46 protein-coding genes and 1 tRNA gene are annotated in these 49,626 nt (G+C 61.3%); 25 read left to right on the top strand and 22 right to left on the bottom strand.

The window, feature by feature from the left end; all coding sequences use genetic code 11:
- The 3 genes from AC1ECK_RS35670 to AC1ECK_RS35660 form a co-directional block, all read left to right on the top strand.
- A partial coding sequence (locus AC1ECK_RS35670; protein ID WP_480327823.1) for a LysE family translocator occupies positions 1–412 on the top strand: 412 nt, incomplete at its 5' end.
- Positions 413–1,226: 814 nt separating this feature from the next.
- A complete protein-coding gene (locus AC1ECK_RS35665; protein ID WP_480327821.1) occupies positions 1,227–1,922 on the top strand; it encodes a pyridoxal phosphate-dependent decarboxylase family protein in 696 nt (231 codons plus the stop codon).
- Positions 1,856–2,599, top strand: coding sequence for a pyridoxal phosphate-dependent decarboxylase family protein (locus AC1ECK_RS35660; protein WP_480327825.1), 744 nt, complete (start codon positions 1,856–1,858; stop codon positions 2,597–2,599). Before AC1ECK_RS35665 ends, AC1ECK_RS35660 begins: the two co-directional genes overlap by 67 nt.
- 48 nt (positions 2,600–2,647) lie before the next feature.
- On the opposite strand, the gene AC1ECK_RS35655 is transcribed toward AC1ECK_RS35660, so the two are convergent.
- Positions 2,648–3,574, bottom strand: a complete 927-nt coding sequence (locus tag AC1ECK_RS35655; protein WP_480327819.1) for a DMT family transporter — start codon at positions 3,572–3,574, stop codon at positions 2,648–2,650.
- Positions 3,575–4,109: 535 nt separating this feature from the next.
- Here AC1ECK_RS35655 and AC1ECK_RS35650 point away from each other — a divergent pair.
- Positions 4,110–6,410, top strand: a complete 2,301-nt coding sequence (locus AC1ECK_RS35650) for a putative bifunctional diguanylate cyclase/phosphodiesterase (RefSeq protein ID WP_480327817.1) — start codon at positions 4,110–4,112, stop codon at positions 6,408–6,410.
- A 102-nt stretch (positions 6,411–6,512) separates the two neighbouring features.
- Here the strand turns inward: AC1ECK_RS35650 and AC1ECK_RS35645 are convergent, their stop codons facing one another.
- Positions 6,513–7,244, bottom strand: a complete 732-nt coding sequence (locus AC1ECK_RS35645) for a GntR family transcriptional regulator (RefSeq protein WP_480327815.1) — start codon at positions 7,242–7,244, stop codon at positions 6,513–6,515.
- A gap of 173 nt (positions 7,245–7,417) precedes the next feature.
- Between AC1ECK_RS35645 and AC1ECK_RS35640 the strand changes: the two genes are divergently transcribed.
- Both AC1ECK_RS35640 and AC1ECK_RS35635 read left to right on the top strand, forming a co-directional pair.
- A complete protein-coding gene (locus AC1ECK_RS35640; protein ID WP_480327813.1) occupies positions 7,418–8,788 on the top strand; it encodes a class-II fumarase/aspartase family protein in 1,371 nt (456 codons plus the stop codon).
- Positions 8,789–8,822: 34 nt separating this feature from the next.
- Positions 8,823–10,238 carry a cation:dicarboxylate symporter family transporter gene (locus AC1ECK_RS35635; protein WP_480327811.1) on the top strand — a complete coding sequence of 472 codons (1,416 nt, stop codon included), beginning with the start codon at positions 8,823–8,825 and terminating at the stop codon, positions 10,236–10,238.
- A gap of 303 nt (positions 10,239–10,541) precedes the next feature.
- Here AC1ECK_RS35635 and AC1ECK_RS35630 read toward each other — a convergent pair whose 3' ends face one another.
- Entirely contained in the window at positions 10,542–10,892 is a 351-nt protein-coding gene (locus AC1ECK_RS35630; protein ID WP_480327809.1) for a hypothetical protein, read from the bottom strand.
- Between the two features lie 486 nt (positions 10,893–11,378).
- Between AC1ECK_RS35630 and AC1ECK_RS35625 the strand changes: the two genes are divergently transcribed.
- Together AC1ECK_RS35625 and AC1ECK_RS35620 are read left to right on the top strand one after the other, a co-directional pair.
- Positions 11,379–11,744 (top strand): aegerolysin family protein, encoded by a 366-nt coding sequence (locus tag AC1ECK_RS35625; RefSeq protein WP_480327807.1) that lies wholly within the window; start codon positions 11,379–11,381, stop codon positions 11,742–11,744.
- Positions 11,745–11,922: 178 nt separating this feature from the next.
- Positions 11,923–12,297 (top strand): aegerolysin family protein, encoded by a 375-nt coding sequence (locus tag AC1ECK_RS35620; protein ID WP_480327806.1) that lies wholly within the window; start codon positions 11,923–11,925, stop codon positions 12,295–12,297.
- 287 nt (positions 12,298–12,584) lie between these two features.
- Here AC1ECK_RS35620 and AC1ECK_RS35615 read toward each other — a convergent pair.
- The 4 genes from AC1ECK_RS35615 to acs all read right to left on the bottom strand — a co-directional run bounded on the left by AC1ECK_RS35615 (position 12,585) and on the right by acs (position 17,432).
- A tRNA-Ser gene (locus tag AC1ECK_RS35615) sits at positions 12,585–12,675 on the bottom strand.
- A gap of 105 nt (positions 12,676–12,780) precedes the next feature.
- Positions 12,781–14,799, bottom strand: a complete 2,019-nt coding sequence (locus AC1ECK_RS35610; RefSeq protein ID WP_480327805.1) for a sodium:solute symporter family protein — start codon at positions 14,797–14,799, stop codon at positions 12,781–12,783.
- Between the two features lie 4 nt (positions 14,800–14,803).
- The gene (locus AC1ECK_RS35605; protein ID WP_480327804.1) at positions 14,804–15,211 is read right to left on the bottom strand and encodes a DUF4212 domain-containing protein; all 408 of its coding nucleotides are present in this window, start codon (positions 15,209–15,211) and stop codon (positions 14,804–14,806) included.
- A gap of 238 nt (positions 15,212–15,449) precedes the next feature.
- Positions 15,450–17,432, bottom strand: a complete 1,983-nt coding sequence (acs, locus tag AC1ECK_RS35600; protein ID WP_480327803.1) for an acetate--CoA ligase — start codon at positions 17,430–17,432, stop codon at positions 15,450–15,452.
- A 566-nt stretch (positions 17,433–17,998) separates the two neighbouring features.
- On the opposite strand from acs, the gene AC1ECK_RS35595 reads away from it, so the two are divergent.
- The 8 genes from AC1ECK_RS35595 (at position 17,999) to AC1ECK_RS35560 (ending at position 24,492) form a co-directional block, all read left to right on the top strand.
- Positions 17,999–18,553: a TIGR00645 family protein gene (locus tag AC1ECK_RS35595; RefSeq protein ID WP_480327802.1), complete on the top strand. Its 555-nt coding sequence runs from the start codon at positions 17,999–18,001 to the stop codon at positions 18,551–18,553.
- Between the two features lie 55 nt (positions 18,554–18,608).
- The gene (locus tag AC1ECK_RS35590) at positions 18,609–20,132 is read left to right on the top strand and encodes a fumarate hydratase (RefSeq protein ID WP_480327801.1); all 1,524 of its coding nucleotides are present in this window, start codon (positions 18,609–18,611) and stop codon (positions 20,130–20,132) included.
- A gap of 214 nt (positions 20,133–20,346) precedes the next feature.
- Positions 20,347–20,826: a bacterioferritin gene (gene bfr / locus AC1ECK_RS35585; RefSeq protein WP_480327800.1), complete on the top strand. Its 480-nt coding sequence runs from the start codon at positions 20,347–20,349 to the stop codon at positions 20,824–20,826.
- 89 nt (positions 20,827–20,915) lie between these two features.
- Positions 20,916–21,839: a glutamate racemase gene (murI, locus tag AC1ECK_RS35580; RefSeq protein WP_480327799.1), complete on the top strand. Its 924-nt coding sequence runs from the start codon at positions 20,916–20,918 to the stop codon at positions 21,837–21,839.
- A 220-nt stretch (positions 21,840–22,059) separates the two neighbouring features.
- Positions 22,060–22,296, top strand: a complete 237-nt coding sequence (locus AC1ECK_RS35575) for a (2Fe-2S)-binding protein (RefSeq protein WP_480327798.1) — start codon at positions 22,060–22,062, stop codon at positions 22,294–22,296.
- Between the two features lie 237 nt (positions 22,297–22,533).
- Positions 22,534–23,268: an energy transducer TonB gene (locus AC1ECK_RS35570; RefSeq protein ID WP_480327797.1), complete on the top strand. Its 735-nt coding sequence runs from the start codon at positions 22,534–22,536 to the stop codon at positions 23,266–23,268.
- 57 nt (positions 23,269–23,325) lie between these two features.
- The gene (locus tag AC1ECK_RS35565; protein WP_480327796.1) at positions 23,326–24,057 is read left to right on the top strand and encodes a MotA/TolQ/ExbB proton channel family protein; all 732 of its coding nucleotides are present in this window, start codon (positions 23,326–23,328) and stop codon (positions 24,055–24,057) included.
- A 15-nt stretch (positions 24,058–24,072) separates the two neighbouring features.
- Entirely contained in the window at positions 24,073–24,492 is a 420-nt protein-coding gene (locus AC1ECK_RS35560; protein ID WP_480327794.1) for an ExbD/TolR family protein, read from the top strand.
- A gap of 462 nt (positions 24,493–24,954) precedes the next feature.
- Here the strand turns inward: AC1ECK_RS35560 and AC1ECK_RS35555 are convergent, their stop codons facing one another.
- Positions 24,955–25,962 (bottom strand): LysR family transcriptional regulator, encoded by a 1,008-nt coding sequence (locus AC1ECK_RS35555; protein WP_480327792.1) that lies wholly within the window; start codon positions 25,960–25,962, stop codon positions 24,955–24,957.
- Between the two features lie 123 nt (positions 25,963–26,085).
- Between AC1ECK_RS35555 and AC1ECK_RS35550 the strand changes: the two genes are divergently transcribed.
- The 4 genes from AC1ECK_RS35550 (at position 26,086) to hemP (ending at position 28,518) form a co-directional block, all read left to right on the top strand.
- A complete protein-coding gene (locus tag AC1ECK_RS35550; protein WP_480327790.1) occupies positions 26,086–26,958 on the top strand; it encodes a pirin family protein in 873 nt (290 codons plus the stop codon).
- A gap of 199 nt (positions 26,959–27,157) precedes the next feature.
- Complete coding sequence (locus AC1ECK_RS35545) at positions 27,158–27,556, top strand: OsmC family protein (RefSeq protein WP_480327788.1); 399 nt, start codon at positions 27,158–27,160, stop codon at positions 27,554–27,556.
- An 87-nt stretch (positions 27,557–27,643) separates the two neighbouring features.
- Positions 27,644–28,123, top strand: coding sequence for an SRPBCC family protein (locus tag AC1ECK_RS35540; protein WP_480327786.1), 480 nt, complete (start codon positions 27,644–27,646; stop codon positions 28,121–28,123).
- Positions 28,124–28,251: 128 nt separating this feature from the next.
- Positions 28,252–28,518, top strand: coding sequence for a hemin uptake protein HemP (hemP, locus tag AC1ECK_RS35535; protein ID WP_480327784.1), 267 nt, complete (start codon positions 28,252–28,254; stop codon positions 28,516–28,518).
- 306 nt (positions 28,519–28,824) lie between these two features.
- Here the strand turns inward: hemP and AC1ECK_RS35530 are convergent, their stop codons facing one another.
- The 6 genes from AC1ECK_RS35530 to uvrB all read right to left on the bottom strand — a co-directional run bounded on the left by AC1ECK_RS35530 (position 28,825) and on the right by uvrB (position 35,025).
- Positions 28,825–29,232, bottom strand: coding sequence for a GlcG/HbpS family heme-binding protein (locus AC1ECK_RS35530; protein WP_480327782.1), 408 nt, complete (start codon positions 29,230–29,232; stop codon positions 28,825–28,827).
- Positions 29,233–29,267: 35 nt separating this feature from the next.
- Positions 29,268–30,692, bottom strand: coding sequence for a 4Fe-4S binding protein (locus tag AC1ECK_RS35525; protein ID WP_480327780.1), 1,425 nt, complete (start codon positions 30,690–30,692; stop codon positions 29,268–29,270).
- On the bottom strand, positions 30,689–31,534 hold the full coding sequence (locus AC1ECK_RS35520; RefSeq protein ID WP_480327778.1) for an FTR1 family iron permease: 846 nt from the start codon (positions 31,532–31,534) through the stop codon (positions 30,689–30,691). Before AC1ECK_RS35520 ends, AC1ECK_RS35525 begins: the two co-directional genes overlap by 4 nt.
- A gap of 97 nt (positions 31,535–31,631) precedes the next feature.
- Positions 31,632–31,964 (bottom strand): cupredoxin domain-containing protein, encoded by a 333-nt coding sequence (locus tag AC1ECK_RS35515; protein WP_480327777.1) that lies wholly within the window; start codon positions 31,962–31,964, stop codon positions 31,632–31,634.
- Between the two features lie 41 nt (positions 31,965–32,005).
- A complete protein-coding gene (locus AC1ECK_RS35510) occupies positions 32,006–32,554 on the bottom strand; it encodes an iron transporter (RefSeq protein ID WP_480327775.1) in 549 nt (182 codons plus the stop codon).
- A 377-nt stretch (positions 32,555–32,931) separates the two neighbouring features.
- The gene (gene uvrB / locus AC1ECK_RS35505; RefSeq protein WP_480327773.1) at positions 32,932–35,025 is read right to left on the bottom strand and encodes an excinuclease ABC subunit UvrB; all 2,094 of its coding nucleotides are present in this window, start codon (positions 35,023–35,025) and stop codon (positions 32,932–32,934) included.
- A 361-nt stretch (positions 35,026–35,386) separates the two neighbouring features.
- Between uvrB and AC1ECK_RS35500 the strand changes: the two genes are divergently transcribed.
- Positions 35,387–36,586: an amino acid aminotransferase gene (locus AC1ECK_RS35500; RefSeq protein ID WP_480327771.1), complete on the top strand. Its 1,200-nt coding sequence runs from the start codon at positions 35,387–35,389 to the stop codon at positions 36,584–36,586.
- A gap of 139 nt (positions 36,587–36,725) precedes the next feature.
- On the opposite strand, the gene AC1ECK_RS35495 is transcribed toward AC1ECK_RS35500, so the two are convergent.
- Together AC1ECK_RS35495 and AC1ECK_RS35490 are read right to left on the bottom strand one after the other, a co-directional pair.
- Positions 36,726–37,964, bottom strand: coding sequence for a DUF3734 domain-containing protein (locus tag AC1ECK_RS35495; protein WP_480327769.1), 1,239 nt, complete (start codon positions 37,962–37,964; stop codon positions 36,726–36,728).
- A 10-nt stretch (positions 37,965–37,974) separates the two neighbouring features.
- Complete coding sequence (locus AC1ECK_RS35490) at positions 37,975–38,772, bottom strand: 3-hydroxybutyrate dehydrogenase (protein ID WP_137954891.1); 798 nt, start codon at positions 38,770–38,772, stop codon at positions 37,975–37,977.
- 278 nt (positions 38,773–39,050) lie between these two features.
- Here AC1ECK_RS35490 and AC1ECK_RS35485 point away from each other — a divergent pair, with 278 nt between their 5' ends.
- Positions 39,051–40,022: a potassium channel beta subunit family protein gene (locus AC1ECK_RS35485; protein WP_480327766.1), complete on the top strand. Its 972-nt coding sequence runs from the start codon at positions 39,051–39,053 to the stop codon at positions 40,020–40,022.
- 207 nt (positions 40,023–40,229) lie between these two features.
- Positions 40,230–41,075 (top strand): 23S rRNA (adenine(2030)-N(6))-methyltransferase RlmJ, encoded by an 846-nt coding sequence (locus AC1ECK_RS35480; protein ID WP_480327764.1) that lies wholly within the window; start codon positions 40,230–40,232, stop codon positions 41,073–41,075.
- Between the two features lie 18 nt (positions 41,076–41,093).
- Here AC1ECK_RS35480 and AC1ECK_RS35475 read toward each other — a convergent pair whose 3' ends face one another.
- The 3 genes from AC1ECK_RS35475 to cueR form a co-directional block, all read right to left on the bottom strand.
- The gene (locus tag AC1ECK_RS35475; RefSeq protein ID WP_480327762.1) at positions 41,094–41,474 is read right to left on the bottom strand and encodes a hypothetical protein; all 381 of its coding nucleotides are present in this window, start codon (positions 41,472–41,474) and stop codon (positions 41,094–41,096) included.
- 328 nt (positions 41,475–41,802) lie between these two features.
- Positions 41,803–41,949, bottom strand: a complete 147-nt coding sequence (locus AC1ECK_RS35470; RefSeq protein WP_074265275.1) for a DUF3563 family protein — start codon at positions 41,947–41,949, stop codon at positions 41,803–41,805.
- A gap of 312 nt (positions 41,950–42,261) precedes the next feature.
- Positions 42,262–42,690 (bottom strand): Cu(I)-responsive transcriptional regulator, encoded by a 429-nt coding sequence (gene cueR, locus AC1ECK_RS35465; protein ID WP_480327760.1) that lies wholly within the window; start codon positions 42,688–42,690, stop codon positions 42,262–42,264.
- 223 nt (positions 42,691–42,913) lie between these two features.
- Here cueR and AC1ECK_RS35460 point away from each other — a divergent pair, with 223 nt between their 5' ends.
- Positions 42,914–43,117, top strand: a complete 204-nt coding sequence (locus AC1ECK_RS35460) for a heavy-metal-associated domain-containing protein (protein WP_480327758.1) — start codon at positions 42,914–42,916, stop codon at positions 43,115–43,117.
- Positions 43,118–43,128: 11 nt separating this feature from the next.
- Positions 43,129–44,064, top strand: a complete 936-nt coding sequence (locus AC1ECK_RS35455; protein WP_480327756.1) for a dTDP-4-dehydrorhamnose reductase family protein — start codon at positions 43,129–43,131, stop codon at positions 44,062–44,064.
- A 117-nt stretch (positions 44,065–44,181) separates the two neighbouring features.
- Here the strand turns inward: AC1ECK_RS35455 and AC1ECK_RS35450 are convergent, their stop codons facing one another.
- The 3 genes from AC1ECK_RS35450 to imuA are packed head-to-tail and all read right to left on the bottom strand — an operon-like array spanning position 44,182 to position 49,456.
- Positions 44,182–47,331 (bottom strand): error-prone DNA polymerase, encoded by a 3,150-nt coding sequence (locus AC1ECK_RS35450; RefSeq protein WP_480327755.1) that lies wholly within the window; start codon positions 47,329–47,331, stop codon positions 44,182–44,184.
- A 6-nt stretch (positions 47,332–47,337) separates the two neighbouring features.
- Positions 47,338–48,819 (bottom strand): Y-family DNA polymerase, encoded by a 1,482-nt coding sequence (locus AC1ECK_RS35445; RefSeq protein WP_480327754.1) that lies wholly within the window; start codon positions 48,817–48,819, stop codon positions 47,338–47,340.
- Positions 48,749–49,456 (bottom strand): translesion DNA synthesis-associated protein ImuA, encoded by a 708-nt coding sequence (imuA, locus tag AC1ECK_RS35440; protein WP_480327752.1) that lies wholly within the window; start codon positions 49,454–49,456, stop codon positions 48,749–48,751. The genes AC1ECK_RS35445 and imuA overlap by 71 nt, the downstream gene beginning before the upstream one ends.
- Positions 49,457–49,626: the final 170 nt, after the last annotated feature.

The following is a 49,626-nucleotide window of genomic DNA, read 5'->3' as shown; positions in this document are numbered from 1 at the left end:
TCTAGTCCGATTCGCTGGCGCAACCTACCTGCTCTATCTTGCGTGGAAAACCTTTCGCGCGCCCCCGATCCCGGCTACACCGGCAGGAAGCGAAGCTCGTTTTCCCGTTGGAACGATTTTCAGGCAGGGGCTGCTAACCAATCTGCTCAATCCGAAGATGGCGTTATTCGTCCTTGCACTGTTCCCGCAATTTGTACGTCCGCAAGATGGGACAGTGGTCGTTCAGATCTTGACGCTCGCGACAGTGCTCAACTTCATCGGTCTGATCGTGAACGGTGTCGTCATACTTTCCGCCAGCCAACTTAGCCGGCGGTGGGCTAGCCGACGCCGTCAGTCGCGGGCGCCTCAATATCTGCTTGCGTCAGTTTTCGCCGGATTGGCAGCGAAACTTGCTATCGCGAGCCGCAATTGAACACTGGAAAGTAAAGCGTGCTTCATTGCGGTACCAGACAATAATGGTCGACGATCCAGGCGGCTCAATTGAATGTCCCAAGTTGGCCGAACCCGGAAGTTCGGCCAGCGCCCGTCAGTCGCCTGCCCTATCTCGACGCGAACCTCCCTTGTCGACCCTCCTGTATCACATGGTGAATGCAACTGTGTCGGTAAGAGCAAAGGCACTGTACATGTCAAACGAAGGGCCTCGCCTTCAGAAGGTTCGATAGACGTATCGAGCCTAGAGTCAGGTTGACTCACGGTGGAAGCGCCACTAACAGGCGATGGCGCACCTACCGATGCAGTCGGCTCAGTTCGACCCATATCGACCACTAGGTCCAACAGAAAGCGAGCGACCGCTTTCAAGGCCCAACGGACCTCTATGCCTCATTGTGCACTGTGCCGGTCAAAAGGGACGGCGGGGTCCCCCGCGCATTTGTGAACATTACATCTGGTGGCCGAGACTCCGCCCGGCAGCATAGACTCGTCCGTTCCCAGCGTACATCGCATCGTGTGCGTACCGTAAGCAGCATCATCAAGCCCGATTGCCAATGCCCAGCGAGGCACTCTATCCGAGAGAGTACTTCTGTCTCGAGAGCGTGGAGACGAAATCGGCCTGGGTTTATTTCGGCGCAGAACCAGTACCCTGCATGCTTGTGTCACATATACACCTGGCTTAGCGTGAAACCCACCGATGTGCCAGACTACTGTCCAGATCCAGGCAGGAACAGCAAACGAACCGGAGTGTCTTGTCGAACGGACACTTCACGGATGCTCAACACGCGGGGACACGAATGAACGCAGTCACAAAAAACGAACTCTTTCAAGATGCCGCTCAGCGAGCCATCTCCTATTTGCAGTCCGTCCACAACCGACCGGTAACCGCCTCCCGCCAAGCGCTGCAACGTCTCGACGAATTGAAACACCCGCTTCCTCAACAGGGTGTAGATGCGCGAGAAGTTTTGCGTCGCCTGGACGAAATCGGATCTCCTGCGACCATCGCCACGACTGGGGGGCGATACTTTGGTCTTGTGATCGGCGGCGCATTGCCGGCAACCGTCGCTGCGAACTGGCTCGCTGCAGCATGGGACCAGAACGCATGCTTTCGGTGGACCTCCCCGATCGCTGCGACTCTTGAGGACGTGTGCCTGCAATGGCTGAGATATCTATTTGGATTACCGGATGGCGTTGCAGGAGCCTTTGTTACCGGAGCCTCGATGGCGAATATGGCCGCATTGGCGTCTGCCCGCCACGCGCTTCTTTCCCGACTCGGCTGGGATGTGGAAGCCAAAGGACTATATGGCGCTCCAGAACTTCGCGTGATCGTCAGCGATGAGGTCCACGTCACTATATTGAAGGCACTTTCGCTACTTGGACTCGGGCGCGAGCGCGTTATACGGTCCCGACCGATCGCCAAGGTCGACTGCGGCCTGAGAGTCTTCCAAAGCTTGATGACCATACGATTGTCTGTATTCAGGCTGGCAACGTGAACACCGGTGACTTCGATCCTGCTGCCGAGGTCTGCCGGCGAGCTCACGAGGCCAAGGCATGGGTACATGTCGATGGTGCATTCGGTCTTTGGGCACTTGCAAATCGCGACTTTACCGCTTTGACCGAGGGTTTGGCCGACGCTGATTCCTGGGCGACGGACGGGCACAAATGGCTCAACGTTCCCTATGACAGCGGCATCGTTCTTGTCCGCAGGCCGGCGGATCTCCGCGCGGCAATGTCGGCCAGCGCCGCGTACCTGGCCGAAGGTGTCGCAGGCGATCGCGAACCGTCGCACTATACGCCCGAGTCCTCGAGACGTGCACGCGGCGTCGAGATATGGGCTGCACTTCTAAATCTCGGCCGGGATGGCATCGCCGGTCTTGTCGAGCGGACATGCCGCCATGCCCGCTCCTTCGCTCAGGGGCTGAACGACCACGGGTTTGAAATCCTCAATGATGTCGTGTTGAACCAGGTGCTTGTATCGTTCGGATCACCGGAAGCCACACGTGCCGTGATCGATCATCTTCAGGCCGAAGGTGTCTGCTGGTGCGGCGGGACTATCTGGCAAGGTCGTCCAGCCATGCGTATCAGTGTTTCGAATTGGGCGACCACCGAAGCTGATGTGCAACATAGCATCGATGCGATGGTTCGAGCCGCTGCGCAACCTCAGCGTTGAACCGTGGGTATCGAGGTATGCCTGTGAGAAGCGCGAACAGAATCGAGTCTACGGGCGAGCGGTGGCAGCGCGAACTGAGTGTTCTGTCTCGCGGGCTGCTCGTTGTCGTCCAATCTGCAACATCGCGATACTGGCAAGTATCAAGGCGATGGCGGTCACTTCCAATACGCCGACCTTTTCCCCGGCGACCCAACCAATTAGAAGCGCAACGGTAGGTGTAATGTAGGTTGAGCCCGCAGCGGCAACCGCGCCGAGCTCCTGCAGCAGGAAGTAGTAGATCAAAAAGGCGATTCCGGTTCCCAGGATACCAAGTCCGACCACGACACCGGCGGCCGCCCGCCAATCCTGAAGTATGTGCCCTATCCCGGTGAAGTCTGTGAGCAAGGTAAGTATAAGCAGGGCCAGTCCCATCTGCCACGTGACCAACGCCAAGGGTGGGAGGTTGAATGGCGACAGAAAACGGCGGACGTAAACATACGATAGCCCGAGGACGATCGCACCTGCCAACATCCAGAAAACGCCGGCAAGATCGACGGGGTTGTCTGCACCTTCCCAAGGCCGCGCAATCAGAACAATGCCGGCAAACCCTAGAACCACGCCGACCACCATCAACCCGTTCACTTTCTCTGTTCGCAGGAGCAATAGCGAGAAGATAGCGGTAAATATAGCGATCGAGCCACCCAAAACGCCCGCGGTGCCCGAAGGGAGCAGCGCAGTGCCTTTCACGATGGCAACATAGTAGAAAGCTGTCGCCACAGCAGCCATGACGAAAAAGTGCGGCAGATGACGCACCTGGCTACGGTTGATCACTCCCCGATGCCATGCGGCAAGCGCCAGAGGCAGGAAGCCGAACAGTACCCGCAAAAAGGCGATCTGCATTGGGCTGATCAGAGTCGTGGCCCACTTCATGTAGATAAAGTTTGATCCCCAGATGAAGCCAAGAAGGACGAAAGCAGCCTTGGTATCTCTCATCATGCATGCCCCGCCAACCAATGTATGGTCGTCAGTAGATCAAAGCCCAAAATCCGCTGATAGAACAAAAGCGGCATCGCCGTAGGACGTATTGGTCGTGATTCGGCGGCCGCAAACGGGCCGATGTTGCGAATGTTTCTATCGGCTGCTGCCGGACGCAAACTGACGCCACCACCCTGTGCCAGCCCTGCACGCAACTATCGAGAAAGCAAGGCGTAAAGATTTCTTCGTTCTTGTCGATATACTGCACTGATCTGCTGCCCCACCGTGTGGCAGGCGCCTCGTTCACCCGCTATGGCACTTTTCTTTCGGCTTACAGATGCAGTATCGGGCTCGCCGGCTCAACTGAAAACAGCAGTTTGATCGAACCATTGCTAAACGCGGCCGACAAGGTGCGCTACTCCGCCAGGGCGCGCGACTGAAATCAGGTGGTCACATGCTCCGGCGTTGCTTCCGGAGTCCGGTTGACGGTGAACAACGACTGACAATTGATGGCTGATCTTTAAGCGGGCCGGATGCAGACGCAATGCGGAAGACCATGATTCGAATCGCGCGTTCCATTCTGGCAAAACCAGCCCTGTTCATTTTTGCGGGGATTGGTATCACCCTTGCCACCACCGGCGTCACGGTAGTCTCGCTGTACCAGATGAGGCTGGACGCAATGGCGCAGGCCAGCGACGCCGCGAATAACCTCGTGCTCTCCCTGCAAAAGGAGACCGAGCGTAATCTCGACATCTGCCAGCTTGCGATGCGGGATGTCGTGACAAGTATGGAAACCCCCAGTACTCTCCAACTCACTCCCGATGCCCGGCACCTCGTCGCTTTCAGCGCGGCCAAGAATGTAAGGGAGCTGGGTGCGATATACGCAACAGATGCGGCCGGCAACAGCGTCCTGGACTCCCGTTGGCTTCTGCCGCCAAAGCTCAATGTGAGCGACCGCGATTTCTTTCAGGTTCAGCAACAGCAGAAAGGGGCTGGCTTGTATCTCAGCAAGCCCTTCATGCCGCGCCTGGGCAACTCTGGGCAACCGACGATAGCGCTCAGCCTGCGTCTCGATGATGCAAACGGCCACTTTGCCGGGATTGTTGCAGGCACGCTCCGGCTAAGCTATTTCCACCAGCTATTCGAAGACTCGATACTCGGCGATCACGGAACCCTTACCCTGTTGCGCACAGACGGGACTGTCCTGATGCGGCAACCGTATCACGAGAACGATATAGGCCGCACGCTCGCCGGCGGTCACTCCTTTCCCCCGCTCGTGCAAGCGGATCACGGAACCTATGTCGACGTTGCCGTGCTCGACCATATCGAGCGCCTGTACAGCTTCAGGCGGATCGGGGCCTATCCACTGGTCGTGGTCGTCGGTCTGGCGACCGGGGATATCTACGCCGGGTGGCGTAAGCGGGCATTTGCCATTGGTACCGTTACTGCCGTACTGGATGCGCTTACCATCATGCTATGTCTGATGTTCAGCGAACAATTGCGCAGGCGATTCGCAATGGAACGTCAGTTGCAAACGCTGGCATGGTTCGATGCCTTGACCGGCTTGCCCAACCGGGCGCAACTCAACCAGCAAACGCTGCGTATCCTGACGGACGCCAGCCGTGATTCGTCACAGTTCGCGATACTGTTCATTGATCTGGACCGTTTCAAGCGCGTCAACGACACGCAGGGCCATGCTGCCGGTGACGAAGTGTTGAGCGAAATCGCGCGGCGTCTGCGCAATTGCGTCCGCGGCGAGGACGTGATCGGTCGCCTCGGTGGGGACGAGTTCCTGGCAGTCCTGCAAAACTGTGACGTACATAGGGCAGCCCACGTTGCCGCGCACATCCTGCAGGCCCTGTACCAGGCTATCACCGTCAACGCGAAGTACGACACCAGCATCACGCTCAGTGCGAGCATCGGCGTCTCGCTGTATCCCCACGACGGGCAGGACGCCGATACCCTGCTGCGTAATGCAGACATGGCGATGTACAAGGCCAAGAGCACAGGACGTAATCAGGTGCATTTCTATGCTCCCGTGTATCAGCGTCAAGCCAAGGAACAGCTCGAACTGGAAATCGCGCTGCAACGAGCCTTGCAAGGCCGAGCCCTGAGCGTCGCCTACCAGCCCAAGGTCGATGTGACGGGAACACTGCATGGCGCCGAAGCCCTGGTTCGATGGAACGACGAAAAACTGGGGATCATTCCGCCGGACCGCTTCATCGCCATTGCTGAAGAAAGCGGCCTGATTGCAGAACTGGATGCCTGGGTGCTGGACGAGGCCTGCCGTCAACTCGCCAAGTGGCGCGCCGAGGGCATCGCTGTACCGAACATATCAGTGAATGTCTGCGCCGCTGACTTCAAGCGTCCAGATTATCCAGGCTTTATCGCACACACGCTGCGGGTTCATGGTCTGGAGCCTGCCGACCTGATCCTGGAAATGACCGAGCGAGTCATGTTCGATGAGTCGGCCGACGACATTCGCACATCGCTCGCTGCGATACATGCTCTTGGAATAGCGCTGTCGATAGACGACTTCGGTACGGGCTACTCGTCCCTGAGCTATCTGCACCGGTTCCCGGTCAAAGAACTGAAGATCGACAAAAGCTTTGTGCGGGGTATCGGGGCCGATGCAATGGCCGAATCTCTGGCACAGACTGTAATCAACATTGGTAACGTGCTGAAGCTGAGCGTCATCGCTGAAGGCGTGGAAACGCAAGCACAGCGCGACTTTCTACACCGCCACGGCTGCCTGATGTACCAGGGATATCTGTACTCGCCGCCGCTGCCACCGGAAGACTTTGTGCGCTGGGTAGAGACGCAGCGCCAGCAAACCACCCTACGCGAAGCAGGCTAAGCGCTGTTCACGGGCGAACTGTCGCCATCAAGCAAAGCACGAATTTTTCAACGGTATCGAGGTGGAGGGGACCTTCGAGACGGCCTGTCGTTCACCCGTCCACTAGGCATCGGAGCGCTTCAGCCGCATGGAAACCGAGAAACGTTCCGCCGGATGAACGCTGATCGACACCTCGAACGTCTCGCCTGCTGAGTCGAGATATCGCCGCACAATTTCAAGCGCTGCTGTCCCCTTGTCGACCTGCAGCCTTGCCGCCATCTCCGCCGAAATCAGCGTGCCACGCACATCCTGCTGGATCTCCGCAATGCATCGGCCGTAACGCGCTTCGATTAGAGAACTGATCAACGTATCCGGTTGAACTCGCGCGGCCTCTGCGACTTCCGTATAGGCAGGGTCGATATACACGTCGGTCCAGCCGACCGGCGGACTCTGCCTGTCCCCATCGATGCGCAGGCTCGACACACGCAGCCATCGCGCACCGTCAGCGCATTGCAGTGTTCTGGCGAGCTTACCGCTCGCGACGATCTCCTCCGTCGATTGCACCAGACGCAAGTGTTCGGAGCCGAATTGCACGATGTCGTCCACCGACGCAAGCGACGGTCTGAAGTCGTTTCTGGGTTGCGCGGACTCGACACGCGTACCCGCGTTCTTGCGGCGGGACACCAGACCCAACTGCTGTAACTCGTGCAACGCCGCCCGCACCGTATGGCGGCTCGTCTGGTACTGATCGCGCAGCTCCAGCTCAGTCGGCAGTATCGAGCCGACCGGATAGCGTCCGGATGCAATGCCTTCGGTCAAGTCGCGCGCGATATCGGCGAAGTGCGGTCTGTTCATCTCTTTTGCGAGTGTTGCGAGTGGGAATCGTGTTTTTGGAACGCCAGGGTAAATCATAGCTTGTTCCATATGTTCGAACATATTAAGTTTACATATGTCCGGACATATTGAGCGACGCCAATCCTAACGGGCGCTCGCGTCGTCCCTCTTTTCCACCCTTCCTGGAAGTCGCAATGACGAACCGCACTCTCCCAATGGCCAGCACCGTGGTCGACTCCATCCTGTTTCGCGACGCCTTCGGCACCGCGAAGATGCGCGCGCTGTTTTCCGACTACGCACTGGTGCAGCGTTATATCGACGTCGAAGTGGCATTGGCGAAAGCCGAGGCGCGCGTCGGCGTGATCCCGGCGGAAGCCGCTGAGGTGATCGCGCGTGAATCCAGCATCGAGCGGATCGATTTCGACCATATGCGCGAGGAGACCGACATCGTCGGCTATCCGATCCTGCCGCTCGTGCACCAGCTCGTCGAAATGTGCGGCGAGGCCGGCCGGTACGTCCATTGGGGCGCGACGACGCAGGACATCATGGACACCGCCGTGGCCCTTCAGGTGCGCGACGCGCTCGATATGATCGATGGCGACATACGCGAATTGCGCGCGATCCTCGTCGAGCTGGCGAAGAAACACCGCGACACGCCGATGGCCGGCCGCACGCATTTGCAACAGGCGCTCCCGGTCACATTCGGCTACAAGGTCGCGATCTGGCTGGTGATGTTCGACAGGCATCAGGAACGCCTCGCGCAACTTCGCCCGCGCGTGGCCGTGGTTGAATTTGCCGGCGCGGCGGGCACGCTGGCCTCGCTTGGCGAGAAAGGGTTCGAGGTACAAAAGGCACTGGCCGCAGAACTCCAACTCGGGGTGCCGGCAACGACCTGGCATGTAGCACGTGACGGTTTTGCGGAAGCAGTCAACCTGCTGGCGCTCGTCACCGGTTCGCTCGGCAAGATCGCGCTCGACATCATGATCATGGCCTCGACCGAATTTGCCGAGGTGTATGAACCCTTCGTCAAAGGCCGCGGCGCGAGCAGCACGATGCCGCAAAAGCGCAATCCGATTTCGAGCGAACTGATGCTGGCCGCAGCCAAAGCGGTGCGCCAGCACGCGGGCCTGATGGTCGACGCGATGATCCAGGATTTCGAGCGCGCGACCGGCCCGTGGCACGCCGAATGGATCGCGATTCCCGAGAGCTTCATCCTCTCGGCCGGCGCGCTGCATCAGGCGAAGTTCGCGCTCGGCGGCCTGATCGTCGACACGCAACGCATGAAGCACAACCTCGGCATCAGCAAGGGGCTGATCGTAGCCGAGGCCGTAATGATGGGCATGGCGCCTTTCACCGGACGCCAGCAGGCTCACGACATCGTCTACGACGCCTGCCGCAAGGTGAATGAGCACGGCGGCACGCTCGCCGAGGCCCTGGCTGCCCTGCCGGCGGTAACGGCGCATTTCGACCGCGCGGCTATCGAGCGAATGACCGATCCCGCCAACTATCTGGGTCTCGCGCCCCAAATGGTGGACCGCGCCGTGGAACTGTCCAGCGATATCTAAACGCGCCCGCCCAAAGGACGTGGAGGAGTACACAATGAATCACGCGAACGCATCACGCGACGAATCGAGCATCGCCCCGCCGAAGCAACGACCGTGGTACCGCAAACTGGGCATGCAGGTTTTGCTCGCGCTGGTACTGGGTATCGCGGTCGGCCTGCTGTTTCCGAAGTTCGGCGCCCAACTGAAGATTCTGGGCGACATCTTTCTTTCGCTCATCAAGGCCGGCGTCGCGCCACTGGTATTTCTCACGATCGTGCACGGCATTGCCTCGGCCGGCGACGTGAAGAGCGCGGGCCGGGTCGGCTGGCGTTCGATCGTCTACTTCGAGGTCGTCTCGACGATCGCGCTGATGGTCGGTCTGCTTGCCGGCAATCTGCTGCAAACCGGCAAAGGCATGACCTCCGTCGCCGTCGGCGCGATGCCGGCAACCGCGGTCAAAGCCACGCCGCAAGGTTTCGGTGAGTTCGTCATGCACCTCGTACCGGACAACTTTATCGGCGCATTCGTCAAGGGTGAACTGCTGCAGGTCGTGGTGCTCGCGGTGATGGTCGGCATCGGTATTCTTGCGATTCCGGAGAGCCGGCGCGTGAGGATCATCGAAGGGTTCGATCTCGTCTCCGAGGTGCTGTTCTCGTTTATCAACCTCGTGATGAAGCTTGCCCCGCTCGGCACTCTCGGCGCGGTCGCCTACTCGGTAGGCAGTAACGGCACTGCTGTACTGATCGCGCTGGCGCAACTCGTCTTCAGTTTTTACGCAGTGGTGGTGCTGTTCATCGTCATCGTAATGGGCATCATCGCGAAGCTGGCTGGCTTCAGTTTGTGGCGCTTTCTGCGGTACATCAAGGACGAAATCATCATCGTGCTCGGCACGGCGTCATCGGAAAGCGCACTGCCGCGCCTTTTGATCAAGCTCGAGAGACTTGGCTGCGCCAAGCAGACTGTCGGGCTCGTATTGCCGACGGGCTACGCGTTCAACCTCGATGGCACGTCGCTGTTCATGTCGATGGGCGTGATGTTCATCGCGCACGCGTACAACGTGCCGATCACACTCGAGCATCAGATCGGTTTGCTGCTGCTGATGCTGTTGACGTCCAAAGGCGCGGCAACGGTGTCGGGCGGTTCGTTCGTGGTGTTTGCCGCGACTGTGTCCTCGACGGGCATTCTGCCGGTAGAAGGACTCGCGATCATTTTCGGTGTCTATCGGTTCATGTCGATGGCCATCGCAACCTGCAATACGATCGGCAACAGCCTCGCTACAGTGGTGATCGCCAAGTGGTCGCGAACGTTCGATGCCAGCGTTGCGCAGCGGCATCTGTATCCCGAACGGTACCCGGAAACCGCTCGGGCAGATGCCGGTCTCGGAGACGGCAATCTGCTGCCGGAAGATATGAGCGATGCCAATCCGCATCCGGATGGAATTCCGATGAAGAGCGCGGGCACTTCGCTGTGACGGCGTTCAAGCATCGAATGCGTGGTATTGGCTGATGCCGTGGACCGGGGCGAACGTTTCGAACGAGGCTAGCACTGAGCCGTCGTTGATTTTTTCATGAACGCCGCAATGGCTGCCACCACACGGTCCGCTAGCGGGAGATCCGGCTGGTCCCGGCGTTTCGATGTCTACCTGCACTGTCTGTAAGGGGTTCCTGAATGAAGGGCCGTAGCCATTGCGATACTTGCGAGAGTAGACATTTGCATCGTCTCCCCATGACCGATCGCCACTCGCTGGTGGTTCAGCTCAAAGCCGAAGTCTTCGTCATGGAAATCGAAGCGTGATGAGCAGCCCCTGAATACGAACACGCAGTGCCCCGACAAGCGCGGCGACTACGGCATGATCGATTGGCCCCTCGGTTTTGAAATCAATGATCGTACCGGTAGTTTCCGTCGGGCCTAGCGTCACCGCCGGGCCGGCAGGGTTCCCATATTCATAGCGTCGAGACCACGCCTCGGCGTCCCTCAGGCTGGTGAACTGCAATGACGGGCAGGCGAAGTTAGGAAGGGCCGGCCCAATCGCACCTCGCTCGCCCCAGACCAGGTCAAGCAGGATCGACTCCATTTCTGAACTTGAAGGGCGATACACGGGTGCCTGCCCCTGTTGTCCTTGCATCGCAACTCCAAGTCGGCTGGCAAAAAATGTATAACAGAATGCGATTATCCCAGTTCACTCCAAAGTAAGTCCGATAAAGACAATATTTTGTCCGCCTCCGGAATTTTCGAGCATGTAAAGCTCGTGCCGCCATGCACACAAGCTATCAACCATTAAAATCAAATAACCCGAAATTCGCATTTTTTACCTCACCGACCGATTTTCCAGCTGGGTACCGGTATTTCCGGGGTCCGGCTATTCGCTCAAAGAATCGGCAATAATTGCGCACAGCGAGGCGATTCCAGCGGCCTGCTAAAGTTGACAGGTTGCTTCCGAGAATATCTCCATCATATATTCAACTCAACACGCAAACCAAAAATCGAAGCAAGGAAAAAATAACTCATCAAATCACAGGAGACATCACATCACGAAAAACCAGACATACCCAGCTTATCCAAATTATCCATCGAGCATTCTGGCAACCGAGAACACCAATTGGAGTATGACATGTCTGCACGCAGCGTTAGCGTCACCTTTAAAAACAACACTAGTTACGATTTACTCCTTGACGAAAATTCGATTAATCTGGCGCATGGAGAGTGGCAAACGTATCCGCCAGCAACTATTCTCGCCGGCGGCACCGGGCAATGGGAGTCCGACTCCGATGGCTTCATGACCGGAACCGAGGGTAGCCTGAGGTATCAATTTATCTACAAAGGGACCTCGATAGAATCTGTAAAGCTTTACTGGGATAATCCTTATATCGGCGGAAACGGGTACTCGATTAGCTGTAGCGTTCCTGCGCTGAAAACCGGGTATAGCGGCGGTGAAGGAGACAACGCACAGGTCACTTACACCATCAGCAGCCAATAAGATTAATAGCTGATCGGCGCATGCCCGTAATACACATCCACGGGCATGCATAAGAGTCCAAAATCAATTATTTTTCAATTATCATCATGCACATGGTTGCGCCCGACTGGATCACACCAACTCCCCATAATTTATTATCCAATATTACACCAGTCGGAAATTCAAATTGGAGAGAATAATGCCTGCACGCAGTGTTACCGCCACACTTCACAATTATACCCCTTTCGATTTTCGACTTATCACCAGCACGATTCGTCTTCTGCACGGAGAATGGAAAAAATATCCACCGGAACTTATAAAAGCGGGTGGCACAGGGACATGGGAGACCGTCTCCGACGGCTTTCTGGGCGGCACCGAAGGCAGCCTTAACTACCAATTCATTTTCATAGGGCAAGGAAATCCTACTCTAGATACCGTAAGGGCGTATTGGGACAACCCGTTCACGGGCCCAAACTCGTACGCATTTACGTGTAGCGCGCCCGAGCTGAAAGCCAGCTACAGCGGCGACAACAGCGACAACGCAAGCGTCACCTACACAGTCGTGGGCGAATAGATTCAAGAAACGGATTTCGGGTTGACGGCATTGATCGTGCGCCCGCTGGGATCGAACGGATACGTGCAAAGAAAGTCACCGTGGTCGATGTTCCCTACGAGTCGGTGTGACAAACGAGCGGACAAAAAAGGACCGACAAGCCGGGGCTTTCCTTTGAGTGCGAGAACCGCAAGTTGACTTGATTAACGATCGTCAGACACGCGCAATCGATTTGATAGTCAGCATGTGGTTCGCCAGAACAAAAAGCCGTTGAATCCTTCTAGATTCAACGGCTTATCATTCATATCTGGCGGAGAGACGGGGATTCGAACCCCGGATAGGTTATTAACCTATACACGCTTTCCAGGCGTGCGACTTAAACCGCTCATCCATCTCTCCGGCGGGAGCCGAATTATATAGCAAACTCTGGGCCCCGCGCCACCCCTGCCCGAAAACGCCCCGCAAACATCGCGCAAACGCCCGCCAGGCAGCCATCCGAGCAACTCACGGATGGCGGATATAGTCCACCAGCGCCCGCGTATAAGCATCCGGCTTGCGATCCACGAGACTCACCACGATCGCCACCAGGAAGCCCGCTGGCACCCCAAATACACCCGAACTGATCGGCTCGATCCCGAACCACCTCGCCCCAGCGAAGCCCGTCAACTGCGTGAAAAACGGATACGTCGAAACGATGTAGTAGATGCAGACCGCGAGCCCCGCCACCATCCCGGCCACCGCGCCACGCCGGGTCGTGCGCTTCCAGAACACGCCCAGCACCAGCACCGGAAACAGGCTGGACGCCGCGAGCGAAAACGCCGCCCCCACCAGAAACAGAATATTCCCTGTATTCAGCGAGGCCACATACGAAGCAAACAGCGCGACCCCCAGCAGCAGAATCTTGGAGATCGTCACCCTGCGCTGGCTCGATGCCGCCGGATCGACCATGTGATAGTAGACATCGTGCGAGAGCGCATTCGCGATCGTAAGCAGCAGACCGTCGGCCGTGGAAAGCGCCGCCGCCAGCGCCCCTGCCGCAATCAGCCCCGACATCACATACGGCAGCCCTGCAATCTCCGGGGCCGCCAGCACCACCATATCCGGCTGCATCTGGATCTCGCTCCATTGCACGATGCCGTCGCGATTCGTATCGGCCACGCTAATCAGGTTCGGCTCGATCCTGAGCCACTGTGTCAGCCACTGCGGCAGATCGGCAAACGGATGACCCACGAGATTCGTGAGGATCTCGTACTTGATCAGCACCGACAACACCGGCACGGTCAGATAAAACAGCGCCACAAAAAGCAGCGTCCAGCCAACCGAGCGCCGCGCCGAAGCCACTGACGTCGTCGTGTTATAGCGCGTCAGAATATGCGGCAAGCTCGCCGTGCCCAGCGACAAACACAGCAGCAGCGACAGAAAATTCCGCTCGTGCGTCTGCCGGTCTTCGGCGCTGAGCGCTGGAAACGGCTCGGCCATCGGCACCGGCGACGACGCGCGCATCAGCAACGCCTCACGCTGCTGCGTCCAGACGATTTTCGCGGCGTCCGCATCGCGCGGGAACCCTTCGAGCTCATGCTCACGCGTGTTGATTTCGCGCAGCGGGCCGTTATGCCGCCGCAAATCCGCGACCTGCTGGATCAGTTGCTGTTTCGCGTCAACGAACGATTGCGGCAGTTTGTCGATCTGCGTCTGCAGTTGCGCCGCCTGCACGCTGTAGTTCCCTCGCACGCTCTGGTCCTGCGGCGAGTTGCGCACCTGACGTTCCAGCGTTTCGACGCGCGTCATCAGGCGCCCGTAGTTGAATTGCGGCACCCAGCCAAGGCCGTCTTTATGCGCAATCATCGAGACCGGAATCAGGATCGCCGCAATCAGGATGATGTACTGCGCCACCTGGGTCCACGTTACCGCCCGCATGCCGCCGAGAAACGAACACACGAGAATGCCCGCGAGGCCGCAGAAGATCCCCACCGCGAAGTCGACGCCGATAAAGCGCGTTGCAATCAGCCCCACACCCTGAATCTGCGCCACCAGATACACGAACGAGCACAGGATCGCCGCCAGCGCGGCAAGTCCGCGCACCGCGTTGCTCGAGAAGCGCGTGCCGAGAAAATCAGGAATCGTGTAGCGCGCCAGCTTGCGCACATACGGCGCGAGCAGGAAGGCGGTCAGGCAATAGCCGCCGGTCCAGCCCATCAGATACGCGAGACCGTCGTAGCCGGTTGCATAGATCGAACCCGCGAGGCCGATGAACGACGCCGCGGAAAGCCAGTCGGCCGCCGTCGCCATGCCGTTGAAGGCCGACGGCACGCGCCGTCCCGCGACGTAGTATTCCACCAGGTCGGAGGTGCGCGACAGCAGGCCGATCACCGCATACACGGCAATCGGCACAAACAGGAACACGTAGCCGATCCACACGCCCGGCCCGGTCACCTGCTCGATGCGCCACATCAGATAGATAAAGGCCAGAAAGCCCAGCGTGTAGAACGCGTATGAACGGATAAGCCGATGCGTGAGCGTCATCGGTTCAGTTTCCGCGCGCGGCGGCCGAACTCGCCGCGCTCGCATCTGCGCTCGCGTAAGCGTTGGCGTGAGCGTCGGCACGCGCATCCGCATCGAATGCGCGTTGCAGGATGCGGTCGGCCCGCTGCATCAGCACGATATAGACGACGATCAAGCCCACGTAGATCAGAATCGCACCCTGCGCGCCAACGTAGAACGGCAGGCTGAAACCGGCAAAGCGCACCTTCGACAACGTAGGCGCGGCGAGCGGCACGACAAACGAGACGAGGAACCCGAGCGTCATCAACACGCCGATCGACACGACGTTATAGTGCCAGTAGCGGCGATGCGCGCGCGCCATCGCCGCCGAGACCGGTGGCGGTTCGACAGGCGTGTGAAGCGCGGGTTGCGAGGGGGTAGGTGGCGCGGCCATGCGCCTGTTTATCAAAAAGGCACCGGGCAGGCAATCGGGATTGTCCGCGCGCTGGCTTACGCGAATCCTGGCGAGCGCCGCCGGTACTCGGCGGCAAGCCATGTAGCGGCAAGCGAACGCTCGCCAAACAAAAACGGCGCATCGAATGATGCGCCGTCGTTCGGATGCCTCAACCGGTTTCCCGGTCCACTGGACAACTCAACCCAGCGGTTCGCCTCCGAGGCTCAAACCTGAAACCTCAAAGCGACTCGCCAAGCTGATCGAGAATCGCCGGGTTCTCCAGCGTCGACACATCCTGCGTAATCGCTTCGCCCTTGGCCAGCGAGCGCAGCAGGCGGCGCATGATCTTGCCCGAGCGCGTCTTCGGCAGGTTGTCGCCGAAGCGGATGTCCTTCGGCTTGGCGATCGGCCCGATCTCCTTGCCGACCCACGCGCGCAGTTCGTTGGCGATCTTCACCGCTTCCTCGCCTTCCGGACGCGAGCGCTTCAGTACCACGAACGCGCACACGGCCTCGCCGGTCGTGTCGTCGGGACGCCCCACCACCGCCGCTTCCGCGACGATCGGATTGGCCACCAGCGCCGACTCGATCTCCATCGTGCCGAGCCGGTGGCCCGAGACGTTGAGCACGTCGTCGATGCGGCCCATGATCGTGAAGTAGCCGGTTTCCTTGTCGCGCACCGCGCCGTCGCCGGCGAGATACAGCGTGCCGCCGAGCTCTTCCGGAAAATAGCTCTTCTTGTAGCGGCCCGGGTCGCCCCACACGTTGCGCAGCATGGAAGGCCACGGGCGCTTGACCACCAGAATCCCGCCCTGCCCGTTCGGCACATCCTGACCGGTCTCGTCGACCACGGCCGCCATGATGCCCGGCAGCGGCAGCGTGCACGAACCCGGCACCAGCGGCGTCGCGCCGGGCAGCGGCGTAATCATGTGACCGCCGGTCTCGGTCTGCCACCACGTATCGACGATCGGACAACGCCCGCCGCCGACGTTCTCGTGGTACCACACCCATGCTTCCGGATTGATCGGCTCGCCGACCGTGCCGATCACCCGCAGCGACGACAGGTCATAACTCTTCGGGTGAATCTTCGCGTCGGCTTCCGCGGCCTTGATGAGCGAGCGGATTGCGGTAGGCGCCGTATAGAACAGCGAGACCTTGTGCTTCGCGATCATGTCCCAGAAGCGGCCCGCGTTCGGATATGTCGGCACGCCTTCGAACACCACCTGGGTCCCGCCGAGCGTCAGCGGCCCATACGCGATGTAGCTGTGACCGGTGATCCAGCCGATGTCGGCGGTACACCAGAACACGTCGGTGGGTTTCCAGTCGAAGGTCCACTTCAGCGTCTGCGCGGCCCACAGCAGATAGCCGCCGGTGCTGTGCTGCACGCCCTTCGGCTTGCCGGTCGAACCCGAGGTATAGAGGATGAACAGCGGATGCTCCGCGCCCACCCACTCGGGCGCGCACTGCTCCGACTCGCCCTGGGTAATCTCATGCATCCAGAGATCGCGGCCTTCGTGCCATGCGATCTTGCCGCCGGTCCGCCTGTAGACGATCACGCTCTTGACGGCTTCGCAGCCGCCCATCGCCAGCGCTTCATCGGCGATGTTCTTCAGCGGCAACGCCTTGCCGCCGCGCATCTGTTCGTCTGACGTGACGAGCGCCACCGCGCCCACGTCGACGAGGCGCTCGTTCAGCGACTTCGACGAGAAACCGCCGAACACGACCGAGTGCGTGGCGCCGATCCGCGCGCAAGCCTGCATGGCGACGACGCCTTCGACCGACATCGGCATATAGATCACCACGCGGTCGCCCTTCTTCACGCCGCGCTTCTTCAGCGCGTTGGCAAAGCGGCTCACCCGCTGCAGCAGATCCTGATAAGTGACGTTGGTAACGGTGCCGTCGTCGGCTTCGAAGACGATCGCGGTGCGCTGGCCGTGGCCGGCTTCGACATGGCGGTCGAGGCTGTTATACGAGGCGTTCAGTTCACCGTCCTCGAACCACGTATAGAACGGTGCCTTCGACTCGTCGAGCACCTTGCTGAAGGGCTTGTGCCAGCTCAGCGTCTCTTTGGCAAGACGCCCCCAGAAGCCTTCGTAATCGCGTTCCGCTTCGGCGGCGAGCGCCCGGTACGCGTCCATGCCGGAGATCGTCGCACCCGCCATTGCCTCAGCGGAAGGTGGGAAAACGCGGCGTTCCTGAAGAACCGATTCAATCGCAGACATCGACTACCCCTTGGTGAAGATGAAACGTAAATCCTGTGCTGACGTGCCGATGGCACGCCATGTCATGGTGACGCTGCCTCGCCATTACGCGCAGCGCCTGTCTCCAACCCTCGCGCAGGGCCTTCACTCCCTGCGCAGTCAACCGCCGAACCCGCATGTCGCATTGCAGCATGCCCGTGGTCCAACGATCAACCCGTTCATCTACCACGATAAACGTTGCAACTTACCGGCCACTTACGCTGGCCTCACAGAGCGGGATGCTACCCGCCTGGCCGTGAGCGTGCCGCCGCGGCGGGCTCGCGGGCTCGCCGCTGGGCGCAGACGGTCTCGTACGCGCCCTTTTACAATGCTAACTGAACTGGCCGGCCCGATTCCAGCATGGCCGGCACGATCGCCTGTCTCCACGAGGTAAACCCGAGTGTCGCTGTACAATAGCGCGCCTGCCGCGCGCTTGCTTGCGCCATTGCCTGGTTTCCAGGCAAATCGCGCACCACCCGATTTCATCGCCCTGATTCTTGCCTATGTCCGCTCCGCGCCCCGATTCCGCCGGTAAAACGCGCCGCCCGATGCGCCCCCTGCCCGCCGTCGTCTTCATGAGCCGCTGGCTGCAGGTGCCGCTTTACCTCGGCCTGATCGTCGCGCAAGGCGTCTACGTCGTCCTGTTCCTCAAGGAAGTCTGGCACCTCGTCACGGCCTCGATGACGCTCGACGAAACCAACATCATGCTGGTCGTGCTCGGCCTGATCGACGTGGTGATGATCTCGAACCTGCTGATCATGGTGATCATCGGCGGGTATGAAACTTTTGTCTCGCGTCTCGGCGTCGAAGGCCACCCGGACGAGCCCGAATGGCTCGATCACGTGAACGCCGGCGTGCTGAAGGTGAAGCTGTCGATGGCGCTGATCAGCATCTCGTCGATCCACTTGCTGAAGACCTTCATCAGCCCCGACCAGAATTCGACCCACACCATCATGTGGCAGGTGCTCATCCACCTGGCGTTCCTGCTGTCCGCGGTCGTGATGGCCGTGGTCGACCGGCTGACCACGCATACCCACCCGGCGCATTTCCATGAGCCGGCTGTAGCGCAATCCGTTTCCACTCCCCTGAAGGCGCAAGACTGAGCGCGCAGCCCATGCGATCAGTACAACAAACGCCATTGTCCCCACTGAGCTAGCCATGACCGTCATCAAACAGGAAGATCTGATCCAGAGCATCGCTGATTCGCTTCAGTACATCAGCTATTACCACCCGCTCGACTACATCCAGGCCCTTGGCCGCGCCTACGAGCTCGAACAGAGCCCGGCGGCGAAAGATGCCATCGCGCAGATCCTGACCAACAGCCGCATGTGCGCCGAAGGCAAGCGCCCGATCTGCCAGGACACCGGCATTGTCACGGTGTTCGTGAAGGTGGGCATGGACGTACGTTGGGACGGAGCGACGATGGGCGTCACCGACATGATCAACGAAGGCGTGCGCCGCGGTTACCTGAACCCGGACAACGTGCTGCGTGCCTCGATCGTGAGCCCGCCGGAAGGCGCTCGCAAGAACACCAAAGACAATACTCCGGCTGTGATCCACTACGAGATCGTACCGGGCGACAAGGTCGACGTGCAGGTCGCAGCCAAGGGCGGCGGCTCGGAGAACAAGTCGAAGTTCGCCATGCTCAACCCGTCGGACTCGATCGTCGACTGGATCCTGAAGACCGTGCCGACCATGGGCGCCGGCTGGTGCCCGCCGGGCATGCTCGGCATCGGCATCGGCGGCACCGCTGAAAAGGCGATGGTGATGGCGAAGGAATCGCTGATGGATCCGATCGACATTCAGGACATCATCGCCCGCGGTCCGAAGGACTGGATCGAAGAACTGCGCATCGAACTGCACGAGAAGGTCAACGCACTGGGCATCGGCGCGCAAGGTCTCGGCGGCCTCGCCACCGTGCTCGACGTCAAGATCATGGCCGCGCCGACGCACGCCGCGAGCAAGCCGATCGCCATCATCCCGAACTGCGCGGCGACCCGTCACGCGCACTTCACGCTGGACGGCTCGGGGGTCGCCAGGCTCGAAGCGCCGTCGCTCGACGCATGGCCGAAGGTGCAGTGGGAGCCGGACACGGAAAAGAGCAAGCGCGTCGATCTGAACACGCTGACGCCGGCAGAAGTCGCCTCGTGGACCCCGGGCCAGACGCTGCTGCTGTCGGGCAAGATGCTGACTGGCCGCGATGCTGCACACAAGCGCATCGCCGACATGCTCGCCAAGGGCGAAAAGCTGCCGGTCGACTTCACCAACCGCGTGATCTACTACGTCGGCCCGGTCGATCCGGTGCGCGACGAAGCCGTCGGCCCGGCTGGCCCGACCACCGCCACGCGAATGGACAAGTTCACCGAGACGATGTTGTCGCAAACAGGTCTTATTTCGATGATCGGCAAGGCCGAGCGCGGCCCGGTCGCCATCGAGGCCATCAAGAAGCACCAGGCCGCTTATCTGATGGCCGTGGGCGGCGCGGCCTACCTCGTCTCGAAGGCGATCCGCAGCGCCAAGGTGCTGGCGTTCGAAGACCTCGGCATGGAAGCCATCTACGAGTTCGACGTGCAGGACATGCCGGTCACGGTTGCCGTCGATTCGAACGGCACCTCGGTCCACCAGACCGGCCCGAAGGAATGGCAAGCGAAGATCGGCAAGATTCCGGTCGCAACGGCTTAAACCCCGTTTCAACGCCCAGCGTCTGCTGACGAAAGCCGGGGCCTACGGTCCCGGCTTTTGCATTTGACCGGGCGGCGGCTCGTAAGAATCTGTAGGGGCAACCCGTGACTCGCCACGGGGCGTGTGTCAAAAAATGCTTCGATCCTTGGCTTTTTCGGGTCAGGCGTTTATTGTTGTTGAAAATCGAAATTCAGAGTCCCACAAGGAAAAACTCATGCAAGGCGACAAGAAGGTTATCGAATATCTGAACGCTCAGTTGAAGAACGAACTGACTGCGATCAACCAGTACTTCCTGCATGCGCGGATGTACAAGCATTGGGGACTCGAGAAACTCGGCAAGCATGAGTACGACGAATCGATCGGCGAAATGAAGCATGCCGACTGGCTCATCGAACGCATTTTCATGCTGGACGGGCTGCCCAACCTGCAAGACCTGCACAAGCTGCTGATCGGCGAGGAAACCAAAGAGATTCTCGAATGCGACCTGAAGCTCGAGCAGATTTCGCAGAGCACCTGCAAGGAAGCAATCGTGTATTGCGAATCAGTCCGCGATTTCATCTCGCGCGAGATCTTCGTGAAAATCCTCGACGATACAGAAGAACATATCGACTGGCTGGAAACGCAACTGGACCTGATCGACAAGGTCGGCATCCAGAACTACCAGCAATCCGGCATGGGTTCGGTCGAGTCCTAAGCGGCATAGCCTGTGCAACCTGAGATATATTGCACGGGCTCGATTGTTTGCTCCTGCTCGTCCCCTTGCCCGCTCCCGTGACTGCTCCCATGCATACTGCCTCGTCAGACGCAGGTTTTAGCTCGCCCCTTAGCGCACCCGCGTCTTACGCCGCCGGCGAGCCGCGGTCCGCGGCTCCGGCGGCTCATGCTCCAGTGGGCGTGTTCGACTCGGGCCTGGGTGGCCTGTCTGTGCTGCGAGCGGTGCGCGCGCAGGTGCCGGACGAGGCGATCATCTATGTGGCCGACTCGTTGTACGCGCCCTATGGCGAACGCGACGACGACTTTATCGCCGACCGCACGCTCGCGATCGGCCAATGGCTCGTCAGGCAGGGCGCCAAGGTGCTGGTGGTGGCCTGCAACACGGCGACAGCTCAGTCCATCGCGCTGGTGCGTGAGCGCTTGCCGATTCCGCTGATCGGCGTGGAGCCGGGTATCAAACCGGCTGCCCAGCAATCGAAAACGCGTGTGGCCGGCGTGCTCGCCACCCAGGTGACGCTGCGTAGCGCCCGTTTCCAGACCTTGCTGGAACGCTACGCCGCCGACTGCCGCTTTCTCTGCCAGCCCGGCCACGGACTGGTGCAGGCCATCGAACGCTGCGACGTCGGCTCGGCCGAATTGCGCGCGCTGCTCAACAGCTATCTGCAACCGATGCTCGATGCCGGCGCCGACACGTTGGTGCTCGGCTGCACGCACTACCCGTTTCTCGATGCGGCGATCCGCGATATCGTCGGCGAGCGCATGACGCTGATCGACACGAGCGTGGCGATTGCCCGGCAACTGGAGCGCGTGCTCGACCAGCACGGCCTGCGCGCTGCGACCGGTAGCGCCGTCGGTCTGCCCCGATTTTGCTCGACCAGCGATGGCGCGCATCTGCAGCAGCTTGCCGCCACCCTCCTCCAGATCGAGGCGCCGGTGGAGCAAGTGGTCATCCCGTCGCGGCGCACCCTCGCGGCTGACTCCCAGGCCGCTTAGGGCGGTTGCTTAAGGCGCTCACTTAGCGGGCGCTCATTTCGCTGCTGCGGCGCGCTCGCCTGGCGGCCGCGCCAGCCTCGCCCCTCATCCGACCCCACTCCAAATTGCAGTATCCCTGCTAACAGTCTGGTTTTGTTACAAAAATTCCCACGGGGCGCTTGCCAAACGCATCAAACAAAATGATAATAATTCGCATTAACGTTAGCTATTGCGCACCACTATGATTGTCTGTGTCTGCAAGTCTGTATCCGACCGGAAGATCCGTGCCTCGATCGCGGAAGGCGTCGACTCGTTCGAAGAACTCCAGTTCGAACTGGGCGTCGCCATGTGCTGCGGCAAGTGCGAAGAGTCCGTGCGCGACGTGATGGCGCAAAGCGGCGTGTGCGCGAGCCGCTGCGGCGTCGAGCATCATACGCATCCGGTGCCGGTTACGTTCTACGAACGCAAAGCCGCCTGATCCTGCCGGCACGGCGCTCCGCCGTGCCTCCAGCGCCCCTGGCGCCAAGCGCTTCACGCTTTAGTCCACTGCCGTCAGCAAGCCAGTACACGTACCAGCCAGCTACCGCTCACCCCGTAACAGGAGTTCGAGATGGAATTGCTGATTGGTTTCGTGACCACACTGTGCATTTCGCTGCTGATATTCCGAAAATGACGTTGCTTCGTCCCGGTATCGACGGCGCGCGGTTGCGCTAACATGCGCGCCTCGCATACCGTCCCGGCCGGCCTCGCGCCGGCGCCTGCCAGCCGTATGAATTCCCGCGCCGTAACGGCGACCGCTGCGGTTGCCGCCATCCACGTCGCGCTGCTTGCGGTCGTGCTCAGCGTGCGCAACGATGAGCCGGTTCGCCCGCTCGAATCGCGCACGATGACCGCCGAACTGTTGAGCCCCGCGCCCGTAGCGGCGCCGGCGGCGCTGCAATCGATCGCCCCGCCGCCGCCCAAGCCGACCCCGCCCGTCCCGCACGCGAAGCCGAAGGTGCAGGCGCGCCGCACCCCGGCGCCGCAGCCCACGCCGTTGCCGCAAGCCGCCGCGCCCTCGCCTGCCGCACCCGCCGCCGCCCAGGCCGCACCGCCTGCGCCCGCTGCCCCTGCGGCGCCGGCTACCGCCGCGGCGCCCGCCATCGGCCGACCGACGCTGGAGATCAGCGCGCCGAAGAACGTCGCGCATCTCGACTGCAATATCGCGAAGCCCGACTACCCGGCCCTGTCGCGACGCCGCGGTGAAACCGGTACCGCCTACGTCAGGTTCGTCGTGGGCCTCACCGGCAATCTCGAGAATATCGAGCTGAAAAAGAGCAGCGGCTTCGACCGTCTCGACGACGCGGCGCTCGCCGCCGTCCGCGCGAGCACCTGCAAGCCTTATGTGGAAAACGGCGCGCCGGTCCGGGCCGCCTACACCCAGCCATACCAGTTCGGCCTGGACGACTGAGCGCGCGGATCAGCGAACGCTTGAGCGGCTCAAACGGATTTTAAAAAAGGAATAGCAATGCAGAACTACGGTTTGGCCCACGTCTGGGCACAAGGGGATTTCGTGACGCGCGGCATCGCGCTCGCGCTACTGATCATGTCGGTGCTCTCATGGAGCGTGATCGTCATCAAGGCGTGGAACGTGATGCGTCTCAAGCGCCTGACGAAAAACGCCGAGCAGTCGTTCTGGCATTCGGACGACCTCTCCGATGGCGTGAAGAAACTCGGCGCCGGCACCTCGGCCCCACAGGGCAACCCGTTTCTCGCGCTCGCGCTATCGGGCCAGGAAGCCGCGGATCACCACCATCAGACGCAACCGCATCTGCACGACCGCATGGACGTGTCGGACTGGATCACGCGCTGCCTCAAAGACACCATGGACGACAGCGTGGCGCGCATGCAGAGCGGTCTCGCGATCCTCGCGTCGATCGGCAGCACCGCGCCGTTCGTCGGCCTGTTCGGCACGGTGTGGGGCATTTATCACGCGCTGCTGGCAATCGGCGCGAGCGGCCAGAGCTCGATCGACCAGGTGGCCGGCCCGGTTGGCGAAGCGCTGATCATGACCGCGTTTGGCCTGTTCGTCGCGATTCCGGCGGTGCTCGGCTACAACGCGCTGACCCGTGCGAACAAGGCGATCGTCACCAAGCTGAACCGCTTTGCTCACGGCCTGCATGCGTTCTTCGTGACGGGCGCGCGCCTGTCGTCGTCCAGGCGCGGCGACGGCCTGCGCCTCGCCACCCGCGCCAACTGATCAGCGAGGACTCCGATGGGAATGAGCCCCTTCGCCGGCGACGATGACGACGGCCTGATGAACGAAATCAACATGACACCGCTCGTCGACGTCATGTTGGTTCTCCTGATCGTTTTCATGGTGACGATTCCGGTGATCCGTCACGCAGTCAAGATCGATCTGCCGCACGCGAGCAGCCAGAAAGAAGAGACCAAACCGGTACAGGTGAATGTGTCGGTCGAAGCCGACGGCACCGTGCTGTGGGATCAACAGAAGGTCAGCGACGACGAGCTGCGTGCGAAGATCGCCCAGGCCTCACAGGCGAGCCCGCAACCGGAACTGCATCTGAACGCCGATCGCAAGGTCGCCTATGAAAAGGTGGCCGAAGTGATGTCGGCGGCACAGGCCGGCGGCCTCACGAAGATCGGCTTCGTGACGCAACCTGTGAGCCGCTAGCGCACGCCGCGCACTACCTCGCGGGACGCAAAAAGCCCTTGTTCTGAGGGCATAAAGTAAAAGGCCCTCATCGTCGGATGAAGGCCTTTTTTGGTGCGCACTCGGCGCCTTCGGGCGGCGAGATCACCCGCTATCGGATGAGTAGCGAATGACTCCACATGCGACAGCCGTGGTCGACACGGACAGCGCGATCAGCCCTATCAGGCTCGCTATGATAGCGGCCATGAGTTTTCGCGTAAGAGACTCCTTAGCGAAGGGATTTCACTATAAGCCTGTCGGCGCAGAGGTTCAAGCACAGGCCCATTGAAAGTACTCATCGCTGGCCGCGTTTAAATGCCAAAACGATATGACGCCGCTTGAATTGAACGCGGTCATGCAGGATGACTCGCTTCTTTGCAAAGTGCCCTTTCATGCTTGCCGGTGCTTGCACACGCTTGCATAAAAGCTTGGACAACGGGCCTTCTACACAGTCGCCGGCGCGGTAACCTGCGCAGCCGGGCTGCGTTCCCGCGTTTTACGCTTTTCCGCAGCCGTCGGGCATTCGTCCATGATGTGCTTGCCGGTATCCGGGTCCAGCATCTCGACCAGATAGTCGACGAACGCACGCACCGCGGGCACCATGCCCTGGCGCGACACGAACACCGCGTAGAGCTGCGGCGAAGGCAGCGTCCAGCCCGGCATGACCGGCGACAGTTGGCCCGCGCGCAGCGCCGCGCCGTACATCATTTCGGGCAGCGCGGCGATGCCGACCCCCGCCAGCACCGCCTCGCGGATCATCATCAGGTCGGCGCTCACGAGGCGCGGCTCGTGTTCCAGCGCGTGGCGCGTGCCGTCCGGTGCGATCAACTGGAACACGTGGCGGCCGTCGGTGGTCGGCGTGTCGAGCGTCTCGAAGCGGGCCAGGTCGGCCGGCAACAGCGGCGGGGCATTCTGTTGCAGCAGGCTCGGCGCCCCCACCAGCATCTGCTGCGTGCGCCACAACGGCCGCACCACGATGTTGGCGTTTTCGGGCGGCTCCGAACGCACCCGCAATGCAACATCGATCGAATCCTCGAACAGATCGACGACGCGGTTGGTCACGCGCATCACCACCCGCACTTCCGGATAGCGGTGCATGAATTCCGGCAGGATCTGCGACAGCACCGTCTGCGACATCGTGACCGGCACGCTCACGCGCACCGTGCCGCGCGGCGACGAGCGCAATTGCTGCACCACGTTGACGGCGGCCTGCGCTTCCGAGAGCATCGCCTGGCAATGCTGGTAGAAAAGTTGCCCGGCCTCGGTGAGCGCGAGCTTGCGCGTGGAGCGCTGCAGCAGGCGCACGCCCAACGACGCCTCCAGCTCGGTCAAACGTCGCGACAGGCGCGATTTCGAGATGCCCAGCACCCGCTCCGCGGCGGAAAATCCGCCGTGCTCGACGACCTGGGAAAAGTACATCAGGTCGTTCAGATTATGCGAATCGATCTTCATCTCATCGTTCCATGAATAGAACAATCCATTGCGTGACGGTGGCTGGCACCTCGAAAAACGGTCCCTATAATAGCTCTATGTTTCAGAAATAACGCTATTCCCCATTTTTCAAGGTGACTTTTGATGAGCTCGACACGCACGATCGAACGCACGTATCCGGCGGTTCGCACGACCGAAGGCGGCGGCTTTATCGTCCACCGTCCGTTTCCAACCCGCATGCTGATGGACTTCGACCCGTTTCTGCTGCTCGACGAAATGGGCCCGATCGACTACGCCCCCGGCGAAGCCAAGGGCGCACCGGACCATCCGCACCGCGGCTTCGAGACTGTCACCTACGTGCTGGAGGGCCAGTTCGGCCATAAGGACTCGGCCGGCCACTCGGGGACGCTGCGCGCCGGCGATGTGCAATGGATGACCGCCGGCGCCGGCGTCGTCCACAGCGAAATGCCCGATCCGGAGTTCGTGCGTACCGGTGGCCGCGTCCACGGCCTGCAATTGTGGGTGAACCTGCCGCGCAGCGACAAGATGATCGCGCCGCGCTACCAGGAAATGCCGTCGGCGCAGATTCCGGTTGCGACCTCCGCTGACGGCAAGGTCAGCGTCAAGGTGATCGCGGGCGAAGCGTTCGGCGTGGCGGCGGCCATCGAAACCCGTACCCCGATCCTGTATCAGCATTTCACGCTGCAACCGGGCGCGAAGATCGTGCATGCCGTGCCGGCCAACTACCGGGTGTTCGCTTATGGGTTGTCGGGTAAGGGCCTCTACGGCGAGGAAGGCCGCGAAATCGGCGCGCAGCAGATGGTCGTGTTCGGCGACGACGGCGATACCGTGACGTTTGCTGCCGGTGACGAACCGCTCGAGATACTGTTGCTGGGCGGCGTGCCGCTGAAGGAACCGGTGGTGCGCTACGGTCCGTTCGTGATGAACACCGAAGACGAGATTCGCCAGGCCGTGACCGACTACCAGGCCGGCCGCATGGGACAGATTACTCACTGAAGCATGCCTGTCCGCGGCAAGCGGCAACAGGCTTGCACCTCGCGCAGGCTCGCCGCACGCCGCACTGACTGGACAAGCCTCGCGGCGCCATGACGCGTGCGGCGCGAAGCCGGACGATTTCGTTCACAATAGCGGCTCGTGCCGCGCGCCGTAGCTCGCTGCGCCGCGCGGCGAACCCCGTCCCTGTTCAGGAGCGCGCATGGCAGAGTCCACCGTCACCGCCCACATCGGCTCGACGAATTTTCAGGTGCTTCTCGACGACGGCAAGCATACGTGGCTCGCCGACGAACCGGCGTCGCAAGGTGGCGGCGACCGCGGACCGAGCCCGGTGGCGATCTTGCTGTCGAGTCTTGGCGCCTGCACCTCGATTACGCTGAAAATGTATGCGCAACGCAAAGGCTGGCCGCTCGCCGACGTACGCGTCACGCTCTCGATGGCGACCGGAGAAGAAGGCTCGACGATCGACCGGCAGATCGTGCTGGAAGGCGAGCTGACCGATGAGCAGCGCGAGCGTCTGCTGCAGATCGCCAATGCGTGCCCGGTCCACAAGATCCTGACGCATCCGATCTCGATCCGCACGGGACTCGCGGTTGCCTGATTTGCCAGAGGGCGCGCCTGACAGATACGGAAACATTGCATATGGCGCTGCGCCAAAAGCGCGCCCCCAAAAGAGGAAGCCTCCGTTTTGAATTTCGAACACCTTATCCAGATCAACGACCCGCTGAATCCGCTCGTTGAAAAGCTGACTCGCGAGCAGTTGTGGGAAGGCCTCGTGCTGCGCGCCGAACAGCCGCAACTCTTCGTGCTTGGGCTTGACACGTGCACGATCCTGTCGCGCACCGAGAACACGCTCGAGCGCGAGCTGCATTACGGCCAGGTGACGGTGCGCGACCGTGTCACGCTACAGCCCAACCAGAGCGTGCGCTACGACATCCTCGCTACCGAAACGTATGTGGGCGGTTCGCTCACGATGACGATCGAGCAACCCGACGAACTGCAACTGTTCCTGCGCTTCGAGTACAGCACCACACTGCCCGTCTCCGACGATGAAGACGCCCGCCAGACACAGGAGATCGTCAAGTCGGCATACCGCGAGTCGGATATCGATACGGTGCGGCTGATTCGCCAGTACGTGCAAGGCAAGGAGTCCGGCGCGCTGCATTGAGCGTCGGCGGGCTGCGGGCTACGGGGCGGCGGCTATCGAAACATTAATCCGATGAATTTGGCGATCTTGTAAATAGGAACGATTATCATTTAGAATCACTCCATCGAATCAACAAACCGACGGAACGAATGAACGACCTCACGCGCTCTTCCACGCTTAGCCTGCGCCGCCCGGCGGCCGCTGCGCTAACCAGCCGTCCGAAAGCCAGCACCACCGCCGCCGCACCGAGGCAGCCGGTTGAACGCAGTTCCGCAGCGGCGGCAGCAGGAACCGCTGCGCCGGCGGTCCGCAGCGAGACCCTGCTGCAAGGCCGCAGCCACGTCAACATCGTGCATAACGGCGAAACCTACCAGTTGCGGGCCACGCGCCTCGGCAAGCTGATTCTGACCAAGTAACGAGGCATCTACCGGGTATTGTGGGGACCACCTCTTCGAGAGGTGTTGGGCATTAGCCAGCCACGACGGCTTGCACGCGAGATCTAGACCCCTTCGTGCAACACACCAAGCCAGCCGTCGCAGCAAGCCAGGCCGTTTTTTTGGTTCTCACCCAATGCGGACAGGCGCATGAGCGCACGTCGCGACAATAGCAACGCTTGAACGAGTGGTACGACGAAGCCGTGGCGATGACAACATCCCACGACTTTCGTGCTTCTGGCTTCGGTTATCGCAAGCGCCTGTCGCCTGGCTGGATGCCCGGTTGGCTCAGGCGATTTCCAGCACCGCGATGCCCGCGCGTGCCACGGCCGCATCCTGCTCCGATTTCACGCCGGACACGCCAATCGAGCCCACCACCTCGCCCTCGAAGACAACCGGCACGCCGCCCTCCACCATCGCCACCAGCGGCGCGCTGAGGAAGGCGGTGCGGCCGTTCTTGATAATGTCTTCGTAGACCTTGGTGTCGCGCCGCCCGAGCACGGCCGTGCGGCCCTTGCCGATCGCCATTTCGACGGTGCTGGGCGCCGTGTCGTCCATTCGGTGCAGATAGAGCAGATGACCGCCGTCGTCGAAGATCGCGACAGTCACGTGCCACTGGTTGGCCAGCGCGTGCGCTTCGGCAGCGGCGGCCATTTTCTTGACGTCTTCGTCAGTCAGTGCAGGTTTGGTTCTCACGGGCAGCCTCTTCGTCTCTGGAACACAACGCGCCGCTAGCGTGTCCAGCCCCAGAACATCAGCCACCACGCACTATCGACGACCGCGAGTGCGGCAATAAACCATACCATCGCCAGACCGCGCTGGAAAAGGCGCGCGCTGTAACGCCGTGTGACGAGCCACGCGAGCCATGCGCTCGACAGGTTGGCCACGGCCAGAATAGCGAGGCGCAGGTCGCTGGCCCACCACAGCGGGACATGTTCCGCGCGCAGCAGCGACAACGTGGTCGCCGACAGCCCGAGAAACACGCCGGCGCCCGCCAGCGGAATCAGCCCTTGCGCGAGATGATGCAGCCGCACGGCGCTAAAGCGGCCCAAGGCGCGGGTTGCGCCCATCATCAGCGCCAGCAGGCTCGTGCCGTACACCAGCCCCGTGGCGACGATATAGCCGATCACCAGCGTGCCGTCGAGCCACGAAAATACGTCGTTCTGCTCAGGGTAATGCGTGAACAGAAACCACGGCGCGTTGGTGTCGAGCGGCCAGGTGATATTGCGATCCACCAGCCAGGTGGCGAGGAACATCTTCAGGTCGACAAACCATGTCGACGCACTCCAATGAAACGCGCCGATCGCGATGCCGAGCAAGCCGTAGAGGATCAGCGCGGTATCCCATGCACTGGCCTGCCGGTCGCCGAGTTCCACCACTTCCGACGACGGCGCGCGCCACGTCAAGGCAATCGCATCGCGGTGACCGCTGCAGCGGCCGCACATATGGCACGCCGCAGCGCCCTTCATGTTGCGCAACGGCACCAGTGGCGCGCAGTTGACAGGAATCACGCGATGGCCGTGTTCGCCCTCTGTGTAGGAGCGGCGCCACGCGTCCTCGTCGACCTTGTAGTGAAACGGCGCGAGCCGCGCCAGAAGCGAAAAGACCCCGTTGACGGGGCACAGGTATTTGCACCAGACGCGTTTCTCGCGCCCATAGAGCAAGCCGATCACGATGGCGGCGAAGGTCGAGCCGCCGAGCACCAGCAGCACGGCCTTTGGATACTGGTAGACGCTCACCATCTGGCCGTAAATGGTGGTGAGACCGAAGGCGACGAACGGCCAGCCGCCCCAGCGCATCCAGCGAGGAATCGCCCAGCCACGGCCGAATTTGCTGGCGAGTTCGGCGAGCGTACCCTCGGGGCACAGCACGCCGCACCACACGCGGCCGAGCATCACCATCGAGAGCAGCACGAACGGCCACCAGATGCCCCAGAACACGAACTGCGCAGCAAGCGTCAGGTTGTCCCACAGATGGGCCGTTTCATCGGGCAGCGGTGAGAACGCCGGCACCAGAATCAGGAACGCATAGACGGCTACGACGACCCACTGGATGCCGCGAATCAGCCCGCCATGGCGCTGCATCCACTGGCCGGCAGCAGTGAGCCGGCCGGGGTGGCGGGAGCCGTTACTGGAGCGCTTGAGCGCTCCGCTCATGCTGCGCCCCCTGCCGCCTGCCGAGCCGGCCGCCGGCTGGCCCGGCGCACCAGCAGGTACACGACGCCCCAGTACACCGCATAGGCGATCAGATTCATCAGCGCTGGATGAGCGCGATAGCCGGTCAGCGTGGCGACGAGCGAACCGAAGGTACTCGAGTCATCGAGCAGCGCCGACGTGTTCCACAGTTGATCCACCAGCGTGGGCAGAATTTCCTTGTCGATGAGCTTGTCGACGCCGGTCTGGAACAGGCCCGCGCCAAGGAACAGCAGCATGATTTCGGTGACGCGGAAAAAGACCCGCCACGAGAAGAACTTGCCGCCCAGTTGCAGCACGTAGAAGGTCAGGAACGCGAGGCCGAGGCCGATCAGCACGGCGAGCATCTGGCCGCCGTCCACGTGGCCCGACTGGCCGAAGCCGAGGCCATACAGGAAGATGACCGTCTCGCTGCCTTCACGGGCAATCGCCAGCGCGACCAGCACGGCAATGCCCCACCAGTTCGAATCGCGCGTGCTCTGTCGCAGCGACTGCTCCATGTCGCGCTTGAGCGTGCGGCCGTGCTGCTTCATCCACAGCACCATCTGGACGATCAGCACGCACGCGACCAGCACCATCGCGGTCTGGAAATAGTCCTGCGCGTCGCCGGACAGCACTTCGGTAAAGCCGATCAGCGCCGCGCCGAGCGCGATCGCCGCGAGGATGCCCACGCCGACACCCGCCCACAAATACGGCAAGCCGCGGCGCGCGTCATCGTCGCCGTTTTTCAGCCACGCATACAGGATGCCGACGACCAGCAGCGCCTCGACGCTCTCCCGCCACACGATGAACAACACCTGACCCATCGAACTTCTCCCACTGCTTGAGCGGACGCCTTGCGGCCGCACCCAGATCCATTGCCACCTGACTCGCTCAGCCCCGCTTCGCCGGGCCTCGCTTCGACTACTTCGCGACGATCACGCCTTGCGCCTGCTGGTGGAAATCGTCGAAAAACTTGTACTCACCAGGCGACAACGGTGCGATCACCACGAACGATTCCGCGCCCGGCGCGAGCACCTTCTCTTTGCGCAACTGGACGCTTTCGAACTCGGCAGCGCCCTTACCCGAATTGCGCACTTCGATCTTGATGCGCTGGCCGGCCGGCACCTCGATACGCGCCGGATTGAGCTTGCCGTCCGTCATTTCCAGCTTGAAGGTCGGCAGGTCGGCGGCATGCGCAGCGCCGACCAGCAAGCCCGTCATGGCGAGGATGGCGATCTTTCGATTGATTCTCATTGGTCCTTCCGGAAGGCGCGGTGCGTCGCGCGGTGAATCATTTAGTACCCACCCTTCTTGCCGATGCCTGCGTACGTGAAGTCGTACTCGAGCGTGAACGGCTTGAACCACGGACCCACGCCGGTTTCCTTGTCGACGTGACGGCCGAAAGCCATGTGACCGGTTTGCATCGGCGGCGCGATGAAGAGCTTCAGGTGGTATTTGCCGGGGCCTTGCAGCTTGACGTTGTCGCCGTAGTGCGGGCCGTCGCTCGCCACCATTGCCATCAGGTCGCCCTTCTGCGTCTGGGACGAGCCAGCCTTCGACAACTCGTAGCCCACTTGCAGATAAGGCATCCAGTCGCCTTCGGCAAAACCGGTCGGGTTGTTCTTGACGGCGTGGATATCGGCCTCGAGGTGGACGTCCGAATCGGATGCCTTGCGCATCATGCCTTCCGGTTCCATCGTGATCGGCTGCAGGTAGACGGCGCCGATTTCCATGCCGCCCTGGATCTGTTGCTTGCCGATCGGATATTCGGCGGCCGTTGCCGAGATGGCTGCCATCGCAGCGACGGCAGCCATGCCGCCGCACAGGAATGAAGAAACCCGCATTGAAACTCCTTGTTTTTAGACTGAGACGACGAAAGCCGGGCTGAAAGCGGCGCACCGCGTTCCATGCAATTTCATTTCATGAAATTACTAATGTTAATGCGAACGATTCTCAATATTGAGCGGAGTTTATCATTCTTTGAGGTTGAGAACAAACTGGGATGGCGCGAAGTCCTTGCAGGACAAGAGCTGACAGGAAGCGTGGGCGGGAAATTTCTCCGACAAGGCCGCGAGACGAAGCCTTACGGAATGGCTTCGACCGGAGTCGGAACGGGGTAGGAAGGATGAAGGCAGGCGCGCTGCTGTGTCATGCGCACCTGGGTCAAACGCCGCAGGGCCAAGCCGCTGGACCGAACAAACGGTCCAGCGCGATACGTCGATCAGTTCGTACCGGTCAGATGGTCGCCGACATTGGCGCCGAATACCCGTTGACGCAACAGCGCCAGTTCGTCGCGCGTCTGAGCCGCCTTCTCGAATTCGAGGTTCCTGGCGTGCTCCATCATCTGCTTCTCGAGCCGCTTCAGTTCCTTCGACAACTGCTTCTCGGACATGTCCTCGAACTTGGCGCGCTGTTGCTGCTCCTTCAGTTCGGCACGGGCTTCATCGACGTTGTAGACGCCGTCGATAATGTCCTTGATGCGTTTGACCACGCCACGCGGCGTGATGCCCATCTTCTCGTTGAAGGCGATCTGCTTGGTACGGCGCCGCTCGGTTTCGTCGATGGCCCGGCGCATCGAATCGGTGATGCGGTCCGCGTACAGGATCGCCCGGCCGTTGACGTTCCGCGCGGCCCGGCCGATGGTCTGGATCAGCGAGCGCTCGGCGCGCAGGAAGCCCTCCTTGTCCGCATCGAGAATCGCCACCAGCGACACTTCCGGAATGTCGAGGCCCTCGCGCAACAGGTTGATCCCCACCAGCACGTCGAACGTGCCGAGGCGCAGATCGCGGATGATTTCGACCCGCTCGACCGTATCGATGTCACTGTGCAGATAGCGCACCTTGACGCCGTGATCGGCAAGAAACTCGGTCAACTGCTCGGCCATGCGCTTGGTGAGCACCGTCACCAGAACACGGTCGCCCGCCTTGACGCGCTCGTTGATCTCCGAGAGCACGTCGTCGACCTGGGTGCGCGCCGGACGCACTTCGATTTCGGGGTCGACGAGGCCGGTCGGCCGCACCAGTTGTTCGGCCACCTGCCCGGCCGTCTTTTGCTCATAATCGGCGGGAGTGGCGGAGACGAACACCACCTGGCGCATCTTGCGCTCGAACTCGTTGAACTTGAGCGGCCGGTTATCCAGCGCCGAAGGCAGCCGGAAACCGTAGTTGACGAGGTTTTCCTTGCGCGCCCGGTCGCCGTTGTACATGCCGTTCAACTGGCCGATCAGCACGTGCGATTCGTCGAGCAGCATCAGCGCGTCGCCCGGCAGGTAGTCGACCAGCGTCGGCGGCGGCTCGCCCGGCGCCGCGCCTGAAAAGTGCCGCGAATAGTTTTCGATGCCCTTGCAGAAGCCCAGCTCCTGCAGCATTTCCAGATCGAAACGGGTGCGCTGCTCGAGGCGCTGCGCCTCCACCAGCTTGCCTTCGCCGTAGAAAAACTCCAGCCGCTCGCGCAATTCGCTCTTGATCGTTTCCACGGCGCGCATGACGGTTTCGCGCGGCGTGACATAGTGCGACGACGGGTAGACGGTGAAGCGCGGAATCTTCTGACGCACGCGGCCCGTCAGCGGGTCGAACAGTTGCAGCGTGTCGATTTCGTCGTCGAACAGTTCGACCCGCACGGCCATTTCCGCGTGCTCCGCCGGGAAGATGTCGATCGTGTCGCCGCGCACGCGGAACGCGCCGCGCTGGAACTCGGTTTCATTGCGGTTGTACTGCATCGCGATCAGCCGCGCGATGATGTCGCGCTGACCGATCTTGTCGCCGGTGCGCAGCGTCAGAATCATCTGATGATATTCGGACGGGTTACCGATACCGTAGATCGCCGACACCGTCGCCACGATCACTACATCGCGCCGCTCCATCAGGCTCTTGGTGGCCGACAGCCGCATCTGCTCGATATGCTCGTTGATCGACGAGTCTTTCTCGATGAACAGGTCGCGCTGCGGCACATACGCTTCCGGCTGATAGTAGTCATAGTACGAGACGAAGTACTCGACCGCGTTGCGCGGAAAAAACTCGCGAAACTCCGAGTAAAGCTGGGCCGCGAGCGTCTTGTTCGGCGCGAACACAATCGCCGGCCGCCCGAGCCGCGCGATGGTATTGGCCATCGTGAAAGTCTTGCCCGAACCGGTCACGCCGAGCAGGGTCTGGTACGACAGACCGTCCTCGACCCCTTCGACGAGCGTGTCGATCGCAGTAGGCTGGTCGCCGGCGGGCGGGTACGGCTGGTAGAGCTGGAACGGCGAGCCTTCGAACGTCACGAATTTCGACTCGTCGAGAGCGTCGTTGACTTCAGTCAGATGATGTTCGGACATGTGTGCGGCACCAAGGCCAGGGCAAAGGACTATTCTAGCGGTTTGCGCGAGCGGGGGCTGAGCGCATGACTGGCGGGTAACAGACGCCGCAAGCCAGACGCCGCAAGCGCGTCAAATCTGGCGCCAAAGCGCTGTTTTTCAAGCAAATAGACCACTTCCGTGGACAGGATGGGCCAAAAAACCCGCCAGGATTCGCTACAATGGCATGCTGCGCTCGCTGCTGACGCCCCGGCTTCGGCCTGTCCGAACCGTCCTGTCTGCCTGTGCCCTGCCTGCGTCACCGCAAAGCCCGCACATGCATTCACTTCCGGGGCATAGCCACGCCTGAAGCCGTCCCTCTTTTCACTACTGCCGAACCATCATGTCTCTGTTCTCCGCCGTCGAACTTGCTCCCCGCGACCCGATCCTGGGCCTGAACGAAGCTTTCAACGCAGATGCGCGCACCACCAAGGTCAACCTAGGCGTGGGCGTGTACTTCAATGAAGAAGGCAAGATTCCGCTGCTGCGCGCCGTGCGCGATGCGGAAAAGGCACGTGTCGAAGCGGCGCTGCCGCGCGGCTACCTGCCGATCGAAGGCATTGCCGCCTATGATGCCGCGGTGCAAAAGCTGCTTCTCGGCAACGACTCGCCGCTGATCGCCGCGGGCCGCGTGGTCACCGCGCAGGCACTGGGCGGCACGGGTGCGCTGAAGATCGGCGCCGACTTCCTGAAGCGCGTGAACCCGGCCGCCAAGGTGGCGATCAGCGACCCGAGCTGGGAAAACCACCGTGCACTGTTCGAAAGCGCGGGCTTCGAAGTCGTCTCGTACCCGTACTACGACGCGCAAACCAACGGCGTGAACTTCGAAGGCATGCTGAGCGCGCTGAACGGCTATGCAGCCGGCACGGTTGTCGTGCTGCACGCGTGCTGCCACAACCCGACCGGCGTCGACCTGACCGCGGCCCAATGGCAGCAGGTCGTCGAAGTGGTCAAGGCGCGTGAACTGGTACCGTTCCTCGACATCGCCTATCAGGGTTTCGGCGACAACATCGAATCGGACGCTGCCGCGGTGCGCCTCTTCGCGCAAGCTGAACTGAACGTGTTCGTCTCGTCGTCGTTCTCGAAGTCGTTCTCGCTGTACGGCGAGCGCATCGGCGCGCTGTCGATCATCACGAGCAGCAAGGAAGAAGCGACCCGCGTGCTGTCGCAACTCAAGCGCGTGATCCGCACGAACTACTCGAACCCGCCCACGCACGGCGGCTCGGTGGTCGCCGCAGTGCTCGGCTCGCCGGACCTGCGCGCCTTGTGGGAGACGGAACTCGGCGAAATGCGCGACCGTATCCGCGCGATGCGCAACGGGCTGGTTGAACGCCTGAAGGCAAGCGGCGTGGACCGCGACTTCAGCTTCGTGAACTCGCAACGCGGCATGTTCTCGTACTCGGGCCTGACGTCGGCGCAAGTGGACCGTCTGCGTGAAGAGTTCGGCATCTACGCCGTGAGCACGGGCCGCATCTGCGTGGCTGCGCTGAACACGCGCAATCTCGACGTTGTCGCCGGCGCGATTGCACACGTTCTGAAGTAATGCCGTGAGGGAATGCGGCGCGGATTAGCGCCGTGCGCTCCCCGCTTTGGCTTTGCTGTAAAAAAAAACGGCGCCCAGATGATGATCTGGGCGCCGCTTTTATCTGGTGCTGAACCACCGCAACGCAAGAACCGCCGCGTCAGCGCTTGTCGCGGTGAATGTCGTGCGTGACGAAACCGGCGTCGTTTTCAGGCATCGCCAGCCAGTCCGGTTGCGCCAGAGAAGCGCGGATGTCCTGCAAGCCGCTTTCCCAGTGTTCCTGCATGGTGGACAGGCCGAACTGGAAGTCCTTGAAATGCCCTTCGTACTCCTTCTGCCGGTAGATCAGATGGACGACGTTGTAGCGCTTCGAACAGGACAGTTCATCGGCGAGTTTGCACCAGGGATCGTCGCGATGTTCCGGCGCAACACGGTCGAGCACCTCGCGCAATACATGCCGGAAACGTTGCGAGCGCTGCAGCATGTCGGTCACGAGACGCGTGCGACTCGAGTACTGGATGTCCTTCATGCGCCCCTGTACATCCGTCAGGTTGTCCGGCACAGGCCCGATAGCGCTCCACAGATCCACCTGAAACGCGAGCGTGTCACGACGCGGCGTGGTCTGTATCACTTCGTAGAGCGGCGTGTTCGACATCAGGCCGCCGTCCCAGTAGTACTCCCCATCGATTTCCGTCGCACCGAAACCCGGCGGCAGCGAGCCCGAGGCAATGAAGTGCTCTGGTCGCAGTTTCATCCGCGTGTTGTCGAAATAGGCGAAGTTACCCGTACCGACATTCACGGCTCCCACCGAAACGCGTGTTTCACCCGAGTTGATCCGGTCGAAATCGCACAGCGTTTCGAGCGTCGTTTTCATGGCCGACGTGTCGTAGTAGCTGGCGTTTTGCGGCGACCCGGAAACGCTCGGCAAGGGCGGCGGAAAGCGCGGCACGAAGAAGCCCTTCTGCCCCTGGACGATTGCCCCGGTGGCCTGCATGGCCGTGAAAGCCTTGCGGATCGTCTCGTTGGAGTTGAACAGCGCCTGCTCGATGAACGGCGGCAATGGCGGCGCGAAAGCGGGTTGACAGATTGTCTCCCAGAATTCGAGCAGCCGGGTCACGCGATGCTCCGGCGCATTGCCGGCAATGATCGCCGTGTTGAGCGCACCGATCGAAATACCGGCGATCCAGTTCGGCTGGATGCCGGCCTCGTCGAGGCCCTGGTATACGCCGGCCTGGTAGGCGCCCAGCGCGCCACCGCCTTGCAGCATCAGCGCGATGGTTTCGTATTGAGGCAATTGGATATGGTGGCCGGCGCGAACGCCAGCCGCTGCTCCGGCGTGCTCGCCATCCCCGTCGCCGAGGATGCCGGCACGCGCCCGCTTGACATTGCGTTGCGCCATAGCCGCCTCCTTATTGCATGAACCAGCCGTGGCTCACAATAAAGGACTGGCCGGTCAAGGCCGCGCTCGGGAAGGTGGAGAGGAACAGCACGGTTTGCGCGACGTCTTCCACCGTGGTGAAGATGCCGTCCACCGTACCGCCAAGCATCACGTTGCGAATCACTTCTTCTTCGCTGATGCCCAGTTCTTTGGCCTGCTCAGGAATCTGCTTGTCGACCAGCGGCGTACGCACGAAGCCCGGGCAGACGACATGCGAGCGCACGTTGTGCTTCGCGCCTTCCTTGGCCAGCACGCGCGCCAGACCCAGCAAGGCATGCTTGGCCGCGACATACGCCGACTTCAGCGGTGAAGCTTCATGCGAGTGGACCGAACCCATGTAGATCACAATACCGCCGCGATCATCCTTGTACATGTGCTTCAAGGCCGCCTTGGTAGTGAGGAACGCACCGTCGACGTGAATCGCCTGCATTTTTTTCCAATCGGAAAACGCGTAGTTCTCGATAGGATTGACGATCTGGATGCCGGCGTTCGAAATCAGGATGTCGACCGAGCCGAATTCAGCGGCCACCTTGTCGATACCCTGGTTGACGGCTTCTTCGTTGGTGACGTCCATGGCGACGCCGATGGCCTTGCCGCCGGCCTGTTTGATCTCTTCAGCAACGGCGTTCGCGCCGTCCTGATTCAAGTCGGCGATCGCAATCGCAGCGCCCGCGGCCGACAATGTCAGCGCGATCTGCTTGCCGATCCCGCTCGCCGCGCCCGTGACGACCGCGACCTTGCCATTCAGATTCGTGTTCAGTGACGACATCCAGAGCCTCCATACAGTTGATGAGCAATGACACCACGACACGCAGGCGGCGTGAAGCTGACCGGACGGCATAGGCCGTTCAGACGATGCTGCACTGCGGCCAACTTTGCTATTGTGCATGAACCCTGGGAAAGGCATCGGGAAATCACGCACAAATCCATATCTCTTTAAACTGTCCGGGTTGCGCCTGATTCCGCGCCCCGGTTTGCTCCCCATTCGGCGCCCGATTCCGCTGCTCGGATTGGATGCCCGTTGCATCACCCCTTAAGGAGAAGTGCATGAACTATCGACGACTCGGCCGCTCCGGCCTGCAGGTCAGTGAACTGTCCATCGGTTCCTGGGTGACCTACGGCAATCAGGTGGACACGCACGCGGCGCGCGAATCGCTGGCGGCCGCACGCGACGCCGGGGTTAATTTCTTCGACAACGCCGAGGCCTACGCCGGCGGCAAGTCCGAACAGATCATGGGGCAGGCGCTGAAAGAACTGGCGTGGCCGCGCATTAGCTACGTGGTGTCGACCAAGTTCTTCTGGGGCCTGCAGGAGGCGCCCAACCAGTATCACACGCTGAACCGCAAGTATCTGTTGAACGCGATCGACGCGTCGCTGGAGCGTCTGCAACTCGACTATGTGGATCTCGCGTTCTGCCACCGGCCCGACCCGAACACGCCGGTCGAAGAAACGGTCTGGGCGATGAGCGACATGATTACACGGGGCAAGGCGCTCTACTGGGGCACCTCCGAATGGAGCGCGGACGAGATCCGGACGGCTTATGACATCGCGGAACGGCATCATCTTCACAAGCCTGTCATGGAACAGCCGCAGTACAACCTGTTCCACCGCAAGCGCGTGGAGCAGGAATACCACCGGCTCTACGAGGACATCGGCCTTGGGCTGACAACGTGGAGCCCGCTCGCCTCGGGGTTGCTCACCGGCAAGTACCGCGACGGCGTGCCGGCCGACAGCCGCGCCCAATTGCAAGGCTACGACTGGCTGCGCAAGCAGGTCACGGATGCCGGCAAGAACAGCGTGGTCGGCAAGCTCGGCAGCTTCGCGGACGAGCTCGGTTGCACGGTTGGCCAGCTTGCGATTGCCTGGATTCTGAAGAACCCGCATGTCAGCACGGTGATCACCGGCGCGTCGCGGGTCGAGCAGATCGCCGAGAACATGAAGGCGCAGGAGGTCGCGGCGAAAATCACGCCGGAGATCAAGCTGAAGATCGAAGAGATCGTCGGCGACGCGTACGACTGAGCGTTGCGGCCGCGCGAGCGGCACACCTTTTGCGGCGTCCGGGGGCGAGCGGTTCGGGCTGCGAAGCGGGCTCGCGTACAATACGCGACCGCATTGCACGTGCCCATCCGGTCGCAACGCGGCGCCTCGCTGCTTCAGGCCCCCGACCGCGGAGCCTGAAGCGCGGCCCAATCGACCGGCGCGCCCTCTTTCGAGTCTCACCTCATCATGCTTAGTTACCGCCACGCCTTCCATGCAGGCAATCATGCCGACGTCCTCAAGCACGCCGTCGTCGTGCAGTTGTTGCGCTACCTCGCCCAGAAAGACAAGGCGTACTGGTACATCGACACGCACGCAGGGGCCGGCGTCTACTCGTTGAAGGAAGGCTACGCCACCAAAACGGGCGAATTCGAGACAGGTATCGCCAAGCTATGGGGTCGTACCGACCTGCCCCCGATGCTGGCTGACTATGTGGATGAAGTCGCGGCGCTGAACGCCGACGGCAACCTGCGCTTCTACCCCGGTTCGCCGTATCTTGCGTGGCGGCTGATGCGCGAACAGGACCGCATGCGCCTGTTCGAACTGCACACCACCGAGATCGACGTGCTGCAGCACAATTTCCGCGATGCCGGCCGGCGCGCCATGCTGTACGCCGGAGATGGCTTCGACGGCGTGAAGGCTTTGTTGCCGCCGCCGCCGCGCCGCGCGCTGGTGCTGATCGACCCGTCATTCGAGGACAAGCGCGACTACACCCGCACACTGAATTGCGTCGAGGAAAGTCTCAAGCGATTTGCGACCGGCACCTATGCGATCTGGTACCCGCAAGTCACGCGCCCGGAATCGCAGCGCTTTCCAGATCAGTTGAAGCGTCTGCAGGAGCGCAACTGGCTGCACGTCACGCTGACCGTCAGCAATCCTCCCTCAGATGGGTTTGGGCTGTTCGGCAGCGGCATGTTCATCCTGAACCCACCGTACACCCTGGCTAAAACACTGAAAGACACCATGCCGTGGCTGGTGCAGACGCTCGGACAGGACAAAGCCGCGCAATTCAAGCTGGAACACCGCGGCGACTGAACCAGGCCGGTTCAGACTCTACTGCGCCGACGGCGCCGAACGAGGCTGCGGGTTCGAATGCTGCGCCGACGCTCCACTTCCTCCGTTCCCGCTGCCTCCTGCCGGCAACTGGATATAGGGCGCGACGATCAGCGGCCCGGACGAGTTCGGCGTTAGTTCGGTCGGCGTCGCTATCGGCTGGGCCTGCACGATCCGCTCGTGTGAAAGCGGCGCAGTCTGCAGCACCGTGCCGCTCTTGCCGTCGCTGATACCGTGCTGCGTATCGAGTATCAACGGCTGCCCGCCGCTCGACGAGGCAGCAAATGCCACGGGTGAGGCTAGCGCCAGCAGCGAAACCGCGGCGCACAGCGCGGGGACAACGGCGCCCTGCAAGGCGCGAATCAATCGGACAGGAGCCATGAGCGGACCGGGTTGGTTGCGGGAATGCCGGATTGTGCAGAAAACGCTTTACCTTACCGCGGTGGCAACGTTCAAGCTAGTCGAGATTGAACGGCACGCGGAGGTCGGCCAGTGGTCGGCCTTAATGAGCGGCCTTAATGTGCAGACTTGGTGAGCGGATGGTGAGCCGCGAACGAAATGCAAACGCCGAAACACAGACGCCAGATGTGACAAAGCCCCGTCGATACGGGGCCTTACGCTCTACTACTGCGGCTACGCGCCTCGAAGAAAATCCCCTTGCGGGATGAGGGACGAGCGGCGCTGCCGGTCAGACAGACTTCAGACTGCTTTACAGCGAGTAGCCGTTCGTTTCGAGCGAGCGGATGCGCTGTTCGAGCTGGACGATGTCCGACGACGACGCGAGATAAGCCTCACGGCGGCTACGTTCAGCGGTTTCAAACCAGGTGCTCAGCTTTTCAAGAAGGTATGCAAACATGATGTTCTCCAAGGATCAGATATGAATCCCCGGTGGATTGGGCATCAGGGATTTCCCTTATGAAGGGTTAACCCGGATTATAGGCTTCTGGTGCAACCTGGCTAGTGAAATGCCCGAATGGCGTGCATTCCGTTTTGGAATGGTGCATCCTGAATTTCAAGGCAAGTAATTGATTTACATGGAGTTAACAGAGCATCGGTTCGATTTTTACGGAATCGCACCATGGAAACGCACCAATATCGTGCAATTGTGTGGGGTGGTTGCAACGAATCATCGCCGCGGTTGCACCTTTCATCATTCGACGCTCATTCGTCACTCATTTACCGGTCCGCAAGCATGACTAACAGCCATCTCAGAAGCCGCAAGACCTTCGATGATCGGACAATCGGGCCGCTCGTCGCCGTGACAGTGGTCAGCGAGGTGCGAAAGCGTATCGCGCATCTCCGTCAGCTCGGCGATGCGGCGCTCGAGATCCGCGACGTGTTCGAGCGCAATCGCCTTCACTTCGGCGCTCGCGCGCGAGCGGTCCTGCCACAAGGCCAGCAGACGGCGGATATCCTCGACGAGAAAGCCCAGACGCCGCGCCTGACGAATAAAGCGCAAAGAATGCACTTCCTGAGTGCCGTACACGCGATACCCCGCCGTTGTACGGGATTTCGCCGCCAGCAAGCCGACACTTTCGTAATAGCGAATCATTTTCGCCGTGACGCCCGAGGCGCGGGCCGCTTCACCGATGTTCATGACTGTTTCCCCTGTCGGCCAGAGTTAGTGCTTCAGCACTTACTCTGGCCCCATGCGTTACGCGGTCGACCAGAGTTAGCGCTTTAGCGCACTACTCTGGTCCCATGCAAAGCTGTGTCTACCGATCCTACACCTTCCCACAATGGGAAGGTCAGCCACTCAGGTGTGTCCCGGCGGGCATAATTCAACCGTTTCACCCTTCACGTTTCTCGAGGCAAAGCAGATGACGATCGAATTTCAGGTAGAAGGCATGAGCTGCCAGCATTGTGTGGCCGCAGTGACCAACGCAATTCGCGAACAGGACGGCGCCGCGCAAGTCAAGGTCGATCTCGCGACCGGCCGTGTGGCAGTCGAATCCGCACAGCCGGCCGATGCGCTCAAGGCAGCCATTGACGAGGCAGGCTATACGGTCGTCGAGACTCACTGAGGCGAGCTCGCATGTTCAAGGTTGCAGTGATCGGCGCGTCCGGCTTGCTGGGCCGCGCCCTCGTCGACGAGCTGGCGCAGCAGGCGGACTGGCAAGTCGTTTCGACCGGGTTCCGCCGCGTCGGCCCGCGCAACGTCCTGCTCGACATTCGCGATGCAGAGGCGGTCAAACAGTTTGTCGAGCGCGAGGCGCCCGATGCGATCGTCATTGCGGCGGCCGAACGCCGTCCGGATGTCTGCGAACACGATCCGGCGCTGGCCCGCGCACTGAACGTCGACGCCGTGCGCAGCGTGGCCGAGGCAGCCAGACAACGCGGTGCGTGGGTGCTGTCGATCTCCACCGACTATGTGTTCGACGGCGCGCACCCGCCCTACCGCTTTGACGCCCAGCCGTCGCCGCTCAACGCCTATGGCCACAGCAAGCTCGACGGTGAGCGGGCGCTCGCTGAGACGACCGATTTCGGTTGTGTCCTGCGTTTGCCGTTGCTATATGGGCCGATCGTCGACTGGACGGAATCGGCCGTGACCAGTCTGGTGCCGGCCGTTGCGGCATCGGCGGGGGCGTCGCCAGAGGCAAAGGCGGCTCTGATGGACGCGTGGGCGATCCGTTACCCGACGTTTACACCCGACGTGGCGTTCGTGATCCGTCAGATGCTCGAACAGCATGCGAATGGCGACGCGATTCGCGGCATCGTGCAATGGTCGGGGGATGAGCCGATGACGAAGTACGAGATTGCAATCCGCCTTGCCGAGGCGCTGCAACTCGAGGCCCGGCTCACGCCACAGCACACGCCGACGGATGCGACCCCACGCCCACATAACTGCCATCTTGATTCGAGTCGTCTCGAAGCGCTCGGCATCGGCCGTCGCACGCCGTTCGATACGGCGATCCGACAAGTACTGGAGAAGTTTCCCTGGCGAGGCAATGACGGCAGCCAGACGGCATAGGTCGAAATTGCGGCTCGCCGTGGCGAGCCGCGACAGGCAGCATGGCCCGTTGAGACAGCGCGGCCTTCCCGCCCAAATCGGCTTTTCCGCGCAGCCTGAATCCGGCGAAACAGGTTTTCAGCGAAAATCCCTGCTCGTGAACTGCAGCCCACCCAGCAGATGCGACATATCAACCAGATGTTGCGCAACAAGATGCTGCACCTCCCCTTCACGCTGCCAAACGCCGTACACCGCGAGCAGCGCCGCCCCCAATACCTCCTTGCGCTGCCTCTCCAGCAAAGCCGGCCATACGATTACATTGACATTGCCGGTCTCGTCTTCGAGCGTCATGAAGATGACCCCTTTCGCCGTACCCGGCCGCTGCCGCATCCTGACAATGCCGCAGCCGCGCGCCAGTCTTCCATCAGGATAACTATGTAGCGTCGCTGCCGGTACCAGCCGATTGGCCAACAGTTGAGGCCGCAGCAGTTCGAGCGGATGACGGCCGAGCGTCAACCCCACGGACCGGTAGTCCGCGACGATCTCGCTCGCTTCCGAAGGCTTGCCCAGTTCGGGAGTATCGTCTTGCACTGCGGCACCGGCCAGCAAGTCCTTATCGGGTACAGCGGCCACCGAATGCCACAATGCTTCTCTACGATTGCCCGCCAGCACTATCAGCGCGTTCGCCTCAGCCAACACCTGCAGATCGTGCCGGGAGAGCTGGGCACGACGCGCCAGATCGTACACGCTCCTGAACGGCCGCAGCGCGCGTGAATGCTCGATGCGCTCGGCGGCACCATCGCTCATGCCGCGCAGCATCGACAGCCCAAGACGCACGGCGGGGCGCTCTGCCCCTTCGATCGGTTCGAGCGTCGAGTCCCAGCCGCTGATGGTCACATCGACCGGCAATACCTTGACGCCATGCCGCTGCGCATCCTGTACGAGTTGCGACGGCGAGTAGAAACCCATCGGCTGGCTGTTGAGCATAGCCGCAAGAAATGCCTCATGTTCATGGCACTTCAACCAGCTGCTGGTGTAGACGAGCAAGGCGAAACTCGCCGCATGGCTTTCCGGAAAACCATATTCGCCAAAACCCTTGATCTGCTCGAAGATCGCTTCAGCAAAGCTTCGCTCGTAGCCCCGTTCCTGCATCCCGTTGATGATGCGATCGTAGTACTTCTCCAGGCCGCCCTTGCGCTTCCATGCAGCCATCGCACGACGCAGCTCATCGGCTTCGCCTGGCGTGAAGCCGGCCGCGATCATCGCCACCTGCATCACCTGCTCCTGGAAGATCGGCACGCCCTTCGTGCGCTCCAAGGCTTCCCGCAGTTTGTCGCTCGGATAAATTTCTGGCTCCAATCCCTGGCGCCGACGCAGGTAAGGATGCACCGCTCCGCCCTGAATCGGCCCAGGACGCACAATGGCCACCTCGATGACGAGATCGTAGTACGTGCGCGGGCGCAAACGCGGCAGCATGCTCATCTGCGCCCGCGATTCAATCTGGAACACCCCGATGGTGTCGGCGCGGCAAATCATGTCGTACGTCTCTTCGTCACCATCGGCTATGTCTTGCATCTCGAGGCGCTCGCCGCGCCGCGCCGATACGAGATCGAGCGTGCGACGGATTGCCGACAGCATGCCGAGTGCAAGCACATCGACCTTGAGAAGTTTGAGCGATTCAAGATCGTCCTTGTCCCATTCGATCACCCGGCGATCCGCCATTGCCGCGTTCTCGACCGGCACGAGACGTGTCAGCTTGCCGCGGCTGATCACAAAGCCGCCGGAATGCTGCGACAGATGGCGCGGAAAGTTGAGCAATTGCGACGCGAGTCTCGCCCAGGCCTGAATCAACGGTTTCTCCGGATCGAGACCCGTCTCTTCAAAGTGCTTCAGCAGATCGTGACTATTGTCGAACCAGTGATGAGACTTTGCGACCGCATCGACGATCTGCGGATCGATACCCAGCGCCTTGCCTGTCTCACGCAACGCGCCACGCGGCCGGTATGTCGACACCGCCGCCGCAATCGCCGCGCGATCACGCCCATACTTGCGATAGATGTACTGGATCACCTCTTCGCGCCGCTGATGCTCGAAGTCGACGTCGATATCCGGCGGTTCCCCGCGCTCTTTCGAAATAAAGCGCTCGAACAACATGTTGCTGCGCGCCGGATCCACCTCGGTGATGCCCAAGCAATAACACACGAGGGAGCTGGCCGCCGAGCCCCGCCCCTGGCACAGAATGCGCTGGCTGCGCGCGTAGCGCACGATGTCATAGACCGTCAGAAAATACGGCTCGTACTGCAGGTCCGCGATGAGTGCCAGTTCGTGTTCGATCTGTTGCTGAAACTTATCCGGGATGCCGTCAGGAAAGCGCTGCTTCGCTCCGGCATAGGTCTCCTGACGAAGGTACGCGGTGGGCGTGAAGCCTTCGGGCACGAGCTCATCGGGATATTCGTAGTGCAACTCATCGAGCGAGAACTTGCATCTGCCGAGTACGTCGAGCGTTTCGCGCAGGGTGTGCTCGGGATAGAGATTCGCAATGCGCAACCGCGAGCGCAAATGCTGCTCGGCATTCGGCGCGAGATCGTAGCCGCACTCATGAACCGGCTTGCCGACGCGAATTGCCGTCATCGTGTCCTGCAACGGCTTGCGCGAGCGCACATGCATCACAACGTTGCCGAGTGCGACGACCGGCACATTCTGACGATCCGCAACGTACTCGATCGCACCGCGATGAATATCGTCCATCGCTCGCTGATGCAGCACGAGACCCACCCACGCGCGCTCAGGAAAAGTCTTGTCGAGCCATTCAATTTGCGCTTCGAGCGCCTCTTCTTTGGCGGGAAACGCCGGCACCAGAATCGCGAGACAGTCGGGCATGCCGCGCAAATGCGCGTTGTCGCGCTCGGGCCGTGACAGATCGTGCGGCGTCAGCCGGTATTCGCCCTTTGGCGCGCGGGTCCGCGCAAGCGTAATCAGCTCCGACAGATTGCCGTAGCCCTCACGGTTCTGCGCGAGCAGAATCAGTCCGAACGCGGGCGAGCCGTCGGCATTGCGCAAGTGAAAATAAGAGCCGATGACTAGCGGCAAGCCTGTTTCTTTAGCCGCGACGTGCGCACGCACGACGCCCGCAAGCGAGCATTCATCGGTGACAGCGAGTCCCGCGTAACCCAGTTGCACTGCGCGCTTGACGAGTTCATCCGCATGCGACGCGCCGTGCAGGAACGTGAAGTTGGAGAAGCAGAACAGCTCGGCATACGCCGGCAGCGCAGTGAAGGTCGAGTCCATTGCGCCTCATCCGAACAAACCGTGAAGAAACCAGCGCGGCGCCTCTTCGGCATTGCGGCTGCTGATGCGCTCGCGGTAAATCCAGTAGCAACTGCGATCATCGGCTTGCGCGACGAAGTAATCGCGCGTGACGAGTTCGCCGTCGAACCAGCCGGCTTCGATACGCTCGGCCGGCGACACCATGCGCAGCGGCGAACCATAGAAGGGACGATGCTGACGCATCAGCAAACGCAAGGGCGTGGCCAGCATCCACGTCGGCCGCGGCAGGCTATCGGGCAGCGCGATGTTCTTCGCCGCCTGGCTAACCGGCACCCAGCGATTCGCGACCTCCGGCCGGTAATCCGCTGTCGGTGCGGGTCGCAGCACGTTCTCGTCGCCAAGACGCGCGATCAGCAATTCGATCAGGCGTGCGTGCTCTTCCGGCGAGCCACCGGGTTCGGGAAACAGGCTGTCCGAATCCGGCGCGGCCGGCTCGACCTTCGATGCGTCGAGTCGCAACGCAATAGCGGGCGCAACGAGTTCCACGCGATGCAACCGCTCCTTCAAGAGCCGCAGCAGATGGTCTTCGCGCCATGTCGGTTCACCGAGTGCGATTTCGATTAGCGTCGGCGGCAACGCCTGCCTGCCGCGTTCGTGCTCGATGGACAACGTGACCGCGCTGAGCGCCAGTTGCCTGGCGCTCAGCCAGCCGCACAACTGCACGATCAGCCGATGCGCGGCAAACACCGCGCCGTCCGCATGTTCGAGCCGGTCGGGCAATTCGATGCGTGCGGAAAACGTGGGCAGCAACTCAAGCCAGTCGAACAACTCCGGTGCCGTGCCGAAGGCGCGATCCAGCGAATCCAGCAGATGTTCGCCGCAGCGGCGCTGCAAACCCGCGCGCGGCAGGCGACGCACGTCGGCAATCGTCTCGCAGCCCAGGCCGGCAAACCAGTCAGTGAACGGGTGGATCTCCGGCACCGCGAACATCGGTAGCGGTAACAACACGCGCTCGAGCGAGGCGAGCTGCAAGACTCTGCGCACACCTCGTCCCCGCCCGTATTGCGCTAGCAGCCATGCGCCCTGCCCGGTTGGCGCAACACTGATGCGCGCAGTCACCCCGAAGGTGTCGAGTATCGCCTTGGCCTGCCGGCACAGCGACAGCAGACCATCGAAAAGCCGCAGACTCGCGCCGACTTCGACGATGACCGTTGCCTCATCGAGCAGTGCGACATCAGGCGAAAATTTCATCAACGCCACACCGACTTCTCGTTGCGCAGCCGCTTCACGGGCAACGTCGCGCTCGTATATCACGGTTTCCGGCGATAGCGTCACGACACCGCCGCGCTTCATGCCCAGCAACACACCCGCCTCACGTGCCGCGCGGTCTGCGATCACCACCCTGTCTTTCTCGAGCACGGCACTGCCGTGCGCCGGCTCAGACAACCACCTCGGCCGGAAGACTTCGAGGGACAACTTCGGCAAGTGGACGGCGAGAAAGACGCGCATGACGGGAAAGCAAAACTGGAGTGGGTTGGAGTGAAATCGACAAAGGCTCCGCGCGTGTTGGACCTCGTCGTTTCACGATATCGACCATCAGGCCTTCCGCGGCCGGTCGTAAAGCCAACCGTAGTATGGCCGGTGACGAATCCTGAATGACCGTGAGCGGTCGGACCATGATGAACAGCGTCTCGGAGGACTGCGCAGCCAGATGCAGACGCCGTAACGATGACGACCGCGCGTGCTGTGCCCACAAAATCAACGCCCCACAACTGCCGGCACGCAGGATCTGCTCGGCCGACCACAGGGCGTCAGCGATTTTGGAAGGCGTGATTTGCAGCAAGCGATTGAGCGACAGGCCGATATACCCCAGTCCCAGCCCATCTGGAATATGTGGTGGCTGGACCAGCGCAATGGGCCGCTCACCAAGTGAGCTAAGCGCGGGCCGCAACAGCCGCATTTCTCCAACGCCAGCCTGCTGAACCAGCAAATCGATCAGCACGCCAACTGGCCAGCCGCCGCCGGGCAACTCCGTTGACAGTGCCGGATAGCCTGTATCCACCGTACCCCCACGCCCGCGTGAAAGCTGAGAGGCTCGCCAGAGCGATGGATGAATCTCTTCGGCACCGATAGCGATGGCTGACATTGGGTGTGGGATAAACCTGTATATATATACAGTATCCTACACGTAAATTCCTAGGTGCGAACTGACACTTTTAGAGTGTGATGGTCGGTGTCGAGTGTCGATATGCTGTGTTTTTATACAGTTTTTTAAAGGGGATTGGGAGGAGGTTGAGAATTGAAGCTTAGGGGACT

The organism is Paraburkholderia sp. SSBN10T (assembly GCF_056619545.1).
This window is presented reverse-complemented; position numbering and strand designations above follow the sequence as displayed.

Excerpts from the sequence above, each read along its gene's own strand:
- AC1ECK_RS35665 (WP_480327821.1), top strand. The coding sequence starts at position 1,227 with ATGAACGCAGTCACAAAAAACGAACTCTTTCAAGATGCCGCTCAGCGA.
- AC1ECK_RS35655 (WP_480327819.1), bottom strand. The coding sequence starts at position 3,574 with ATGATGAGAGATACCAAGGCTGCTTTCGTCCTTCTTGGCTTCATCTGG.
- AC1ECK_RS35650 (WP_480327817.1), top strand. The coding sequence starts at position 4,110 with ATGATTCGAATCGCGCGTTCCATTCTGGCAAAACCAGCCCTGTTCATT.
- AC1ECK_RS35645 (WP_480327815.1), bottom strand. The coding sequence starts at position 7,244 with ATGAACAGACCGCACTTCGCCGATATCGCGCGCGACTTGACCGAAGGC.
- AC1ECK_RS35640 (WP_480327813.1), top strand. The coding sequence starts at position 7,418 with ATGACGAACCGCACTCTCCCAATGGCCAGCACCGTGGTCGACTCCATC.
- AC1ECK_RS35635 (WP_480327811.1), top strand. The coding sequence starts at position 8,823 with ATGAATCACGCGAACGCATCACGCGACGAATCGAGCATCGCCCCGCCG.
- AC1ECK_RS35630 (WP_480327809.1), bottom strand. The coding sequence starts at position 10,892 with ATGCAAGGACAACAGGGGCAGGCACCCGTGTATCGCCCTTCAAGTTCA.
- AC1ECK_RS35625 (WP_480327807.1), top strand. The coding sequence starts at position 11,379 with ATGTCTGCACGCAGCGTTAGCGTCACCTTTAAAAACAACACTAGTTAC.
- AC1ECK_RS35620 (WP_480327806.1), top strand. The coding sequence starts at position 11,923 with ATGCCTGCACGCAGTGTTACCGCCACACTTCACAATTATACCCCTTTC.
- AC1ECK_RS35610 (WP_480327805.1), bottom strand. The coding sequence starts at position 14,799 with ATGACGCTCACGCATCGGCTTATCCGTTCATACGCGTTCTACACGCTG.
- AC1ECK_RS35605 (WP_480327804.1), bottom strand. The coding sequence starts at position 15,211 with ATGGCCGCGCCACCTACCCCCTCGCAACCCGCGCTTCACACGCCTGTC.
- acs (WP_480327803.1), bottom strand. The coding sequence starts at position 17,432 with ATGTCTGCGATTGAATCGGTTCTTCAGGAACGCCGCGTTTTCCCACCT.
- AC1ECK_RS35595 (WP_480327802.1), top strand. The coding sequence starts at position 17,999 with ATGCGCCCCCTGCCCGCCGTCGTCTTCATGAGCCGCTGGCTGCAGGTG.
- AC1ECK_RS35590 (WP_480327801.1), top strand. The coding sequence starts at position 18,609 with ATGACCGTCATCAAACAGGAAGATCTGATCCAGAGCATCGCTGATTCG.
- bfr (WP_480327800.1), top strand. The coding sequence starts at position 20,347 with ATGCAAGGCGACAAGAAGGTTATCGAATATCTGAACGCTCAGTTGAAG.
- murI (WP_480327799.1), top strand. The coding sequence starts at position 20,916 with ATGCATACTGCCTCGTCAGACGCAGGTTTTAGCTCGCCCCTTAGCGCA.
- AC1ECK_RS35575 (WP_480327798.1), top strand. The coding sequence starts at position 22,060 with ATGATTGTCTGTGTCTGCAAGTCTGTATCCGACCGGAAGATCCGTGCC.
- AC1ECK_RS35570 (WP_480327797.1), top strand. The coding sequence starts at position 22,534 with ATGCGCGCCTCGCATACCGTCCCGGCCGGCCTCGCGCCGGCGCCTGCC.
- AC1ECK_RS35565 (WP_480327796.1), top strand. The coding sequence starts at position 23,326 with ATGCAGAACTACGGTTTGGCCCACGTCTGGGCACAAGGGGATTTCGTG.
- AC1ECK_RS35560 (WP_480327794.1), top strand. The coding sequence starts at position 24,073 with ATGGGAATGAGCCCCTTCGCCGGCGACGATGACGACGGCCTGATGAAC.
- AC1ECK_RS35555 (WP_480327792.1), bottom strand. The coding sequence starts at position 25,962 with ATGAAGATCGATTCGCATAATCTGAACGACCTGATGTACTTTTCCCAG.
- AC1ECK_RS35550 (WP_480327790.1), top strand. The coding sequence starts at position 26,086 with ATGAGCTCGACACGCACGATCGAACGCACGTATCCGGCGGTTCGCACG.
- AC1ECK_RS35545 (WP_480327788.1), top strand. The coding sequence starts at position 27,158 with ATGGCAGAGTCCACCGTCACCGCCCACATCGGCTCGACGAATTTTCAG.
- hemP (WP_480327784.1), top strand. The coding sequence starts at position 28,252 with ATGAACGACCTCACGCGCTCTTCCACGCTTAGCCTGCGCCGCCCGGCG.
- AC1ECK_RS35525 (WP_480327780.1), bottom strand. The coding sequence starts at position 30,692 with ATGAGCGGAGCGCTCAAGCGCTCCAGTAACGGCTCCCGCCACCCCGGC.
- AC1ECK_RS35520 (WP_480327778.1), bottom strand. The coding sequence starts at position 31,534 with ATGGGTCAGGTGTTGTTCATCGTGTGGCGGGAGAGCGTCGAGGCGCTG.
- AC1ECK_RS35515 (WP_480327777.1), bottom strand. The coding sequence starts at position 31,964 with ATGAGAATCAATCGAAAGATCGCCATCCTCGCCATGACGGGCTTGCTG.
- AC1ECK_RS35510 (WP_480327775.1), bottom strand. The coding sequence starts at position 32,554 with ATGCGGGTTTCTTCATTCCTGTGCGGCGGCATGGCTGCCGTCGCTGCG.
- uvrB (WP_480327773.1), bottom strand. The coding sequence starts at position 35,025 with ATGTCCGAACATCATCTGACTGAAGTCAACGACGCTCTCGACGAGTCG.
- AC1ECK_RS35500 (WP_480327771.1), top strand. The coding sequence starts at position 35,387 with ATGTCTCTGTTCTCCGCCGTCGAACTTGCTCCCCGCGACCCGATCCTG.
- AC1ECK_RS35495 (WP_480327769.1), bottom strand. The coding sequence starts at position 37,964 with ATGGCGCAACGCAATGTCAAGCGGGCGCGTGCCGGCATCCTCGGCGAC.
- AC1ECK_RS35490 (WP_137954891.1), bottom strand. The coding sequence starts at position 38,772 with ATGTCGTCACTGAACACGAATCTGAATGGCAAGGTCGCGGTCGTCACG.
- AC1ECK_RS35485 (WP_480327766.1), top strand. The coding sequence starts at position 39,051 with ATGAACTATCGACGACTCGGCCGCTCCGGCCTGCAGGTCAGTGAACTG.
- AC1ECK_RS35480 (WP_480327764.1), top strand. The coding sequence starts at position 40,230 with ATGCTTAGTTACCGCCACGCCTTCCATGCAGGCAATCATGCCGACGTC.
- AC1ECK_RS35475 (WP_480327762.1), bottom strand. The coding sequence starts at position 41,474 with ATGGCTCCTGTCCGATTGATTCGCGCCTTGCAGGGCGCCGTTGTCCCC.
- AC1ECK_RS35470 (WP_074265275.1), bottom strand. The coding sequence starts at position 41,949 with ATGTTTGCATACCTTCTTGAAAAGCTGAGCACCTGGTTTGAAACCGCT.
- cueR (WP_480327760.1), bottom strand. The coding sequence starts at position 42,690 with ATGAACATCGGTGAAGCGGCCCGCGCCTCGGGCGTCACGGCGAAAATG.
- AC1ECK_RS35460 (WP_480327758.1), top strand. The coding sequence starts at position 42,914 with ATGACGATCGAATTTCAGGTAGAAGGCATGAGCTGCCAGCATTGTGTG.
- AC1ECK_RS35455 (WP_480327756.1), top strand. The coding sequence starts at position 43,129 with ATGTTCAAGGTTGCAGTGATCGGCGCGTCCGGCTTGCTGGGCCGCGCC.
- AC1ECK_RS35450 (WP_480327755.1), bottom strand. The coding sequence starts at position 47,331 with ATGGACTCGACCTTCACTGCGCTGCCGGCGTATGCCGAGCTGTTCTGC.
- AC1ECK_RS35445 (WP_480327754.1), bottom strand. The coding sequence starts at position 48,819 with ATGCGCGTCTTTCTCGCCGTCCACTTGCCGAAGTTGTCCCTCGAAGTC.
- imuA (WP_480327752.1), bottom strand. The coding sequence starts at position 49,456 with ATGTCAGCCATCGCTATCGGTGCCGAAGAGATTCATCCATCGCTCTGG.